Origin of the sequence: Lysobacter luteus, from assembly GCF_907164845.1 — a bacterium.
Taxonomy (GTDB): domain Bacteria; phylum Pseudomonadota; class Gammaproteobacteria; order Xanthomonadales; family Xanthomonadaceae; genus Novilysobacter; species Novilysobacter luteus.
Genome location: NZ_OU015430.1, coordinates 169,051 through 226,081, shown reverse-complemented (window position 1 = coordinate 226,081; position 57,031 = coordinate 169,051). Strand labels below are relative to the sequence as shown.

50 protein-coding genes and 2 pseudogenes (2 of these 52 running past the window's edge) are annotated in these 57,031 nt (G+C 70.3%); 22 read left to right on the top strand and 30 right to left on the bottom strand.

Annotated features, from left to right (window positions below):
* The 4 genes in view from KOD61_RS01095 to KOD61_RS01080 are tightly spaced (at most 2 nt apart) and all read left to right on the top strand, a layout consistent with a single transcriptional unit that may run on beyond the window.
* On the top strand, window positions 1–613 hold the 3' portion of the coding sequence (locus KOD61_RS01095) for a beta-ketoacyl-[acyl-carrier-protein] synthase family protein (protein ID WP_215219252.1). The gene continues 599 nt to the left of window position 1, outside the view; only the last 613 of its 1,212 coding nucleotides appear in the window; the start codon falls outside the window, past its left edge; its stop codon occupies window positions 611–613.
* 2 nt (window positions 614–615) lie between these two features.
* Window positions 616–1,410: a beta-ketoacyl synthase chain length factor gene (locus tag KOD61_RS01090; RefSeq protein WP_215220225.1), complete on the top strand. Its 795-nt coding sequence runs from the start codon at window positions 616–618 to the stop codon at window positions 1,408–1,410.
* Complete coding sequence (locus KOD61_RS01085) at window positions 1,403–2,221, top strand: glycosyltransferase family 2 protein (protein WP_215219251.1); 819 nt, start codon at window positions 1,403–1,405, stop codon at window positions 2,219–2,221. The genes KOD61_RS01090 and KOD61_RS01085 overlap by 8 nt, the downstream gene beginning before the upstream one ends.
* Window positions 2,218–3,888 carry an NAD(P)/FAD-dependent oxidoreductase gene (locus KOD61_RS01080; RefSeq protein WP_215219250.1) on the top strand — a complete coding sequence of 557 codons (1,671 nt, stop codon included), beginning with the start codon at window positions 2,218–2,220 and terminating at the stop codon, window positions 3,886–3,888. The genes KOD61_RS01085 and KOD61_RS01080 overlap by 4 nt, the downstream gene beginning before the upstream one ends.
* Here the strand turns inward: KOD61_RS01080 and KOD61_RS01075 are convergent.
* From KOD61_RS01075 to KOD61_RS01035, 9 genes are all read right to left on the bottom strand, one after another.
* Complete coding sequence (locus tag KOD61_RS01075; RefSeq protein WP_215219249.1) at window positions 3,885–4,346, bottom strand: hypothetical protein; 462 nt, start codon at window positions 4,344–4,346, stop codon at window positions 3,885–3,887. The genes KOD61_RS01080 and KOD61_RS01075 overlap by 4 nt on opposite strands.
* A gap of 131 nt (window positions 4,347–4,477) precedes the next feature.
* Complete coding sequence (gene fabG, locus KOD61_RS01070) at window positions 4,478–5,218, bottom strand: 3-oxoacyl-ACP reductase FabG (protein WP_215219248.1); 741 nt, start codon at window positions 5,216–5,218, stop codon at window positions 4,478–4,480.
* A 39-nt stretch (window positions 5,219–5,257) separates the two neighbouring features.
* A complete protein-coding gene (locus KOD61_RS01065; protein WP_215219247.1) occupies window positions 5,258–5,743 on the bottom strand; it encodes a phosphotransferase in 486 nt (161 codons plus the stop codon).
* Window positions 5,740–8,112 (bottom strand): MMPL family transporter, encoded by a 2,373-nt coding sequence (locus KOD61_RS01060; RefSeq protein WP_215219246.1) that lies wholly within the window; start codon window positions 8,110–8,112, stop codon window positions 5,740–5,742. The genes KOD61_RS01065 and KOD61_RS01060 overlap by 4 nt, the downstream gene beginning before the upstream one ends.
* Entirely contained in the window at window positions 8,112–8,786 is a 675-nt protein-coding gene (locus KOD61_RS01055) for a LolA-related protein (RefSeq protein ID WP_215219245.1), read from the bottom strand. The genes KOD61_RS01060 and KOD61_RS01055 overlap by 1 nt, the downstream gene beginning before the upstream one ends.
* Complete coding sequence (locus KOD61_RS01050) at window positions 8,707–9,684, bottom strand: LpxL/LpxP family acyltransferase (RefSeq protein WP_215219244.1); 978 nt, start codon at window positions 9,682–9,684, stop codon at window positions 8,707–8,709. The genes KOD61_RS01055 and KOD61_RS01050 overlap by 80 nt, the downstream gene beginning before the upstream one ends.
* The gene (locus tag KOD61_RS01045; protein WP_215219243.1) at window positions 9,681–9,980 is read right to left on the bottom strand and encodes a hypothetical protein; all 300 of its coding nucleotides are present in this window, start codon (window positions 9,978–9,980) and stop codon (window positions 9,681–9,683) included. Before KOD61_RS01045 ends, KOD61_RS01050 begins: the two co-directional genes overlap by 4 nt.
* A 72-nt stretch (window positions 9,981–10,052) precedes the next feature.
* Window positions 10,053–10,745 (bottom strand): COG4648 family protein, encoded by a 693-nt coding sequence (locus tag KOD61_RS01040; RefSeq protein WP_215219242.1) that lies wholly within the window; start codon window positions 10,743–10,745, stop codon window positions 10,053–10,055.
* A gap of 19 nt (window positions 10,746–10,764) precedes the next feature.
* Window positions 10,765–11,034, bottom strand: coding sequence for a phosphopantetheine-binding protein (locus KOD61_RS01035; protein ID WP_215219241.1), 270 nt, complete (start codon window positions 11,032–11,034; stop codon window positions 10,765–10,767).
* 109 nt (window positions 11,035–11,143) lie between these two features.
* Here KOD61_RS01035 and KOD61_RS01030 point away from each other — a divergent pair.
* The 4 genes and pseudogenes from KOD61_RS01030 to hemB all read left to right on the top strand — a co-directional run.
* Window positions 11,144–12,514, top strand: a pseudogene (locus KOD61_RS01030) (NAD(P)/FAD-dependent oxidoreductase); the annotation flags it as partial.
* Between the two features lie 68 nt (window positions 12,515–12,582).
* Window positions 12,583–13,587, top strand: coding sequence for a chorismate transformation enzyme, FkbO/Hyg5 family (locus KOD61_RS01025; protein WP_215219239.1), 1,005 nt, complete (start codon window positions 12,583–12,585; stop codon window positions 13,585–13,587).
* A gap of 66 nt (window positions 13,588–13,653) precedes the next feature.
* Complete coding sequence (locus tag KOD61_RS01020; protein WP_215219238.1) at window positions 13,654–13,902, top strand: hypothetical protein; 249 nt, start codon at window positions 13,654–13,656, stop codon at window positions 13,900–13,902.
* 61 nt (window positions 13,903–13,963) lie between these two features.
* Window positions 13,964–14,956, top strand: a complete 993-nt coding sequence (gene hemB, locus KOD61_RS01015) for a porphobilinogen synthase (protein WP_215219237.1) — start codon at window positions 13,964–13,966, stop codon at window positions 14,954–14,956.
* Window positions 14,957–14,975: 19 nt separating this feature from the next.
* Here hemB and KOD61_RS01010 read toward each other — a convergent pair whose 3' ends face one another.
* Window positions 14,976–15,833, bottom strand: coding sequence for a TolB family protein (locus KOD61_RS01010; RefSeq protein WP_407074551.1), 858 nt, complete (start codon window positions 15,831–15,833; stop codon window positions 14,976–14,978).
* Window positions 15,834–15,929: 96 nt separating this feature from the next.
* Here KOD61_RS01010 and aroE point away from each other — a divergent pair, with 96 nt between their 5' ends.
* Window positions 15,930–16,778 carry a shikimate dehydrogenase gene (gene aroE, locus KOD61_RS01005; RefSeq protein WP_215219235.1) on the top strand — a complete coding sequence of 283 codons (849 nt, stop codon included), beginning with the start codon at window positions 15,930–15,932 and terminating at the stop codon, window positions 16,776–16,778.
* A 45-nt stretch (window positions 16,779–16,823) separates the two neighbouring features.
* On the opposite strand, the gene KOD61_RS01000 is transcribed toward aroE, so the two are convergent.
* On the bottom strand, window positions 16,824–17,366 hold the full coding sequence (locus KOD61_RS01000; RefSeq protein ID WP_215219234.1) for a gamma carbonic anhydrase family protein: 543 nt from the start codon (window positions 17,364–17,366) through the stop codon (window positions 16,824–16,826).
* A 67-nt stretch (window positions 17,367–17,433) separates the two neighbouring features.
* Here KOD61_RS01000 and xth point away from each other — a divergent pair, with 67 nt between their 5' ends.
* Window positions 17,434–18,207: an exodeoxyribonuclease III gene (xth, locus tag KOD61_RS00995; protein WP_215219233.1), complete on the top strand. Its 774-nt coding sequence runs from the start codon at window positions 17,434–17,436 to the stop codon at window positions 18,205–18,207.
* Between the two features lie 9 nt (window positions 18,208–18,216).
* Here the strand turns inward: xth and KOD61_RS00990 are convergent, their stop codons facing one another.
* The 5 genes from KOD61_RS00990 to KOD61_RS00970 form a co-directional block, all read right to left on the bottom strand.
* On the bottom strand, window positions 18,217–19,023 hold the full coding sequence (locus KOD61_RS00990) for an OmpA family protein (RefSeq protein WP_215219232.1): 807 nt from the start codon (window positions 19,021–19,023) through the stop codon (window positions 18,217–18,219).
* A gap of 1 nt (window position 19,024) precedes the next feature.
* The gene (gene tagF, locus KOD61_RS00985; RefSeq protein ID WP_215219231.1) at window positions 19,025–20,020 is read right to left on the bottom strand and encodes a type VI secretion system-associated protein TagF; all 996 of its coding nucleotides are present in this window, start codon (window positions 20,018–20,020) and stop codon (window positions 19,025–19,027) included.
* On the bottom strand, window positions 20,020–23,775 hold the full coding sequence (gene tssM / locus KOD61_RS00980; RefSeq protein ID WP_251370613.1) for a type VI secretion system membrane subunit TssM: 3,756 nt from the start codon (window positions 23,773–23,775) through the stop codon (window positions 20,020–20,022). Before tssM ends, tagF begins: the two co-directional genes overlap by 1 nt.
* 17 nt (window positions 23,776–23,792) lie before the next feature.
* Entirely contained in the window at window positions 23,793–25,331 is a 1,539-nt protein-coding gene (locus KOD61_RS00975) for a hypothetical protein (protein WP_215219230.1), read from the bottom strand.
* A gap of 296 nt (window positions 25,332–25,627) precedes the next feature.
* Window positions 25,628–26,473: a M15 family metallopeptidase gene (locus tag KOD61_RS00970; protein WP_215219229.1), complete on the bottom strand. Its 846-nt coding sequence runs from the start codon at window positions 26,471–26,473 to the stop codon at window positions 25,628–25,630.
* Between the two features lie 157 nt (window positions 26,474–26,630).
* Here KOD61_RS00970 and KOD61_RS00965 point away from each other — a divergent pair, with 157 nt between their 5' ends.
* Window positions 26,631–27,452, top strand: coding sequence for a hypothetical protein (locus tag KOD61_RS00965; RefSeq protein ID WP_215219228.1), 822 nt, complete (start codon window positions 26,631–26,633; stop codon window positions 27,450–27,452).
* Window positions 27,453–27,479: 27 nt separating this feature from the next.
* Here the strand turns inward: KOD61_RS00965 and KOD61_RS00960 are convergent, their stop codons facing one another.
* The 3 genes and pseudogenes from KOD61_RS00960 to KOD61_RS00950 all read right to left on the bottom strand — a co-directional run bounded on the left by KOD61_RS00960 (window position 27,480) and on the right by KOD61_RS00950 (window position 32,086).
* Window positions 27,480–28,499, bottom strand: a complete 1,020-nt coding sequence (locus KOD61_RS00960) for a 3-oxoacyl-ACP synthase III (RefSeq protein WP_215219227.1) — start codon at window positions 28,497–28,499, stop codon at window positions 27,480–27,482.
* A gap of 164 nt (window positions 28,500–28,663) precedes the next feature.
* Window positions 28,664–28,975: pseudogene (locus KOD61_RS00955) on the bottom strand (DUF4156 domain-containing protein); the annotation flags it as partial.
* 174 nt (window positions 28,976–29,149) lie between these two features.
* The gene (locus KOD61_RS00950) at window positions 29,150–32,086 is read right to left on the bottom strand and encodes a M16 family metallopeptidase (RefSeq protein ID WP_215219226.1); all 2,937 of its coding nucleotides are present in this window, start codon (window positions 32,084–32,086) and stop codon (window positions 29,150–29,152) included.
* A gap of 178 nt (window positions 32,087–32,264) precedes the next feature.
* Here KOD61_RS00950 and KOD61_RS00945 point away from each other — a divergent pair, with 178 nt between their 5' ends.
* From KOD61_RS00945 to sstT, 3 genes are all read left to right on the top strand, one after another.
* A complete protein-coding gene (locus KOD61_RS00945) occupies window positions 32,265–32,978 on the top strand; it encodes an SDR family oxidoreductase (RefSeq protein WP_215219225.1) in 714 nt (237 codons plus the stop codon).
* Entirely contained in the window at window positions 32,975–33,472 is a 498-nt protein-coding gene (locus KOD61_RS00940) for a tRNA (cytidine(34)-2'-O)-methyltransferase (protein WP_215219224.1), read from the top strand. Before KOD61_RS00945 ends, KOD61_RS00940 begins: the two co-directional genes overlap by 4 nt.
* A 90-nt stretch (window positions 33,473–33,562) precedes the next feature.
* The gene (gene sstT, locus KOD61_RS00935; protein ID WP_215219223.1) at window positions 33,563–34,786 is read left to right on the top strand and encodes a serine/threonine transporter SstT; all 1,224 of its coding nucleotides are present in this window, start codon (window positions 33,563–33,565) and stop codon (window positions 34,784–34,786) included.
* A gap of 48 nt (window positions 34,787–34,834) precedes the next feature.
* Here the strand turns inward: sstT and KOD61_RS00930 are convergent, their stop codons facing one another.
* Window positions 34,835–36,658 (bottom strand): DUF885 domain-containing protein, encoded by a 1,824-nt coding sequence (locus KOD61_RS00930; RefSeq protein ID WP_215219222.1) that lies wholly within the window; start codon window positions 36,656–36,658, stop codon window positions 34,835–34,837.
* A gap of 186 nt (window positions 36,659–36,844) precedes the next feature.
* Complete coding sequence (gene nirK / locus KOD61_RS00925; protein ID WP_215219221.1) at window positions 36,845–38,221, bottom strand: copper-containing nitrite reductase; 1,377 nt, start codon at window positions 38,219–38,221, stop codon at window positions 36,845–36,847.
* A 200-nt stretch (window positions 38,222–38,421) separates the two neighbouring features.
* Here nirK and KOD61_RS00920 point away from each other — a divergent pair, with 200 nt between their 5' ends.
* The 3 genes from KOD61_RS00920 (at window position 38,422) to KOD61_RS00910 (ending at window position 42,231) form a co-directional block, all read left to right on the top strand.
* Entirely contained in the window at window positions 38,422–38,853 is a 432-nt protein-coding gene (locus tag KOD61_RS00920; protein WP_215219220.1) for a DUF2946 family protein, read from the top strand.
* Window positions 38,854–38,959: 106 nt separating this feature from the next.
* Entirely contained in the window at window positions 38,960–41,071 is a 2,112-nt protein-coding gene (locus KOD61_RS00915) for a TonB-dependent copper receptor (protein WP_215219219.1), read from the top strand.
* Between the two features lie 80 nt (window positions 41,072–41,151).
* A complete protein-coding gene (locus tag KOD61_RS00910) occupies window positions 41,152–42,231 on the top strand; it encodes a LacI family DNA-binding transcriptional regulator (RefSeq protein WP_215219218.1) in 1,080 nt (359 codons plus the stop codon).
* 6 nt (window positions 42,232–42,237) lie between these two features.
* On the opposite strand, the gene KOD61_RS00905 is transcribed toward KOD61_RS00910, so the two are convergent.
* Both KOD61_RS00905 and KOD61_RS00900 read right to left on the bottom strand, forming a co-directional pair.
* Window positions 42,238–43,938: an alpha-amylase family glycosyl hydrolase gene (locus tag KOD61_RS00905; RefSeq protein WP_215219217.1), complete on the bottom strand. Its 1,701-nt coding sequence runs from the start codon at window positions 43,936–43,938 to the stop codon at window positions 42,238–42,240.
* Window positions 43,935–45,431: an MFS transporter gene (locus tag KOD61_RS00900; RefSeq protein ID WP_215219216.1), complete on the bottom strand. Its 1,497-nt coding sequence runs from the start codon at window positions 45,429–45,431 to the stop codon at window positions 43,935–43,937. The genes KOD61_RS00905 and KOD61_RS00900 overlap by 4 nt, the downstream gene beginning before the upstream one ends.
* Before the next feature lie 193 nt (window positions 45,432–45,624).
* Between KOD61_RS00900 and KOD61_RS00895 the strand changes: the two genes are divergently transcribed.
* From KOD61_RS00895 to KOD61_RS00885, 3 genes are all read left to right on the top strand, one after another.
* Window positions 45,625–47,241: an alpha-glucosidase family protein gene (locus tag KOD61_RS00895; RefSeq protein WP_215219215.1), complete on the top strand. Its 1,617-nt coding sequence runs from the start codon at window positions 45,625–45,627 to the stop codon at window positions 47,239–47,241.
* A gap of 166 nt (window positions 47,242–47,407) precedes the next feature.
* Window positions 47,408–50,092 (top strand): alpha-1,6-glucosidase domain-containing protein, encoded by a 2,685-nt coding sequence (locus tag KOD61_RS00890; RefSeq protein WP_215219214.1) that lies wholly within the window; start codon window positions 47,408–47,410, stop codon window positions 50,090–50,092.
* A 77-nt stretch (window positions 50,093–50,169) separates the two neighbouring features.
* The gene (locus KOD61_RS00885; protein ID WP_215219213.1) at window positions 50,170–52,218 is read left to right on the top strand and encodes a glycoside hydrolase family 97 protein; all 2,049 of its coding nucleotides are present in this window, start codon (window positions 50,170–50,172) and stop codon (window positions 52,216–52,218) included.
* A 17-nt stretch (window positions 52,219–52,235) separates the two neighbouring features.
* Here KOD61_RS00885 and KOD61_RS00880 read toward each other — a convergent pair whose 3' ends face one another.
* A complete protein-coding gene (locus KOD61_RS00880) occupies window positions 52,236–52,979 on the bottom strand; it encodes an anti-sigma factor family protein (RefSeq protein WP_215219212.1) in 744 nt (247 codons plus the stop codon).
* Window positions 52,976–53,443, bottom strand: coding sequence for a sigma-70 family RNA polymerase sigma factor (locus KOD61_RS00875; protein WP_251370732.1), 468 nt, complete (start codon window positions 53,441–53,443; stop codon window positions 52,976–52,978). The genes KOD61_RS00880 and KOD61_RS00875 overlap by 4 nt, the downstream gene beginning before the upstream one ends.
* 242 nt (window positions 53,444–53,685) lie before the next feature.
* Between KOD61_RS00875 and KOD61_RS00870 the strand changes: the two genes are divergently transcribed.
* Both KOD61_RS00870 and KOD61_RS00865 read left to right on the top strand, forming a co-directional pair.
* Window positions 53,686–54,807: a catalase family peroxidase gene (locus KOD61_RS00870; RefSeq protein WP_215219210.1), complete on the top strand. Its 1,122-nt coding sequence runs from the start codon at window positions 53,686–53,688 to the stop codon at window positions 54,805–54,807.
* Window positions 54,804–55,355, top strand: a complete 552-nt coding sequence (locus KOD61_RS00865) for a cytochrome b (RefSeq protein ID WP_215219209.1) — start codon at window positions 54,804–54,806, stop codon at window positions 55,353–55,355. The genes KOD61_RS00870 and KOD61_RS00865 overlap by 4 nt, the downstream gene beginning before the upstream one ends.
* Before the next feature lie 16 nt (window positions 55,356–55,371).
* Here KOD61_RS00865 and KOD61_RS00860 read toward each other — a convergent pair whose 3' ends face one another.
* The 5 genes from KOD61_RS00860 to yecR all read right to left on the bottom strand — a co-directional run.
* The gene (locus KOD61_RS00860; RefSeq protein WP_215219208.1) at window positions 55,372–55,782 is read right to left on the bottom strand and encodes a VOC family protein; all 411 of its coding nucleotides are present in this window, start codon (window positions 55,780–55,782) and stop codon (window positions 55,372–55,374) included.
* A gap of 20 nt (window positions 55,783–55,802) precedes the next feature.
* Window positions 55,803–56,141, bottom strand: a complete 339-nt coding sequence (locus tag KOD61_RS00855) for a zinc ribbon domain-containing protein YjdM (protein WP_215219207.1) — start codon at window positions 56,139–56,141, stop codon at window positions 55,803–55,805.
* Between the two features lie 64 nt (window positions 56,142–56,205).
* The gene (locus KOD61_RS00850; RefSeq protein WP_215219206.1) at window positions 56,206–56,346 is read right to left on the bottom strand and encodes a hypothetical protein; all 141 of its coding nucleotides are present in this window, start codon (window positions 56,344–56,346) and stop codon (window positions 56,206–56,208) included.
* A 69-nt stretch (window positions 56,347–56,415) separates the two neighbouring features.
* On the bottom strand, window positions 56,416–56,718 hold the full coding sequence (locus KOD61_RS00845; protein ID WP_345777399.1) for a GFA family protein: 303 nt from the start codon (window positions 56,716–56,718) through the stop codon (window positions 56,416–56,418).
* 197 nt (window positions 56,719–56,915) lie between these two features.
* A protein-coding gene (yecR, locus tag KOD61_RS00840; RefSeq protein ID WP_215219204.1) for a YecR family lipoprotein crosses the window boundary here: on the bottom strand, window positions 56,916–57,031 show its end. 253 nt of this gene lie beyond the right edge of the window; 116 of the gene's 369 nt are visible here — the last part of the coding sequence; the start codon falls outside the window, past its right edge — the gene reads right to left on this strand; it ends in the stop codon at window positions 56,916–56,918.

Genomic DNA, 57,031 nt, shown 5'->3' with positions numbered 1-57,031 from the left:
CTGCGGCAGCGTGCTGTACGGCTTCAACTCGCTGCAGCTGGTGTCCGCCGCACCATGCAGGCCATTCGATATCGCGCGCGATGGCCTGTCACTCGGCGAGGCGGGCGGCTACGCCGTGCTCGAACGCGCGGACGGCGGTGGCCCCGGCCTGCAACTGCGTGGCTACGGCGAGTCCAGCGACGCCCACCACATGTCGACCCCGCACCCGGAAGGCCTGGGTGCGCGGCTCGCGATGCGCGACGCACTGGCGCGCGCCGGCATCGATGCCTCGCAGGTCGGCTACCTCAACCTGCACGGGACCGCCACGCCGGCGAACGACAGCATCGAGGCGGCCGCGGTGGCGTCGATGTTCCCCCCGACCCTGCACGCCAGCTCGACCAAGGGATGGACCGGCCACACCCTCGGTGCGGCCGGCATCGTCGAGTCGGTGTTCGCGCTGCTCGCGCTGGAGCACGGCACCCTGCCCGGCATCCTCAACAGCGACTCGCCCGACCCGGCCTGCGGCCCGCAGATCCGGTTCGCGAACGCCGCCGGCGAGGTCGCGTACGCGATGAACAACTCGTTCGGTTTCGGCGGCAACAACTGCTCGCTGGTGTTCGGGAGGGCGCGATGAGCCTGCTGGCCGCCACCATCCAGGGCATCGGCTTCTGGACCCGCGGCCTCCCGTCGTGGGACGCCGCGCGGGTGTTTGCACGGGATGGGGTGCTGCCGGACGTCGCGCCATCGCGGCCATCCCCGCAGCTGCTCGCGCCCAATGAGCGCCGGCGCGCACCCGAAACCGTCGCCGTCGCACTCGAGGTCGCACTGGCCGCCTGCGCGGACGCGGGCCGCGAACCTTCCACGCTGCCGTCGGTGTTTGCCTCCACCCACGGCGAGCTGGCGATCACCGACTACATGTGCACCACGCTGGCAACCCAGCCGCAGTCGATCTCGCCCATCCGCTTCCACAACTCGGTGCACAACGCCGCGGCCGGCTACTGGACTATCGGCACCGGCGCGATGCACGGCGCCAATGCGATCAGTGCATTCGACGCGACCTTCGCGCAGGGCCTGGTCGAGGCGATGGTGCAGCTGGCCACGGGCGCCGAGGCGGTACTGCTGGTCGGCTACGACGGTGCATCGGCCGGTCCCCTGGCGCAGGTATCGCCCAGCGAGGGACTGTTGGGCGCGGCGCTGGTGCTGTCGCGCGCGGAGCGTCCCGGCGCGGCGAGACTGACGGTTGCGCTGGACGACGGCGTGGCCGCCGGCGGGACTGGCGCACTTGCGCGCTTCACGCCGGATAACGCAATGACCCCGATGCTGTCGCTGTTCGACCCGCTCGCCATGGGCGCGCCGGCGGCCACCCTCAAGGCCGGCCCCGGAAGGATCCTGCGGGCCGCACTCACCTACCCGGAGCCCGTGCATGGCTGATCGGTTGAACCGCAACAACATCGCCGTGGTCATCCCCGCGCTCAACGAAGCTTTGCGCATCCGCGGGGTCGTCGAGGGCGCGCTGGCCGAATGCCCGAACGTGATCGTCATCGACGACGGTTCGGAAGACGACACCATCGCGCAAATCGCCGACCTGCCGATCGTGCTGCTGCGCCATCCTCAGCGCCGCGGCAAGGGCGCCAGCCTGCGCGGCGGGTTCGAGGAGGCATTGCGGCGCGGCTTCAAGGGCGTGCTGACGATGGACGGCGACGGCCAGCACCTGGCGGCCGACATCCCGCGCCTGCTGGAGGCCGCCAGCCGCTATCCCGACCACATCGTGATCGGTGCGCGCCTGCGCAAGCGCGCGCAGCAGCCACGCTACCGCCGGCTCGCGAATGCATTCGGCGACTGGGGCATCGCCTGGGGCACCGGCTACCGGATCGCCGACACCCAAAGCGGCCAGCGCCTGTATCCGGCCGCGGTCGCCGCGCTTGGCGACGTGCCGGGCGAAGACTTCGTGTTCGAGGCGCAGATACTCATCTCGGCCGCGCAGGAGCTGGGCACCCGCTGCGTGTCGGTGCCGATCGAATCGCGCTACGCCTGCGTGCACACCGACGAGGAGTTCCGCGCCAGCCATTTCAGGCCATTGCGCGACTTCAGCCGGATCACCGGCCACGTGGTCGGGCAGGTGTTGCGGCGCGGCGGCATCACGCAGGTGTATCGCAGCATCCGCGCCAATCCGCCGCTGATCGACGACCCCAGCGGTGAGTTCGCCACGTTCACCGCGGCGCAACCGGCGCGACAGCGGTGAGCGCGCCGCCCGGCCGCGTCGACGTCGCCATTGTCGGTGGCGGGCTGGCCGGCCTGAGCCTTGCGGTCCAGCTGCGACGGCAGGATCCGGGCCTGGCCATCACCGTTATCGAGCGACAGGCACACCCGGTACCGGAAGGGGCATTCAAGGTCGGTGAGTCCACGGTCGAGATCGGGGCGCATTATTTCGCCCACGTGCTGGGCCTGCGCGAACACCTCGACAGCGAGCAGATCCGCAAGTTCGGCTTCCGGTTTTTCTTCAGCGAAGGGCGGCAGGCGGTCGACCGCTGCACCGAGGTCGGCGTCAGCGCGCTGCTGCCGACGCCGTCGTGGCAGCTCGATCGCGGCCGTTTCGAGAACTTCCTGGGCGAACACGCCCGCGCGCTCGGGGTCGATTTCGTCGACGGTGCGGTCGTGCGCGGCATCGACCTGGCCGGGGACGATGCGCCACACGTCGTGCAGGTCGAACGCGACGGTGAGATGCACGCCGTGCAGGCGCGCTGGCTGGTCGATGCCAGCGGCCGCGCCGGCCTGCTGAAGCGCAAGCTGGGACTGGCCGAGGCCAACGCGCACGACGCCAACGCAGCATGGTGGCGCGTCGAGGGACACATCGATCCCAACGACTGGTCCACCGATGCGGCGTGGCAGAACCGCTGCAGCCCACCGGATCGCTGGCGCTCGACCAACCACCTGTGCGGCCCGGGCTACTGGGTCTGGACCATCCCGCTGTCCTCGGGCGCGCACTCCATCGGCATCGTCTGCGATGGCACGATGCATCCCATCGCGTCGATGAACACGCATGCCAAGGCGATGGACTGGCTGCGCGAGCACCAGCCGCGGCTGGCCGCCACGCTCGAAACCGGCGACCACCCGCCGCAGGACTTCCGCTTCCTTCGCGGGTTTTCGTACGGCTGCACGCAGCTGTTCTCCGAGCACCGCTGGGCGATCACCGGCGAGGCGGGTGTGTTTGCCGACCCGTTCTATTCGCCCGGCAGCGACTTCATCGCGATGGCCAACGGGTATATCTGCGAGCTGCTGGCGCGCGACCGCGCCGGCGAGTCGATCGGCGCCCATGCCGCGCTGTACCAGCAGCTGTTCCTGTCGTTCTACGAGAACACCCTGAGCCTCTACACCGGCCAGTACGCGCTGTTCGGCGACGCGCGGCTGATGCCGCTGAAGGTGATCTGGGATTACACGTTCTACTGGTCGCTGCTGGCGCCGCTGTACTTTGCCGAGCGGCTCGCGTGCCTGCCGGTGCTTTCGCGCCTGCGCGACGCCTTCGCCCGCGCCGAAGCACTGAATGCGGCCATGCAACCGATGCTGCGCGAATGGGGCCGGCGCAACGACGCGCCCGCGACGGCCCCGTTGGATGGCCGCAACCTGGACCAGTACCGGCTCGGCTGGTTCCACGAACTCAACCGCACGCTGTCGGAGCCGCTTGATGACGACGCCCTGGTCGCCAAGCTCAAGGCTAACGTCGCGTTGATGGAGGAGCTGGCCGCGGAACTGCTGGCGCGTGCCCGCGGCGTGCACGCCGACCTCGACGACCACGGCTTGGGCGCGCTTGTCGGCGGACGAAGCATCGGTCCCGATCCGTTGCTCGGCCCGGAGTGGTACGGCTTCGATGACGTGCAGGCGCCAGCCGCGCCTGCGGAGGCGTCGGCCTAGGGACGCGGGGGCTGCGTGCCCATCGGCGGCGGGTCGAACACGTAGACCGCGACGCCGCGCGCATGGGTGCGGCTGGGGCTGATGCTCACCCCGACGCCACCGCCCAGATGGCTGCTGCCACCGAACCGGCCGCCTCCCACGCCGATGCCGACGTTGCCGCCGCCCGGACCCTGCGCGGAACCCTCGAACAGCACACCGTTGGCACCCAGCTCCGCCGCCGCGACCCGCAGCTTGCCGAGCACCTCGTCCATCTTGTTCTGCGCGCCGTAGGTGAACTGGCCGCTGGAGGTCTCCAGCATCGCGATCTCCTCGTAGCGCCCGGGCGGCGCCGAGAAGTACACCTGCACCTGCTCGGGCGCGATGGCCGGCCGGGCCTGGCCCAGCATCACCTTGGAGGTGCTGGCGCAACCGGCGGCGGCAAGGACAAGTCCCAGGACGAGGGTTGAAAAAATACGCATGCGCGGATCCTCCTCGGATCGACGTGGGGCGGGCGCCGGAGGCGTCGGCCGCGAGTATTGCGCCGCGCGGCACAGCGCCGGGTGAATGTCATCGTGCCGGGCACGGGGCAGGCGAACGTCGATCGGGCGGCTCAGCCCATCCCGCCGTTGATGCCGATCACCTGGCCGTTGACGTAGCCGGCCGCGTCCGAGCACAGGAACGCGACCAGCGCGGCAACCTCTTCGGGCGTGCCGGGACGCCCGGCCGGCACCATCTGCTTGACCATTTCCGGCTCGAACGCCGCGCTGGCCATGCGCCCGGCGATCACGCCAGGCGCAACCACGTTGACGCTGATGCCGCGGCTGGCCATCTCGCGTGCCAGCGACCTGCTGGCGCCGTGCAGCGCGGCCTTGGCGGCGGCGTAGTTGGCCTGCCCGCGGTTGCCTAGCACCGCGGCCACCGACGACACGCTGACGATGCGCCCCCAGCGCGTGCGCGCCATCGGCAGCAGCAGTGGCTGGGTGACGTGGAAAAAGCCGTGCAGCGACACGTCCACCACCCGCTTCCACTGCGAATCGCTCATGCCGGCCATCGGCGCGTCGTCATGGATGCCGGCGTTGTTGACCAGTACCTGGACCGGGCCGTCGGCGAGCAGGGCCTCGATCGCGGCGCGGGTGACCTCGCCATCGGCGACATCGAACGCCACCGCCTCGGCACTGCCGCCCTCATGGTGGATCGCCGCGACCACCGCTTCGGCACGCGCGAGGTTGCCGTTGGCGTGGACGATCACATGCAGGCCGTCGGCGGCCAGGCGCATGCAGATCGCGCCGCCGATGTCGCCGCTGCCGCCGGTCACGAGGGCACGGCGTGGTGCGCTGGATGGTGCGGGCATCGGGCGGTCTCCGGATCGGGGTTGCCGCATTGTCGCCTGCTACGGCCGCCCCTGCTCCGGGGCCGTGGTCGGTTGCAGCACGACCGCCGCGCGACCTTCGGCCAGCAATACCTGGTCGTGACTGATGCGGAAGCCGTACTGCTGGCTGCTGTCGAATGCGACCAGGCGCTCCGCCTCGCACACCAGGTCCCCTGCAAGCCCGTCGATGCGCGCAACGTGCAGTTGCACGCCGCGCAAGGCCACCAGCACCCCCGGCGGCGCGGCGCCGCCGGCTGCCGAGGCCAGCAATCCGCCATGGACGGCCATGGCCTGGGCGCCGTACTCGCACAGGTGCACCGCGCGCAGGCCGCCATCGCTGCGCAGCGGGTTGTCGGAAGCGCGATGTCCGGTGGTGCGCAACCGGATCGCCCCGGCGTCCCAGTCCAGCACCTCGTCCCACAGGCACATCGCGCCCTGGTGCGGGATCAGCGCGGTGATCCGCGCCCGGTCGATGCGATGGTCGGTTCCCACGTTGGTCGCGCTCATGCGGCGTCCACCTCGGGATCGCGCGGCACCGGCGTAGCGGCGAGCGGGCGCGGGACGATCAGCAGCGCCAGGACGAAGTTGAACAACACGCCGAGCGCGACCGTTCCGCCGATCGCACGCAGCACCGGGATGCTCGAGGCGGCCAGCAGCGAGAACACCAGCAGCGTGGTGAGGCTGCAGACGATGATCGCGTGCAGCGCGCGCAACTGCTCCTTGCGCCCATCACCGGCGTGGTCGAAGAAAAGCGCGTAGTCGAGCCCGAGCCCGGCGCCGAGGATCAGGGCGACCAGGTGGAACAGGTTGAGTTCCACCCCGGCGCCGCGCAGCACCGCCAGCACCAGCACCGTGGTCAGCAGCATCGGCGCGAGCACCCGCAGCACGCGGCGCGAAGACCGCAGCGCGACCCAGACCGTTGCCGCCAGCAGGACCGCCGCCAGCGCCAGCGCCCACAGCACCCGTTGCCGGTAGTCGGCAACCAGCGACTCGGACGCCTGCTTGAGGTCGAGCAGCTGCGCACCGGCAGCATCGACGACACGCGCGACCGCGACCGGGTCGGCGATGCCGCTCAGCGCGACGAGCGCGGTGGCGCCGTCGTCGCCGCGCAACAGCAGGCCGTCGACGCGCGCCGCCAAGGGCGTGCCGGCAAGGTCGTCGACCGTCAGCGGCGTGGCTTCGCGCGCGGCGGCGACGTCGGTCAGGAACGGCGCGAACACGTCATCCCGGAACGGGCTGGCGGCCACCGCGGCGGCCAGGTCGGCACGCAACGTGTCGGGATCGGGCAGACGCTGCTGCCGTGTGCGCTGGGTCGCCGTGCTGGGCAGGTAACGCGCGGCATGGTCGAAGCCGGCGACGCCGCCGTCCGCGCGGAGCCGCTCGAGCGTAGGGTGCAGGCGTTCGGCCGCGCGCAGGGCCGCCTCGGCGTCGTCACCGCGCAGCGCGATCAGGTAGCGCACGTCCGGCGCACCGAGCTCGGCCCGCAGTTGCGCGTCGCGGGCCAGGGCGTCGGCCGGCACCGGCGTCAGCCGCGACAGGTCGTTCTGCCAGAACGGACCCGGCGCGAACCATGCGACCGCGCCAGCCAGCAATGCGATCGCCAGGCCACCGGCGACGCCGAGCCGCGGCCAACGCGAGCGTCGCGTCCATGCGCGGTCCAGCCAGAGCGTATCGGCGACGTCACGCGGCGCCGGGTCGATCAGCCCCGGCAACATGAACCGCGTCGTCAGGGCGGCCACGCCGAGCCCCACCACGGTGAACACCGCGAGCTGTTCCAGCCCTTCCACGCCCGACACCAGGAACGTCAGGTAGGCGATGCAGGTGGCGGCGACGCCGGTGCCGAGCGTCGGCCACAGCGCGCGGGCGCTGGCCCAGGGCGACAGCCCGGGCCGCTGGTGGCTGAAGAGGTGGATCGGGTAATCCTGCGCGACGCCGATCAGGGTGAAGCCGAACGCGACGGTGATCCCGTGCACGCCGTCGAACCCGAGGGCAACCGCGGCCAGGCCGGCCAGGCCGCCACTGGCTAATGGCAGCGCACCGAGCAGCGGCGCCTTCCAGCTGCGGTAGGCCAGCGCGAGCAGCAGGACGAACACCAGTGTGTCGAGGCTGCCGATGCGGCTGGCCTCGCGTTGCGTGCGGCCACCGACCTCGACCGAGAACGCACCGGGACCCGTCATCTCCAGCCGCGTCCCGCTGACGCCGCGCACGGTACCGAAGGCATCTTCGATCGCGCCGACCGCGTCCTGCTGCCCGGTCGGATCGAACCCCGCGGCGCGGGTCTGCACCGCCAGCAATGCCTGTTCGCCGGCACGGTCAAACCAGACGCCGTGCAGGGTCTGCGGGGCGTCAGCCGGCTGCCAGCTCTCGGCGAGCACCAGCGTCTCCAGTGTGGGGTCGGCGGGCAGCAACGGCTCCACCAGCGCCGCGACCGGTGAACCCAGGTCCTGCACGCGCGCTTCGAGTTGGTCGCCGAGATACGTGGCATCCAGTGACGTAGTGTCCAGCGTCGGCGACAGCAGGTAGCGGTAGGAACGCAGGCGCTCGGGGATCGCCGCCAGCCCCGCCGCCCCGCCGTTGGCCACCAGGACGAACCGGGGATCATCGGCAAGGCGGGCGCGCAAGGCATCCGATTGCGCGGCCAACACGTCCGCGTCTGCACCCGACAACGCCAGTAGCAGCAGGCGCGAGCCGGGTCCTTCGCCGAGTTCGTCGATGAGCAGCTTCTGCGCCGGCGTCTGCGCGCTCGGCATGAACTTGCGCAGGTCGCCGCTGAGCTCGATCCGCGGCGCGATCCACCAGCCGGCCAGCAGCAACACGGCGAGCCAGGCCAGCGCGAGGCCCAGCCGTCGCGCCGACGTGGAACCGGGGCCGGCCATCACTCGGTGGAATCGCCGTGGCACAGCGCGGCGAAACGACTGGCGTCGCCGATATCCGCCGCGGCGGTGGCCGCGCCGGCCAGCAGCGTGCGCTGCGGGGCCGGGTCATCCGGCGTGCGGGTCTCGATGCACCGCAGCTCGGCGCCCCGTCCGTGCAACGTGATGTCACGGACCTTCATCGCCAGCTCGGGCTTCCTGGGCAGCAAGGTCAGCACCCAGTCCTGGCGGGTTCCGCTGGACTCCACCGTGTAGTACTCGTCCAGCTGCTCCCGGTCGCCCGACAGCAGCGCGCCGAAACTTGCCTGCAGGCCGGCGAGTTCGGGCGCACGCGACAGTGCGAACGTGCGCGGCGACTTGCCCGCGCGCTCGATCGTCGCTTCGCCGGCGGCGATGGTGGTGGTCTCGGCATACGGCGCACGGACCTCGCGCACGAGCACGTCGTCTTCCGGCCGGCGGTATTCCCCGCTCAGCCGAAGCGGGTTTTTCAGTAGCCGCGACTCGCGCAGCTCGACGAAGCGGGTGCGCATGGGCGCCGGCCGGGCGAGCCGGTCGAGGATCCACTCGCTGCTGACCGCATCACCGGCCGGTGCCTGCTCAGGCGCCGCGGCGTGGAGCGAGCCGGTCGCTGCCAGCAGTACCAGCAGCCAGGCGGTCGGGTTGAGGCGCGTTCGCATGATCGGTCTGCCAGAAGTCGTAGAAGTTGAACCAGTTGTATGGCGCGGTGCGTGCATGGTGCGCCAACCGGCCGGCGTAGCGCTGGACCAGTCCCGCCAGCAGCTGTTGGCGATGTTGGCGCGGCATGTCGATGCCCTCGCTGAACAGCTCGAAGGCGAGGTCGTAGCGCCGCCCGCCGCGGTACAGGCCAAACGCCAGCACCACCGGTACCTTGAGCACGGCCGCGATCAGCCAGGGCGCCACCGGGAAGTGCGCCGTATCGCCGAGGAACGTTGCCGGCTGCGACGGCTGGCCCGGGTGGGTGCGGTCGACCAGCAGCGCCACCAGCGCGCCGGCGTCGGTGGCCTCGCGGATCGCCATGACGATCGACGGGCCGTCCTGGCCGGCGTCGATCACGGTGCGCGCGATCTCCGGGTTGAGTGCGTCCAGCAACTGCGTCATCGCCGGGTTGTGGGCCTTGTCGAGCACCACCCGGACGGTCACGTCGGGGCGTTGGCGCGCAAGCACCCGCAGCACCTCGAAACTGCCCAGGTGCGAGCCGAACATCAGCACGCCGCGGCCGCGGTCGATCTGTTCGTGCAGCGGCTCGAGCCCGTCGATGCGCACCTCGAACCGCTCCATCTGTCCGCTCAGCATGAAGACGCGGTCGAGGATGGTCGCGGCGAAGGCGTGGATGTGGCGGGCGACATCGGGCAGCCCGGCGGGGCGGCCAAGCACACGCCGCAGGTAGTCGCGCGAGGCTTTGCGCTCCGGTCCGCGGACGAGCAGGAAGTACAGCGTGATCGGATACAGCAGCACGCGCGCGACCGCGCGACCGCCGTAACGGGCGATGTTGCGGATCAGCCAGATGGCGAACCAGCCGCCACCCTCGGGCCGCTGCTTCCAGTCCGCGCTCACGCCGTGGTACCGGTGTCGGCGACGACTTCACCCGTGGCCAGCACGTCGTCGCCGCGCAGTACCCGGAAGCGCCAGCGCGGCGCGCCACCGTCCAGCTCCACCCGCGCGACCTCCCCCGGCAGCAGTGGCTGCAGGAACTTCACCTGCGGCAACCGCAGGCCGGCAGGCAGCGCCCCGTCCCGCGCCTCGATCGCTTCCATGACGCGGTCCAGCACCACCACGCCGGGCACCAGCGGGCGGCCCGGGAAATGCCCGGGCAGGCTCGGATGATCGGCGGGGATGGTAAAGGCGGACACGGCAGGCTCGACCGGCGGGAGGTCGCAAAGGATAAGGCAGCACGGCCCACGGCGCGGGCGGGCCGCCGCCGCTCAGTCGAACAGGGTCCGCCAGAACGCCGGCCCCAGCGCCGCCATCCTGCGCAGGAAGTCCGGGAAATCGCGATACGGCCGGTCCGCGAACCGGCGCTTGCGGTAGAGGTATTCGCCGATGAAGAAGCCACCGACGATCCCGTAATTGAGCAGGTTGGCGAACCACGACCAGGCGTCCTGCGAGACCGTGAACAGCGGCGGATGACCGAGCCGGGCGAGCACGCCGTCCGGCACCGCGACCAGCGCAAGCACGCCGTTGACCAGCGCGAGACCGCCCAGCAGCAGCGCCCACAGCAGGGTCAGCCGGCGCGTGTACGCCTTCAGGTCGTCCCGCAACTGCGCCGGCGCGCAGCCTTCCAGGCCGGCGACGATGCGGCTGATCAGCGGTACCCGGCCGGCGCCCAGGCTGCGGCCGAACCACCACGACAGCAGCCCGGTGAACACCATCGGCGGTGCCAGCAGCAGCAGGGCCGGCACCGCGCTGCCGCGGAGCGCCCACAGGCCGGCGACCACCACGGCCAGCGTCGCCCAGGCCCAGCCGCGCAGGCGCGCCAGTGGATCGAGCAGGACGATCACCGCCAGGTCGGCCAGTGCCACGAGTGCGAGCATGCCGCTGCCTTCGACGCTGGCACCGTGGGCCAGCAGTGGATACGCAATCGCGAGCAGCAGCCGCAGCGCGGCGAGGCGGTTCACCGGCGGCGCCGGGGCCGGGTCAGGCCGCCCGGTTCTGGTCGATATGCGCCGAAAGCGCGCGCAGCGAGGAGAAGATGCGACGGTTCTCGTCGCTGTCCGAACGCAGCTGGAAGCCGTACTTCTTGCTGATCGCCAGCGCCAGCTCGAGCGCGTCGATCGAATCCAGCCCCAGCCCGTCGCCGAACAGCGGCGCCTCCGGGTCGATGCTGTCGGGCGCCACGCCCTCGAGGTTGAGGCTTTCGACCAGCAGTTGCGCCAGTTCGTGCTCGGCGGGGCTCTGTACGGACATCGGGTAATTCCAGTGGACGACGATTGCCGGCAACGATCCGCGATCGGAGGGCGCCGCGCAACCAAGAGCCGATCCAACCGCCGGTGGGCCGCCAAGTATCATGCCGCCCATGACCGTGTCCGATCCCGCCAGCACCGCCGCGCCCACCGCATCCGCCACCCCCGGGGCCATCGCCCGCCCCGACGTCCTCGTCATCGGTGGCGGCCCGGCCGGCTCGACCATCGCCACGCTGCTGGCGCGCAAGGGCTGGCAGGTGACGATGCTGGAGAAGGAGCGGCACCCCCGGTTCCATATCGGCGAGTCGTTGCTGCCGATGAACATGCCGATCCTCGAGCGGCTCGGGGTGCTTGATCAGGTCCGCGGGATCGGCGTGCTCAAGCTCGGCGCCGACTTCCCGGTCGACGACGGCAGCTACAACCGCTTCCCGTTCAAGCGCGCGCTCGGTGACAGCCCCGGCTTTGCCTTCCACGTCAAGCGTGCGGAGTTCGACCAGCTGCTGTTCGACCACGCGCGCGCGCAGGGCGTGGACGCACGCGACGGCGTCCGGGTCGATCGGGTCGAGCTGGATGGAGGCGCGACGCTGGTACATGCGCGCGGCGACGATGGCCCGCTGCGGTTCCAGCCGCGCTATCTCGTCGACGCCAGCGGCCGCGACGCGTTCCTCGGGGCCAGGCTCGGCCTGAAGCGCCGCAACCCCCGGCATGCATCGGCGGCACTGTTCAGCCACTACACCGGTGTCGAGCGCCGGCCCGGCGAGGATGCCGGCAACGTCAGCATCATCCGGCACGAGCACGGCTGGCTCTGGATGATCCCGCTGCGCGGCGGCGTCACCAGCGTCGGCGCGGTGTGCACGCCCGAGTACCTCAAGCAGCGCCGCGGCGACAGCGAGGCATTCCTGCAGCGCACCCTCGAATCCGTTCCTGCCGCCGCGGTGCGCATGCGCGACGCCGTGCGGGTGGCGCCGGTGCATGCCACCGGCAACTACGCCTACGACTGCAGCCGCATGAGCGGGCCGGGCTGGATGCTGCTGGGCGACGCGTGGACGTTCGTCGACCCGATGTTCTCGTCGGGCGTGTTCCTGGCGATGAACGGCGCCGAGCTGGGTGCCGACGCGGTCGATGCGGTGCTGCGCGAGCCCGCGCGCGAGGCGGAGGTCATGACGGCGCTGGAGAAGAAGCTCACGCGCGGCCTTGATGAGTTCAAGTGGTTCATCTACCGGTTCACCTCGCCGACCATGAAGGCGATGTTCTCGCGCCCGCGCAACGTGCTCAAGGTCGAGCAGGCGGTGATCTCGATGCTCGCCGGCGACGTGTTCGACGCGCCGGCCGTGCGCTGGCGGTTGCGGCTGTTCCGCCTCCTCTACGCGGTGGGCGCGATCCGGATGGCCCCGATGGCACTGCGTGCCTGGCGCGAGCGTCGTCGCCAGCCGTCGGTCCTGTTCGGTGGGGATACGGTGCAGGCCGACGACATGCGCGACGCTGCCACCGCGTCCCCCGCCGTCTCGCAGCCCCTGCCGGACTTCGGTCACCACGACACGGAGCCCGCGCGTTGAGCGCCGCGACGGTGGACCCCGCGGACGGCATGCCGCGGTTGGCGGTCGACTACCTCGACGCCGACCTGGCGGCGCTGCTGCGCGAGCCGGACGTGCTGGCGGTATTCGGTTTCGGCGAGAACGCCCCGCGCAGCGACGATCCACGCTACCTGCGGGTCGCGCTCGAGCCGCATGGCACGGCGCCGCTGGAGGTCTGGCGCGCGGGCGGTGCCGTCACCCATGGCCGCGCGGACGGCGTCGCCTGGGCCAGCGACGGCGTGCTCCAGTTCGGCGCGATCGAGATCGATGAGCCCGGCGACGACGACATCGGTACCGCCGCCGACGAGGCCTACCGACGCATGCTCGGGTTCATCGATGCACGGGGCTTTCCGCACCTGTTGCGGATCTGGAACTACCTCGACGGCATCACCACCGGCAGCGGTGATGAAGAACGTTACCGGCGCTTCTGCGTCGGACGTGCATCGGGGCTGGGCGGTTTCGAATCGACCCGTTTGCCCGCCGCCACCGCCATTGGCCGGGTCGATGGCCATCGTCGCCTGCAGGTGTACTGGCTCGCCTGCACCCGGCCTGGCGTGCCGCTTGAAAACCCGCGCCAGATCAGTGCCTATCGCTACCCGCGCCAGTACGGTCCGCAACCGCCGAGCTTCGCCCGCGCGCTCCTGCCGCCGGCGGGTGCGGCCATGCCACTGTTGCTGTCGGGCACCGCCGCGATCGTCGGCCACGAGTCGCGCCACGCCGACTCGGTCGAAACCCAGCTTGACGAGACCCTGGCCAACTTCGACAGCCTGCTGGCGACCGCCCACGCCCGCCGCCCGTCGCTGCCGATCAAGTTCGGCGCGGGTTCGCGGCTCAAGGTCTACGTGCGCGACGCGGCCGAGCTCGACACCGTCGCGGCCCTGCTGGACACCCGCCTGGACCCGGCGGTACCGCGGATCGTGCTGCACGCGGCGATCTGCCGGCCCGAGCTGCGGATCGAGATCGACGGCGTCCATGACCTTTGAGCCGTGCGCCGCCGCGGTCCCGCGGGCACCATGGTCGCAACGCAGAATGGCACCGGGAGACGAGCAATGGGACTGATCAGCCTGATCTGGGGCGTGGTCGCGATGGTCTGGATGGTGATCGCGCTGATCCCGCTGCTCGGCTGGGGCAACTGGTTCCTGATCCCGTTCGCCGCGATCGGTGCGGTCATCGCCGCCATCGGCATCGGCCTGACCAGCCCCGAGAAGCGCGGCCGCGCCAAGGCCGGCCTGGTGCTGAACGGCATCGTGATCATCGTCGGCATCGTCCGGCTCAGCCTGGGCGGCGGCATCATCTGACCGACGCCGGCGCTCGCCGGGCGCGGCCCGCGCCAACCGCACGGGCGTAGAATCGCGCCCCATGAGCAGCCACCCCTACACGCGCCCGCGGCGGATGCGCCGCGACGACTTCTCGCGCCGCCTCATGCGTGAGAACGTCCTGACCATCGACGACCTGATCTACCCGGTTTTCGTGCATGAGCCGGCCGGCCGCGCGCCGGTCCCGTCGATGCCCGGGGTCGAGCGTCTGTCGATCGACGAGCTCCTGCGGGTCGCCGAGCAGGCCAGCGAATTGCGCGTACCGGCGATCGCGCTGTTCCCGGTGACGGCGCCTGCGGCCAAGTCACTCGATGCCGCCGCGGCGTGGGACGACGACGGCCTGTGCCAGCGTGCCGTCAGGGCGCTCAAGCAGCGCTTTCCGCAGCTCGGCGTGATCACCGACGTCGCACTCGACCCGTACACCAGCCACGGCCAGGACGGCCTGCTGAACGAGCAGGGCTACGTCATCAACGACGGCACCGTCGAGGCGCTGGTGAAGCAGGCGCTGAGCCACGCGCGCGCCGGCGCCGACGTGGTGGCGCCCAGCGACATGATGGACGGGCGGATCGGCGCCATCCGCGGCGAGCTGGAAAGCGAAGGCCACGTCCACACCCGCATCCTCGCCTACAGCGCGAAGTACGCGAGCGCGTTCTACGGCCCGTTCCGCGACGCTGTCGGCTCGGCCACCGCGCTCGGCAAGGCCGACAAGAAGACCTACCAGATGGACCCGGCCAACTCGGACGAAGCCATCAACGAAGTCGCGCTGGACCTCGACGAGGGCGCCGACATGGTGATGGTCAAGCCGGGCATGCCCTACCTCGACATCGTCCGCCGGGTGAAGGACACGTTCGGGGTGCCGACCTTCGTCTACCAGGTCAGCGGCGAGTACGCGATGCTGAAGGCCGCCGCGCAGAATGGCTGGCTCGACGAGCGGGCCTGCGCGCTGGAGGCGCTGGTCGCCATGAAGCGCGCCGGCGCCGATGGCGTGCTGACGTATTACGCGCTGGATGCGGCGCGCTGGATGCGCGACGCCTGACGCCGGCCCCGGCGCATTGTCAGTCGACGCAGCCGTCCTTGCCGTCCGCCGCCGGCGCCTTCATCCGGTAGATGTCGAGGCCGCCGGCGCGCGGTGCTTTCGCCACGCCGGTGACCAGCAGCTCGCCCGGCTTGTTCCAGTCGATCGCCGGGCCGAAGGTGGTGCCGCCGGCGGTGTTGAACGACAACGCCAGCGGGGTTGCATCGGCGTAGCGGGTGCCGTCGCACCGGGCCAGTTGCAGGCGCACAGCGGCATCGCCCTTGGTATCGGCGCGGGCGAACACGATTGCGCGCGTACCGCCCAGCCACGCCGCGTCGCTCTCGTCGGCGCGGGTGTTGATTCCCGGCACGGGCCGTGGACCGGTGAACGACGCCCGGTCGAGGCGGGCGACAAACAGGTCCAAGCCACCTGCGCCGCCGTGACCGTCACTGGCGAACATCAGTCGGCGGCCGTCTGAGGCCGGCGTCGGCGTCCGTTCGTTTCCAGCCGTATTGACGCCGGGACCCAAGTTCACCGGTTCGCCGAAGCCGTCGGCATGCACCGCCACGCGATACAGGTCATCGCCACCCTCGCCACCGTCGCGGTCGGACACGAAATAGAGCCACTGGCCGTCGGCGCTGAACATCGGGTCGAACTCGTCGGATGCGGCGTTGAGGGCCAGCGGCCGCGGGTCCTGCCAGCGACCGTCGACCAGGCTGGCCTGCCACAGGTCGCGACCACCCGCTTCGCCTTCGCGGCCGCGGCTGCCCCAGACGATCCGCTTGCCGTCCGGGCCGATAGTGGCGCGCATTTCATCGGCCTTGCTCGAGACTACGTGCATGCCCTCGATGCCGTACTCGGCCAGCCAGGCGCCCGCACGACCGGCGATCCCGGCCATTAACACGCCCACGAGTAGACTGGCGCCCGTCAGGGCCGTGCGTTGCCGCATCGTGCGTCTCCTTTTTCATCAGTCCCGGATCCAGGCGAGATTGCCATGTCACCTCCCCGCTTTGCCGTGATCGGCCACCCGGTCTCCCACTCGCTGTCGCCCTTCATCCACGCACGCTTCGGCCGCCAGCTCGGGATCGAGCTGGAGTACGTCGCCATCGACGCCGCACCCGACAACTTCGATGCCTCGCTGGCCGCGTTCGCCGCCGAAGGCGGGGTCGGCGCCAACATCACCTTGCCGCACAAGCAGCGCGCCGCCGCGATCTGCGGCAACCTCAGCGAGCGGGCCCGGCGCGTCGGCGTGGTCAACACCCTCACCCGCACCGCCACCGGCTGGGACGGCGACAACACCGACGGCCTGGGCCTGGTGCGCGACCTCACCGGACGCCACGGCCAGGATCTGCGCGGCCGCAAGGTGCTGCTGCTCGGTGCTGGCGGTGCGGCCCAGGGCGTTGCCCCGGCGCTGCTCGATGCCGGCATCGCGGATCTGTTCATCGTCAACCGGACGGATGCCCGCACCGATGCGCTGGCCGACGCGCTCGGCGAACCCGACCGGGTGCATCCCCGGTACTTCAACGACCTGGGCAGCATCGGCTCGTTCGACCTGATCATCAACGCGACCTCGATCGCGCGCACCGCCACCGGCGAGCTGGTGCTGCCGGGCTCCCTGATCGCGCCACGCTGCGACGTGGTCGACCTGGGCTACGGCGATGCCGCGATCCCGTTCCTGTCGTGGGCGCGCGCGTCCGGCGCCGACCACACCATCGACGGGCTCGGGATGCTGGTCGAGCAGGCGGCGGAGAGCTTCAGGATCTGGCACGGCGTACGCCCCGATGGCGACGCGGTGTACGACGAACTGCGCACGCACGAGTCAACCCTGGCCACCGCCGACTGACGACCGGGCCCTGCCGGCCGCGGTTGCGAGACGGCGGTTACCCCGTCAGCCCTGCGCCATGCCGAGGTACTGGTCCTTGAGCCGCATGTAGTGGCCGGCGCTGTAGCGCAGTTGCTCGATCTCGCGCTCGTTGAGCTTGCGCACGAACCGCGCCGGGTTGCCCAGCCACAGCTCACCCTCGCCGACGGTCTTGCCAGGCGGCACGACCGCGCCGGCCCCGACGAAGCCGAACGCCTCCACCACCGCGCCGTCGAGCACGGTCGACCCCATGCCGATCAGCGCGAAGTCGCCGATCCGGCATGCGTGCACGATGGCGCCGTGGCCAACGGTGACGTCGCTGCCGATCACCGTCGGGAAGCCGCCCGGCCGGGTGAACGGCCCCTCGTGGGTCACGTGCACCACGGTGCCATCCTGGATGTTGGTGCGCGGGCCGATCTCGATCGAATTGACGTCGCCGCGGACCACGCAGCCCGGCCAGATGGAGACGTCGTCGCCGAGGCTGACCCGGCCGATGACGGTCGCAGCCGGATCGACGTACACGCGCGCGCCGAGGGTGGGAAGGTGGTCGAGGAAGGGTCGGATGCTCATGCCGGCATTCTACCGGCGCCGGTCGCGCGGCAGGCCACGCGCGGCGCGCCCGTTTAGACTGCTCCGCATGAAAATCGCCAGCTGGAACGTCAACTCCCTCAACGTGCGCCTGCCCCATCTGGAGCAGTGGCTGCAGGTTGCGGCGCCCGACGTGGTCGCACTGCAGGAGACCAAGCTCGACGACGAGCGCTTCCCCGACACCGCGTTGGCAGGACTCGGGTACCGCAGCGTGTTCGCCGGGCAGAAGACCTACAACGGCGTGGCGATCCTTTCGCGCGAACCGGCCGCGGACGTCCAGGTCGGCATACCGGCGTTCGGCGACGAGCAGAAACGCGTCATAGCCGCGACCATCGGCGGGGTGCGCGTGATCAACCTGTACGTGGTCAATGGCCAGGACGTCGGCACGGAGAAGTACGCGTACAAGCTGCGCTGGCTGGACGCCGTGCACGACTGGATCGCCAGCGAGCTGCAGTCGCACCCGCGGGTGGTCGTGTTGGGTGACTTCAACATCGCGCCCGACGACCGCGACGTGCACGACCCGGAGCGCTGGAACGAGCACCACATCCTCACCTCGGCGGCCGAGCGCGCCGGGCTGCAGAAGCTGCTCGACCTCGGTCTGCACGACGCCTACCGGTTGCACCATGACGGTGGCGGCGAGTTCAGCTGGTGGGATTACCGGCAGGCCGCGTTCCGCCGCAACCTGGGCCTGCGGATCGACCTGACCCTGGTGTCGGGCGCCTTGCGGGCGGCGTGTGGCGCGGCCGGCATCGACCGCGAACCGCGCACCTGGGAGCGGCCCAGCGACCACGCACCGGTGTGGGTGGAGCTGGCGGCGCCGTAGCGCGCACCGCTAGAGCACACGGAACTCGATCCGCCGGTTGCGCGCCCGGCCCTCGGCCGTGGCGTTGTCGGCCACCGGCCGGTCCGGCCCGAATCCCTGCACGCCGAGGTTGTCGGCGGCGACGCCGGCGCGCTCCATGTACGCCTTGACTGCGATCGCGCGCTGCAGGCTCAGCGCGACGTTGGCGTCGCGCCCGCCGACGTCATCGGTGTGGCCGATCACCTGCACCTGCTGGTCCCCAACCCGTTTGATCGCGACCACCATCTCGTCGAGGATGGCGCGGCCGTCCGGGGTCAAGCGCGCGCTGCCGCTTTCGAACTCGATGATGCGGTCTGCCAGCGCCTGGTCGAGTACTTCCTGCTGGCGATTGCCGCCGCCGGTCAGCGCGTTGCGTACCAGGTAGTGGGGCCCGGCCGCGTTGGCCAGCCCACTCGCCACCTGCTGGCGCGCCGCCTCGTTGCCCACCTCGCCGGTGATGCGCACGCTGCTGCCGTCGACCACCAGCTCGCCGGCGCGAACCTGCTGCAGGTCAGGACCGAGCATCGCCACGATCCGTTCGCCCCAGCCCGGTGGCGCCATCACCGCACCCACCTCGATCCGGTCGACAACCCGTGCCGTGCCGTACAGCGCCTGCAACCGGGCCAGCACGGCCGCGCGGGTGGCCTCGTCGGGCACCGTTCCGGCGGCGATCACCGGGCGGATGGCGGCGGCAGGCGCCGGCACCGCCGCGTCCTGCGCGAGCGCCGGTGACGGCAGCGCGCAGAACGGGCACAGCGCGGCGAGGAGGATGAAAACATGGGCGACGGCTGGACGCATATCAGGTTCCCAGGAAGGTTTCGTTGAAATACCCGCGTGCAAGTCGCAGCGGCAGATCGTCGTGGCCGAGGAAGCTGGCCAGGCGGTTGAGCGCGTAATCGCCATCAAGCTCGTCCTGTACCCAGTCGGCATCGGCGACCCGGATGATCTGGTCTTCCGCGACCTGGGGATCGAGCGCAGCGTGCAGGGTGCGCGGGTCCGCTCCGTTGAAGCCGACCAGCAGTCGTGGCGCGACCGACTGGTCGCCCTCTTGCAGCAACAGCACCAGTTCGAACTCGGCGCGCCCCAGGAACCCGCCGATCAGGTCCAGCCAGTACGCGGCGACCAGTGGCCGGTAGAGCGTGTCGCGCGGCAGTGGCAGGGCGAGTGCCTTGTCGATGCGGCCCGGGCCACCGACGATCAACGGCTGCATCAACAGCCCCAGCGCCGGCAGCACCTGGTCCAGCCGCAGCCGGGGATGGCCGGTCTCGCGCAACAGCCTCTGCAACGCGCCCATGCCCTGCAGATCGGCGAAGTCGCTGAAAGGCGCGTCGTAGTCCTGCGGGTCGCTGCTGACCCCGATCCGGATGTCGCCCAGCGAGCGCAGCGCGTCCCCGGGGTCATCCGCGGCGACTGCCTCGCGTGCGAAGCGGCCCAGTGCGGACCAGAGCCGTGACAACGCCAGCGGGCTGCGACCGATGAATGCCAGCGGCGCGCTCGTCTGGAAGCGGGTCGCCGCCAAGAACGGGAACCGGCGATGAGAGGCATCGCGGCTGGTGACGAAATGGCCGCCGATCCCATGCCGGCTCCGCGAACCGAGGAACGCGAAATGCATCGGAAGCGCCGTGTCGTACAGCCGTTTCCAGTCCGGGTTGCGGGCGAGCAGCTCGATGCTTCCCCCTGCCCAGCGGTCGAGCGTAAGCATCAGCGCGTGCTGGTCCGGCGTCCGCACGAAGTCGCCGCGGCCCGGCAGCTTGCCGAAGCATCCGGGCGCATCGGTCGCCACCACGACGGCCATCAGCGCACCTCCGCCGGTGCCGCGGTCGCGGTCGAGCCGCCACCGGCAGCAGGTGGCGATGCACCGGCGACGAGCGCTGGCAGCTGCAGGCCGAGCGCATCGATCCCGTCGCCATCGGGTTGCACCACGCTGACGATGCGCAGCTCCACTTCAACTTCCGCCCCGGCGCGGTCCCAGGCCAGGCGGTAGTGGTTGTTGCCGAGCCCGTGTTTGCGCGCGGCTTCGAACATCGCCGCCATCGCCTGCGCGCCCGGTTGCTCGAATACCTCGACGGTGCGGCCGTCGCCGGTGACCGCCGCGATCGTCACGCCCGGCACGCCCTCGCCAGGCAGCTGGAAGGTGTGCCATTGCGGCGGCGTATTGCGGTAGCGCAACTGCTGCCCGTCGATGGTCACGGTGTACTCGCGACCGCGCGCGGCCAAGGGCAGGATCTGGATCACCATCGTCGGGCCGTCGCCGGCGGCGCTTGCGCCGACCCAGCGGCCATAGTGGGCCACCAGCTCGGGGCGCAGCTCGATCCCGATGTCGGCCCACCGACGCGCGGTCAAGGTGTTGCCACGGCGGATCACCAGCGAGCCGAGCGCGTCCTCGCCGAACTTCGCGATCGCGCCCTGTGGGCCGAACATGCGCTCGATGTCGACAGCAGCCGCTTCCACCGTCGCCTGCGGCGCGTAGGGGTAGCGCTGGCCGATGCCGTCGGCGAACGGCTGGTGCACCTGGGCCGACCACGTGCGGTTGAGCTCGGCCTCGGTCGGCGGCACCAGCGCCGCGAACGCTTGCATCAACGGCCGCAACAGCAGCGGACGGAGCGTCTCGCGCTGGTCCTGCGCCAGCCCGTTGAGCATCTGTTCGTCCACCAGCGCGAGCGCGGCCGCCAGCTCCGAGCCCTCGCCGTCGAACGTCTGCTGCATCAGCTGCCGGGTGCCCGGGCCGGGGTCGCCCTGGGTACCGATCGCGTTGAATCGGCTGCGGACCTTGCCGAGCGCCTCGAAGTACTGGTCCAGCAACGCCCCGGATCCGTCCTGCGCGGCAAGCAACCGCGCGAGGCCGGCAAACGCCTGCCCGACCGGCCCGGCCGACGCACCGGCGTCGGCGTCGGCCAACTGCCCGGTAGAGGCCGGGGCCCGGCGCATCACCACCCGGTTGAACCACGCCACGAATCCGCCACCGGCGGCGCCCGCCGACGCGCCGGCCGCAGCGGGGTCGTCCCACACGGTCTGGCGGTGGACCTCTTCCAGCAGGACCCGCAACGGCGACGTCGCCGGGTCCCCGAGGCGGTTCATCCCGGCCACCGCCTCGCCGAACCCGTCGAAGGGTTTCAGGCCGACGCCCTGCAGCAGCCGGCGCCACTCGCGCGCATATTCGGCCTTGTAGAGCGCCGCCAACTCCTTGGCGATGTGTTGCGGACTTCCGGCCAGGGTGAGGTCGTCGTGCACGGTCGCCTCCAGCACCCAGTCGGTGCTGCTCAGCTCGCTCGTCGCGGCCTCGGCGATCGCGTCCTCGACGTAGTCCTCCCATGCTTCCCGGGTGAAAGTACCGGCCACCTGATGGCTGCCGGTCAGCAGGTCCCCGCCGTCATCGCCCAGCAGGCTGGCGACCGACACCGGCGCAAAGCGCGTCGCCGCGCGCGCCTTGATCTGCGCGTACACGCGGTCGCGCGCTGGCGTGCCCTTCATGACCGCACGCAATGCCTCCCGGCTGTCGTCGACCAGGCTGTAGCGGTTCTCGAGCTCAGGCCAGTCGGGGTGCGCGGCCTGCTGGACGTAGAACGTCATCAGCCGACCGGCGGCCCGTAGCATGTCCTCGCGCGGCATGGCGCCGCGGTTGGACTCCAGCCAGCCCCGCCAGAAACGCGTCAACTGGTCACCGAGATGGGTCGCTTCGACGCGCGAGCCGTCGGCGAGCATCAGGTACGCCTTGAGTGCGTTGTAGGCGTCCTGCGGATCGGTCGGCGACGCGTCGCGGTAGAGCTGCGCAGCGCCGCCTTCGGTCGTGTCACCCGGGGCAGCGTCGGTGTCGCTGGACGGTGCGCTGCCGACAGGGTGCGGCGGGCGCAGGTCGGCTGCGTGGGCGACCACTCGGCCCAGGTAGTCCTCGATGCGGCTGGCCGTCGGCGCGAGCATCAGTTGCCGCATGCCATGGAAGTACTCGCGCCGGAGCGTCGCCTCGAGCGCGTCGCCCTGGTACAGGCCCAGGCCGAGGCTCGGCGGATGGTCGTCGCGGTAGCGTTCGAGCTGGACGAGCCGGTCCTGCAGGACGAGCAACGCCTCCACCCGCGACTGCAGGTCGACCTTGCCGGCCTGGAGGGCGATCGCCTTGTCGAGGTCGGCGCGCACGTCGGCCACCAGCTGGCGGTTGCCCGTGTACGACCAGGTCCAGCCGGTCAACACCGCGGCCAGGGCCAGCACCGCCACGCCGAACGCCGCGTAGCGGACGCGCGTGCGTACCGGACTGGAGTACTGCCGTACCAGTTGCCGGTCGGCGAAGATCACCTTGCGGAACAGCCCGAGCAGGAAATGGCTGCTGTCGGCCGGCGCCACCGCCTCCTCGCCGCCGGCGGCCGGGGGCAGGCCGAACCGGCCGCTGACCCGCTCTGACGCCGGCTGCACCGCAACGCCTTCCTGCAGCGCGCTGGTGAAATAGAAGCCGCGGAAGACCGGCTTGAACTGGTAGGGGTTCTCCTCGAACAGCGTCGCGATGAAGGTCCGCAATGCCGGCTTGATGCCGGCGAACTCCATCGGCATCGTCAGCAGCCCCGGGGCAACCCCGCGCCCGCGCGCCATCGCCATCTGCGACAGGCCCGTCTCGCGCAGGCCGTCGGACAGCTCGTCGAAGTGGACGTCGAACGCCGCGAGCGCGTCGGTGCCGCCGCTGGCGTCGTAGGGCAGGGTTGCGCCCCAGGCGTTCTCACGCTCGGCCGGGTCCAGCCCGCGGAAGAAGTCGGCAAACCCGCTGATCAGGTCGGCCTTGGTGAACACGACGTAGACCGGTGCGTGTACTTCCAGCCGCTCGGTCAGCTCCTGCACGCGCTGGCGGAGGTTCTTGGCCAGGTCTATGGCGAACTCGGGCTTGCTTCCCGAGAGCTCGGCGATGGAGGCGGCGATGATGATGCCGTTGATCGGCGCACGCGGACGGTGCTTCCTCAGCAGGTCCAGGAACGTCAGCCACTCCAGCCGATCCTCGGCGCTGACCGAGTAGCGGCCGGCGGTGTCGAGCACGATGCCCTCGGTGGTGAAGTACCAGTCGCAGTTGCGCGTGCCGCCAAGGCCGTGGATGACGTTGCTGCGGTTGTCCTCGAACGGGAAGCGCAGACCGGAATTGAGGATCGCGGTGCTCTTGCCGGCCGCGGGATTGCCGATGATCACGTACCAGGGCAGCTCGTACAGCGCCCCGCGGCCGCGCGTCTGGCCGATACGCGAGGAGCGGATCGCGCGGACCGCCTCGGCCATGCGTTGGCGCAGCAACTCGGCGTCGGCGCGCATGGCCGGTGCCGCGCTGGCCACGGCCTGCTCGGCCTGGCCGTCGACCATCGCATCCAGCCGCGCCCCGGCACGTCGCACGCGCACCCTGCGCACGACCACCACCGCGAGGACGATGGCGCCCGCCACGAGCAGGATCACCAGCAACCAGCCCCCTACGGCAAGCAGGCCGTCGATGCCGACATAGGCCACGGCGGCAGCGCCGGCTATGGCGAGCACGGCAAGCACCCGGTAGTCGGTCAGCCAATAGCGGAGGTTCATCCAGAAACTGCTCATCGATGCATCCATTCGTGTCAGGCGAGGGCCGGGGTGGCGGCGGGTGACGAGGTCGATCCGGATCCGGATCCGGTGGAACTGTCGTCGGGTTGCGCGGGCGTCGGCGCCGGCGACAGCAGCACGGCGACGCGCGCGTCCCGGTCGGCGAGGCTCATGGCCAGCGCCGGTACGCCATCGGCCTGGACGTGCGCAGCCGCACTCGCCAACAGCGCCAACGGCCCGACCGGACCGGTGTCGCCGCACGCCAGGCCGAGGTGGCGCGCGTGGCCGATCGGTTCCAGCTCCGGTAGCGCGGCGGTGATCGCACCGGCGATCTCGATCGCGCGGCTGGGCCGGTGGTCGGCATCGCTGAAGACCAGCGCGACGTTGTCGTTCGGGCAGCCCGCGGCATCCAGCGCGGCCTGAAGCAGCACGGCGGTGCTGCGGCTGGCGGCGCGACCGCGGCCGGCCATGCCGCGCACCGGGCGGTGCAGTCGCGGCGGCAGTGGGCCGGAGCTGGCCGCTGGCAGCGTGGGTGCGAGCAGGATGCCGGCGGCACCCTCCCCGGGAATCCGGCCCTCGGGGAGGCCGTCGACCAGCAGTTCGCGCCGTGCGTCGAGCCGGTTGATGGCGGCCTGGCCCACCAGCGAATGCGCTGCAAGCAGCAGGTGCCGGTCGCCCGCTCCCGGCGCGCCGGGGTCCGCGTCGATCGCGTCGAGCACCCGCCACACGTCGGCGGCTGCTTCCACGGCGCAGACCGTGACGCAAAGATCCGCCTCGGGGTATCCGACCGCGCGGGCCTTGCGCCGCAACCCTTCCGCGCAGGCGGCGCGTGTTTCAGCAGGCCAGTCACTTGGCAGCAGCAGTTGCACGCGCAACACGGCCAGCGCCGCTGCGGGCGGCGCCGCCCGCGCCGAGCGCGAGTGGTGCATGGCATGCGGGTGCAGTGCGCCATCCGATGCGTCACTTGCGCTGTGGTCGGGTGCCAGGACCGGCAGCGCAGCGAACAGCAGGTCCTCGGCCACCGTGTCCAGCAGCGCGATTGCGCGCAAGGTCTCCGTCTCGATCGCGCGTGATGCACGTCCCTCGCTGCCGGCATCGGTGGCGAGCCACCGTTCTGCCACGGTCGGGTCGAGCCCTTCGACCTCCGCGGCGAACACCGGCAGGCCCACCGCGTCACGGAGCTGCGGATGCAATGCCGGACGATGCGGCCGTGCGAGCGCACCGGCGATCGCCAGGGGAGTGTCGCCGGCGCGCATCCACGCCGCGCCGGCCAGCAGGTACAGCGTGCGGTCGACTGCGAGCTCCACGCCGGTGCCGCCCCCACCGTCGGCGGCCGTTTGCGCCTTGGCAGGCTCGGGTTGCGTCGTATCGCGCGTCCTCATCCGCCGCCAAGCCGGGCGCAGGAGCAGCACACCGCACAGCAGCCCGAGAGGGAGCAACACGAGGTAGGCGACGATGTGGCCCGCGGTCGGCTGGATGTCGACCACGCGCCAGTACAGCACCACCGCGATCCAGCACGCGAGCAGGCCGACCAGCCCGAGGCCGGCGGCACGCAGCAGGGAACGGCGGCTCACTCCGGCCTCCGGGCATGCGGCGACGTTGGATGTCGTGTCGAGTCCATTCGGTTCCGCGCCGGCGCGTCCAGGCACCGGCGTGCGTGCTCCAGCGTGTTATCCAGCGAAGGTGCGTTGATGCGCGGATTCCGCGCACGTGGCGACCGCGGCGACGCCGTGATCGAACCGGTTACCCACAACGAAGGGTGTGTACATGGCCGTGCTCCCTGGCTTGGTCCCGATCGGGCCGTCCGGCATCCATTGCCGGCCGCGAAGATAACAGGCCCGGCGGTCGGGTTCACCCGTGGGCCGGCTGCTCACTCCCGCGAACGCACGCCCGGGCGACGCAGTTCGACGTGTCCGTAGTCCTGGATGCTCGTCCAGCCGCCGCCCCACACCAGCCCGACCGAACGCGCGACCTCGCCGTACAGCTGGTAGCCGCGCCGGGTCCAGGGATCGGCCATGTCCCACTGCAGCCGGCCGTCACGCACCGGCGCACTGTCGGCGGCGAGGCCGTACTGGTGCCAGCTGCGTCCCGCGGTGGCCCGGGTCACCTGGGCACCCTGGCGGGCCAGCCGTGCCTGGCGCGCCGGGCTGCGATAGCCCTCGACCAGCGCCATCTCGTAGCCGTGCTCGTCGCGCATCACCCGGTAGACCGCGAGCAGGCGCTGCTGGAAATCCGGATCGAGACGGTGCCACTTGCGGTCGGCGGACGTGATGCCCGGGACCACCCGCACCGCGTCGGCGGTCGCGAACACCGCCGGCGGCAGGTCACCCGGCGGCACCAGCCTTTCGCCGCGCAGCAGCGCAAGCACGTGCGCATCGCCGCGGGACCCGACGGCGCCGTCGAACCCGGGCAGCAGCACTTGCCGGCGTGCCTGCAGCACCAACAGCGGCGGCACCACCAGCAACACCAATCCAAGCAGGAGGGCCGGTCGGTACCGCACGAAAGTGCCGGTGAGCCACGCCGCGCCATCGCGCAACCCACGGCCCGATGCATCGACCCGGCTGCCGACGCGCGCGTGCCAGCGGCCGGCGATGCCACCGACCCGCGTCCACAGGCGGTCGGCGCCGGCGAGCAGTCCGTCCCGGGCGTGCGGGAACAGCGCAAGCCACGCAGCCAACGCGCCCACCACGAAAAACAACGCCACTGCCATCGCCATCTGCAACCCATCCCTGGTGCGCGGATCGAACCCGTCCCGGGTCCGGCTCAATTGACGCGTTCCCGGCGCGGCCCGCAGAATGCGGCCGCGACCGGACCGGCAAACCTGCCACCCCGGTCAGCGACACCGCCGGGTACCGGCGGGGAAAGGAGTCCAAGTGGATCGGCATGATGCCAAGCCCAGACGCCCCAGCCTGTTGGCCGGCGCACCCCTCGATGCCGCTTCTGCGGAAGCGGCCCGGCCGTCGCCGGCGCGCATCCTAGCAGAGCTGCCGCAAGCCACCGGCCCACGCCGTGCATGGCCGCATCGACGCGGCGCCTGGCTGGCTGTGACCGGTCTTGTGGCCGTGTGCGTGGTGGCCGGTATCGGGCTGGTGCCGGATCCCGAATACGCCACCCGCGGCCAAGCGCCCACTGCCGCGACGGAGAATGCTGCGGACCCGGTCGACGCGATCGCCCAGGAGCAGGCGCGCGCGGCAACGATCATCGAGGAGCCTGCGCCGACGTTGCGCGCCGACGACGCATCGGCCTCTACGCCGGACGGTCCGGCCACAGCCGATGAGCCGCTCCAACCAGGCGACGGAAAGGTCGACCGTTCGCGCCCGGCGGATACGAACCCGTTCGCCGTGGCGCCCGGGTCTGTCCCGACAACACGCGCTCGCGCACCCCGCGCGCGTCCCGAGACCGTCGCGACGGACGAGCCGGACCTGCTGGAGATTCTGCTGGGCAACATTCGCTCGACGCGGGATTCGACCGTGCGTGACGTCGACGGAATGGATGCGCTGGTCAGACGCGTGCACGACCGGGGCGGCGCGGCTTCGGCCGGCGGTAGCCAACGCCCGCTGCGCCTGAGGTCCGAACAGATCCAGTCGAACCTGCGCGAATGCCCGCCGCCGGACACGGCCAAGGGACTCGAGTGCCGCGAGGCGATCTGCGCGGTCTACGCCGGCCGCGATCCGGCCTGCCCCGCGAACGGTTGAGCCGGCGCGAACCGGCGTGACCACCTCTTACCAGACGACTTCGGCCATCGAGCAGTTCAGGCCCGAACCGATGCCCAGCAACGCGACCCGGTCGCCCTTCTTCAGGCGCCCCATCTCGCGCAGCTTGCTGAGCACGATCGGCACCGAAGCCGGACCGATGTTGCCGTGTTCGTTGAAGATGGTCAGGACCTTCTTCGGGTCGATGCCCATCGCCTTCGTGAAGGCGGCGGTGTGGACCTTGCTCACCTGGTGGATAACGAACTCGTCGAGTTCCTCGGCCACCCAGCCCAGCTTCTGCTTGGCGACCTGGAAGGTCTTCTGGGCGAGCTTGATGCCTTCGATCAGCAGCATCCGGGTATCGGTGATCATGCCGTCCAGGTTGCCGCGACACAGCTTGTTCCACTCGGTCGCCGCGCGGGTGACCCCACCCTTGTAGCGCGGGGCGCCCGGCGCCAGTTCGGCACGCGCGAGCACCATCGCCGCCGCGCCGGAACCCAGCGTCAGCGTCGCCAGCTCGCTCTTGAAGTCGGCCTCGGTGACGTCGGCGCGGGTCATGCGCTCGATGGTCTTCTCGTAGGCCAGGTCGGCGGTCTCGCCGTCGACCACCAGCGCGTAGTCGATCTCGCCGCGCTCGATCATGCGGCTGGCGATGTCCATGCCGTTGATGAAGGCGAGGCAGGCGTTGGCGACGTCGAAGTTCTGGCAGGTGTCGGGCAGGCCGAGGTTGCCGGACACGATCGACGCGGTCGATGGCTCGAGGTAGTCGCGGCTGACCGAGGTGTTGACCAGCAGGCCGACCTTGTCGGGGTCGATGCCCGCATCGGCCAGCGCCTTGACGCCGGCCAGGGTGGCGGCATCGGAGGCGAGCATGTCGCGGTCGTCCCAGAGCCGGCGGGCGTGGATGCCGGCGATGTCACCCAGAACGTCGGTCCGGATGCCCAGTCGATCCAGGGTCGGCTTGAGCCGGGCGTTGATCTCGTCCGAGCTCAGCCGGCGCGGCGCGTCGATGTGGGCCAGGCCGGCAATGGCGACGTGTTGGAACAGCATGAGCAGCGGCCCGAAAGGCAAAGATCACGACAGATTAACGTTTTGCCGGGGCCGCTGCATTACTGGGGGCTGGCCGGCGTGGTTCAGCCGCCGATCGGATAGGTCTGTGCCATCCCGCCGGCCGGGCGCGGGGCCGGGCCGGAAACACCTGCCGAAGCGCCGCCGCAGTGGTAGGCGGCAAAGCGCTGCTCGCCGTCCAGCGGCGGTGCCAGCGGCTGGATGGTGTCGGCATCCAGGCCGGGGGCTTCGTTGCGCGCGAGGGTTTCCAGCTCCTCACGGACCCGCAGGTTGTTGCGCTCGTAGAACGCCACGCTGTCCTTGACCGACACCGCGATGTCGCCGCGCTTGACGCAACCGGCCGGCGGGTTGCCGGCGCTGATCACCCGTACGGCGCTTGCTCCGGGGGCCATGTGGACCCAGGTGCAACCGGTGGCGAGCATGAGCGTGGCGAAGCCGAGGATGAGCGGGCGGACCATGGGATCTCCTGTTGCGTGCGGGTCGGACAGTGTCTGTCCGTTGCCCGGGTTGTACGCGGCGGCGGTGAATCGGGACTGACTGGAACGCCGGGGAAGTGCCACCCTCCGAATCGTGGGCGGGTTGGCTGACAGCGTTACCCGCCGGGTGGTTGTCCACCCGGCGGGTCGCTCCACTTACTCGGCGTTGCCGTCGTCGCTGCCGTCGTCGCTGCGGTCGTCGCTGCCGTTGGCTGCCGCGGCGACGGGATTGCCGTCGGCGTCGAGCACCTGGACGACGCCGAAGTCCAGCGCGCGCACGGGCGTTTCGATCTTGCCGAGGTCACCCACCACCACCCAGGTCAGGGCCGACGGGTCGATCGTGGCGGCGGCTGCGGCGACCTGCGTCGGAGTCAACGCCTCGATCTCGGCCTGGCGCTGGCGGACGTAGTCGTCCGGGCGGTCGTAACGGACCATCCCGGCGATCGTGCCGGCCACCGAGCTGGCGGTTTCATAGGCACCCGGCAGGCTGCGGATCTCGTTGGAACGGACCTTGCCGACTTCCTCCGCGGTCGGCGGTGCCTTGCCGGTTGCGTACTCGGCGATCTCGCGCTTGAGCTCGGCCATCGACTCGGCGGTCTTGTCGATCTGCACCGGCGCGAACGCCAGCCACGGCCGCTGGCCCATCGCGTCGGGCGAGAAGCTGTACGAACCGTAGGCCCAGTGCTTGTCCTCACGCAGGTTCATGTTGAGCCGCGAGCTGAACTGCCCGCCCAGCACGGTGTTGGCGAACTCGAACTCGGTCGCCTGGTCGGACTTCGTCGACGGCACCAGCTGGCCGACGAAGATGTTGGCCTGCACCGCACCGGGCTGGTCGATCAGGAACACGCGCGAAGCGTCCGGCCGCTCGACCGTCGCCACCTCGCCGGTGGTCTCCGGCGCACCCTGGCCCTTCCAGTCGCCAAGGTGCTTCTCGAGCATCGGCACGACCTGGGCGAGGGTGGTGTCGCCCACCACGACCAGGGTCGCGTTTTCCGGACGCACCCAGGTGCCGTGGTAGCCGACCAGGTCGTCGCGGGTCAGCGACGCGATCGATGCCTCGGTGCCCGTGCCGCTGAACGGCATCGCGTAGGCGTGGCCTTCGCCGTACAGCAGCGGCGGCATCACCCGCAGGGCCGCGGAGTTCGGACGTGCCTTCTCCTGCTTGATGCCGGCGATCCAGGTGGCCTTGACGCGCTCGATCTCCGACGGCTCGAAGCGCGGCGCGCGCAGCATGTCGGCAAACAGCGCCAGCGACGGGTCGAGCTGGTCCTTGAGCGCCGACAGGTACGCGCTGCCACCGTCAAGCGAGGCGCCGGCACCGAGATTGGCACCCAGCGATTCGGCGCGGGCGGCAAAGCCCAGTGCGTCGTAGTCGCCGGCACCTTCGTCAAGCATGCTCATCGCGAAGCTCGAGGTGCCCAGCTTGTCACCCCCCAGCACGTCGGCCTTGTAGCCGCCGTCGAACAGGTAGTTCACCTGCACTACCGGCACCGCGTGGCGCTCGGCCAGGATCACCTCGGTGCCGTTGCTGAGCGTGGCGCGCTGCAACTCCGGGAACGTCAGGTCGGGGAACTGTTCGGGCATCGGCACGCCGGTGCTGCGGTCGACCGTGGCCGCGGTGGTGCTGTACTTGCCGTCGACCGGCGGGAGGTCCAGCGGCGCCGGATCGACCGCCGGTGCTTCGGCCAGCGGGGTGCGCTCGCCGGGCACCACCACCAGCGTGTGGTCGCCATCGCCGAGCCAGCGGTTGCCGACCGCGGTCAACTGGGCCGGCGTTACCGCCGCCACCGTGGCCATGCTGTCGCGGAAGCAGTGCGACTCGCCGGTGTAGATCTCGCAGCTGGCCAGCACGTCGGCCTTGCCGCCAAAGCCGCCGATCCGTTCGACACCGCGCACGAAGCCGGCGCGGATCACGGTCTGAGCCTGGGCGACCTCCTCGGCGGTCGGCCCCTTGGTCAACAGGCGCTCGAGTTCCTCGTCGATGATCGCCTCGACCTTCGCCGGGTCGACGCCTTCCTTGACGGTCGCCATCACCAGGAAGTTGGAACCCAGCTGCGACTCGCTGACGCCGGCGCTGATGTTGTCCACCAGCTTGTCCTGGTGCGCCAGCCGCTTCTCGAGCCGCGAGGTGGCGCTGCCGCCGAGGATCTGCCCGAGCACGTGCAGCTGGTCGACCTCGGCGGTGCCGGTCGGCGGCACGTTCCAGGCGCGGTAGATGCGCGCCTGTGGCACGCGGTCCTCCATCACCTCGCGGGTGTCGGCCGGGCGCACCGCGATGTCGACCGCCGGCTGCGCCATGTCGGGACCGGCCGGGATGTGGCCGAAGTACTTCGCCACCTTCGCCTTCGCGGTCTCCACGTCGATGTCGCCGGCCAGCACAAGCACCGCGTTGTTCGGGCCGTACCAGGCGCGGAACCAGTTCTTGACGTCTTCCAGCGACGCCGCGTTCAGGTCGGCCATCGAGCCGATCACGCTGTGGTTGTATGGGTGGCTGTCGGGATACAGCGCCTGGTTGAGCTTGGTCCAGACCTGGCCGTAGGGCTGGTTCTCGCCCTGTCGCTTCTCGTTCTGCACCACGCCACGCTGCTCGTCTAGCGTGGCCTGGTCGATCGCACCGAGCAGGTGCCCCATGCGGTCCGATTCCATCCACAGCGCGAGGTCGAGCGCGGTGGTCGGGACGTTCTGGAAGTAGTTGGTGCGGTCGGTGTTGGTGGTGCCGTTCATGTCGGTCGCGCCGACCAGCTCGAACGGGGCGAAGTACTCGCCCGGGTTGTTCTCCGAGCCGTTGAACATCAGGTGCTCGAACAGGTGCGCAAAGCCGGTGCGGCCACGCGGTTCGTCCTTGCTGCCCACGTGGTACCAGATGTTGACCGCGACGATCGGCGCCTTGTGGTCCTCATGCACGATCACCCGCAGGCCGTTGGGCAGGGTGAACTCCTCATAGGCGATATCGACGCCGGAGGAAGGCGTGGCCTCGGCCTGGGCCAGTGCCGGCGACGGCGCGAATGCGGTGGCACCGATCGCGGTGGCGAGCGCGAGGGCCAGCGTGCCCTTCTGCAGCAGGCCCTGGCGGGTGCGGGTGGATGCGGTCATGGTGACTCCCCTGTCGGTGGTTGGGCGACGTCCGGGCGGACGGCAACACCCCATCCTAGCGGTGGCCGCGGAAGCGAGCACTAGGTCACAAGTCCCGGCCGGGCGATTGGCAAGCACCGCGGCGCGCACGTGCCACCCCACGTCCTAGACTGTCCCCGCCTTTCTACCGGGGACCGCCATGCCCATCGACACCACCCTGCGCTGCCTCGTCACCGGGGCCAACCGCGGCCTCGGGCTGGAATTCACCCGGCAGCTGCTGGCACGCGGCGAACACGTCGTCGCTACCTGCCGCCACCCCGGTCGCGCCCACGCGCTGAACCAGCTGGCCGGCGAGTACCCCGGCCGGCTGCACGTGTTGCCCCTGGACGTCGCCGATCCGAAAAGCCACGCCGAACTGGTGCGCGAGCTGCCGCTGGTACTGGGACGCAAACCCATCCACCTGTTGGTCAACAACGCGGGCGTGCTGCATTCGGGCGAGCGATTCGGCACGGTCGACCCGGCGATCCTGCTCGACAGCCTGCGCATCAACGCGATGGGTCCCTTCCTGCTGACCCAGGCGCTGGCGCCGTTGCTCGCTGGTGGCGGCAAGGTCGCCAACCTGTCTTCGGAGCTCGGCTCGATCGCCGGGGTACAGACGTTCCGGTCTCCCAGCTACGCGATGTCCAAGGCGGCCCTGAACATGGCGACCCGGCAACTGTCCAAGGCGTTGCAGGGACCGTGCATCATCGTCATGGCGCTGCACCCCGGCTGGGTCCGGACCGACATGGGCGGAGCCAAGGCCGAGGTCGAACCGGCCGACGCCGTCGCCGACCTGCTGCGGGTGATCGACCGCGCCGGACGCGACCACAGCGGAAAGTTCCTGGATCGCCACGGGGAACCGATGCCGTGGTGAGCGACGGCATCTCCCTCCACGTCATCCTGTTCCAGCCCGAGATCCCGCCCAACACCGGCAACGTGATCCGGCTGTGCGCCAACACCGGCGCCCAACTGCACCTGGTGCGCCCGCTCGGCTTCTCGATCGACGACAAGCAGATGCGCCGCGCCGGACTCGATTACCACGAGTTCGCGCGGATGCAGCTGCATGACGACCTCGACGCCGCCGTCGCCGCGATCACCCACGCCAACGGCGCGCCGCCCCGCGTATTCGCACTGAGCACGCGCGGCCGCACCCGCTTCGATACCCCGGCCTATCGCCCGGGCGACGCACTGCTGTTCGGCTGCGAGACGCGCGGCCTGCCCGACGCGGTGCTCGATGCGCTGCCGCCGGAGCAGCGCCTGCGGCTACCGATGCGGCCGAACAACCGCAGCCTGAACCTGTCGAACGCGGTGGCGGTGACCGTGTTCGAGGCGTGGCGGCAACTGGGGTTCGCCGGCGCCGCCGACTGAACCGCGCCGCATTCGCACCACCTGCCCGCGCGCGCGACAATCGGCCAACCGGCGCACGCGCCACCGTCCTTCCCCCGTCCGAGCCCGCCCATGCCGCTGCCCGCCTTCCTGCGTCGCCCCAGCCTCGTCACCCAGATCGTCATGGGCCTGGTGGCCGGCATACTGCTCGCGCTTGCCTCGCCGGAAGCCGGCGCAGCCGCCGGGCTGCTGGGCACGGTGTTCATCTCCGCGCTGAAGGCCGTTGCACCGGTGCTGGTGCTGGTCCTTGTGGCTGCCGCGATCGCCAACCATCGGCGGGGCCAGCAGACCGGGATCCGGCCGATCCTGCTGCTGTACATCCTGGGCACGCTGACCGCCGCGCTGGTCGCGGTGCTCGCCAGCTTCGCGTTCCCGGTCTCGCTGCAACTGGTGCTGCCGGACGACATCGCATTGACCCCGCCCGAAGGCATCGGCGAGGTGCTGCGCACGCTGGTGATGCAGATCGTCGACAACCCGGTCAATGCGCTGATCACCGGCAACTACATCGGCCTGCTGGCCTGGGGCATCGGCCTGGGACTGGCGCTTCGGCATGCCTCGGACGCCACCCGCGCCGTGCTGTCCGACCTGGCCGACGCGATCACGTGGCTGGTGCGGCTGGTCATCCGGCTGGCGCCGCTGGGCATCTTCGGCCTGGTGGCGGCTACCCTGGCCGAGACCGGCCTGTCGGCCCTGCTCGACTACGCGCGGCTGCTGGCCGTGCTACTGGGCTGCATGGTGTTCATGGCGCTGGTCGGCAACCCGCTGATCGTGTTCCTCAGGACCCGCCGCAATCCCTACCCGCTGGTGTTCACCTGCCTGCGCGAGAGCGGCATCACCGCGTTCTTCACCCGCTCATCGGCCGCCAACATCCCGGTCAACCTGGAACTGTGCCGCCGGTTGGGGCTGCCGGAGGAAACCTACGCGGTTTCGATCCCGATCGGCGCGACCATCAACATGGCCGGGGCGGCGATCACCATCACCGTGCTGACGCTGGCGGCGGTCAATACGCTGGGCGTCGCCGTGGACCTGCCCACCGCCCTGCTGCTCAGCGTGGTCGCCACGGTCGCTGCCTGCGGCGCCTCGGGCGTGCCCGGCGGTTCCCTGCTGCTGGTGCCGCTGGCCTGCGGGCTGTTCGGCATCTCCACCGACCTGGCGATGCAGGTCGTCGCGATCGGCTTCATCGTCGGTGTCGTGCAGGATTCGGCAGAGACCGCGCTCAACTCCTCGACCGACGTGCTGTTCACCGCGGCCGGTGCGCCGGTGGTGGTGGACGCGGTGCCCGACCGCATCGCCTGACCCCCCGGCAAGCCGGCACCCGCGCGTTGGCGCGGGCGCCGGCAGCGGTCAGTTCGCCGGATGCTGCCCGCGCATCGGCTCGGCTCGCATGAGTTGGGCAATAGCCGACACCGGTGCGTTGCCGTACGACAGGAACCGGTTGTGGAAGGTCTTCAGGTCGAAGGCTTCGCCAAGCTCGGCCTTGCGTTGCTCGCGCAGGTCGTAGATTTCGGCATAGCCGGTGAAGTAGCTGGTCAGCTGCACCTGCGACAGACGCACGCGGCGCCACTTGTTCTCCGCCTCGGTCTTTTCCTGGAACGCCTCGCGCTGCAGCAGGTCCATCGCCTGCGCCTCGGTCATGCCCTGCACGTGCACCGCGTAGTCGAGGATCGCGTTGGTGACCACGCGCAGGTTCCACTTGCCGTACATCAGCCACATCTCCGGTTCCTGGTTGCCGTAGCCCTGCTCGAGCATCATCCGCTCGGCGTACACCGCCCAGCCCTCGATCATCGCGCCGTTGCCCAGCAGGCTCTTGACCAGGCTCGGGCTCTTGTTGGCGTGCAGCAGCTGGGTGTAGTGGCCCGGGATGCCCTCGTGGATGTTGAGCACCTGCAGCACCCAGTGGTTGTACTCGCGCAGGAAGCTCTCGGCCTGCTCGTCGGTGTAGGCGTCCAGCGGGCTGACGTTGTAGTAGGTGTCGGCAGTCGGGTTGAACGGACCTGGCGCGCTGACCGATGCACCGGCGCCACCGCCGCGCATGTACTCGGGCGTCTCGCGCACCACCAGCGGCCGGGTTTCGTCCTGGTCGAGCAGGTCGTGTTCGCGCACGAAGTCGGCCAGCAGCGGGATCTGCCGGTTGATCTCGTCGAAGAACCCGTCGCGGGAGACGTGCCGGGCCGACAGGTGGTCGATCATCATCCCGATCCGCTCCAGGCGGTCGTCGGGCATGGCGGTGCCGGCAAGGTACTTCGGCCACAGCTGCACGGTGATCTCGTCCATGCGTCCGTGCAGCGCGTTCTTCTCGTCGACCGCGCGCTGGTAGAGCTCGGCGGCGCTGTAATGCGACTGGATGTCGTAGGCGAACTTCTGTTCGTAGAGATCCGCGCCGATGCGGAACGAGCGGGCGTCGCCGCTCGCGGCCAGGCGCTTCTGCTCACCCTCGAGCCAGCCGACCCATCGCTCGATCGCGGCACGGGCGGCGTCGATGCGCTGGTTGAACAACGCCTGCTCGGCGGCATCGAGGCCGGATGCGGCGATCCGCCCCCGAAGGCCGTCGTCGAACACGCTCAGCGCGCCGCGGCTCTGCACGATCGCCAGCTCGACGTGTTCGGCGGTCGGGTTGGCGATGTTGGCTCGAGCGGCGGCGTAATACTGCGGCACCTGCTCGATGCGCTGCATGACCGTGCGCAACCGCGCGTCCTCGTCGGCATACGGCGTGTTGAGCAACAGCGCCACGGTGCCGGCGACGTTGTAGTTGGACGGGTCCCAGACCCAGTCGCGGAACTGCTGCTGGTACCAGATCGACGATTCGAACTGGTTGGTCAGCAGCATGTGGTCGATGCGCTGCGACGCCGGCAGTTGCTGCGGGTCGAACGCGGCCAGCTCGGCAAGCGCGTTCCTGGCGAACGCGAGGTCGTCGGAGCGGCGTGCGGCATCGGGAATAGTCAGCGACGCAGCGTTGTCGTAGCGGCCGGAGTAGATCGACCACTCCGGGCTGCGCTCCAGCGCGCGCATCAGCAGCGACTCGGAGAGCGCATCGAAGCGCGCGGCGGCCGCGGTGGCACCGGCCTGGCCGGTGGCCGGCGCTTCCGCCACCGGCAAGGTGGCCGGCTGGCAGGCGGCGAGGGTACCGAGGCTGGCGGCGAGGATCAGGGCGAGTCGGGTCTGCTGCATCGAAGGGCTCCGTGACGGGTGCGCGCGGTCGCGCCAGGCCCCGATCATGGCCGATCCGGCGGCGCAGGGTCGCGTGACGGGAAGATGACTCCCGGCCACACGCCCGATCACGCAAAAAAAAGAAAACCGGGCCGCTCGTGGCGGCCCGGTTCTGTTTCGACTTGCGCCGCGGTGGCGGCGCGCAGGTCAGTGACCCGAGTTGGCGTCGATCTTCTCACTGGTGCTGAAGATCTCCGCGTCGGCTTCGCCGGTCACGGTCAGGAACCCGGCCAGGCCCTTCTCCAGCCGCGACAGCGAGTGGTCGACCAGGATGTACTTGCCCGGGTAGTCGGCCTTGAACTCGACCATTGTCGCCCCGCCCGGTGCCACCAGCGTGGTCTGCACGTCGGTCAGCGGCGGGCTGGTCAGCGAAGCCTGGTCGTACACCCTGTCGAAGATCTCGCCGATCAGGTGCATGCTCGAGACCAGGTTCGGGCCACCGACGCCGAAGTACATGCGTACGGTGTCGCCCACCTCGGCGGTCATGTTGAACGTCTTGGTCAGCGCGTCCATGGAGCCGTTGAACATCAGGTGCTCGGGCTTCTCGTCGAGCAGCTTCTCCAGCGAGAACTCCTGCAGCCCGCGCGAGCCGTGCTTCTGGGCGGTATAGAGCTCGCCCTGCATCACGTAGTACTCCTTGTCGACCTCGGCCAGGCCGCCTTCCGGCTCGACCAGGATCATTCCGTACATGCCGTTGGAGATGTGGTGGGCGATCATCGGCGTCGCGCAGTGGTAGACGTACAGGCCCGGCTGCAGCGCCTTGAAGGTGAAGCTCTTGGTCTGGCCCGGGGCGACCTGGGTGACCGCCGCGCCGCCACCGGGACCGGTGACCGCATGGAAGTCGACCGAGTGGATGTTGATGCTGCTCTCGTCGTTCTTGAGGTTGATGGTGACGCTGTCGCCCTGGCGCACGCGCAGCATCGGGCCGGGCACCGTGTTGTTGAAGGTCCAGTAGCGGTAGGTGCTGCCGTCCGACAGCTTGCCCTCGACCTCGGTGGTCAGCAGGTCGTAGTTGATGTGCTTGGGCGCGCGGTCGCCGACCGGCTCGCCGACCTCGGCCGGGTTCTTGGCGATGTCGACCGCGGTGCTGACCGTCTCGACCACGTCACCGACGATCAGCTTGCCGAACATGCCGGCCGCCTTGTGGCCCGGGATCGTGCACAGGTATTCGAAGGTGCCGGCCTTGGTGGCGCGGAACACGATGGTGGTCGCGCTGCCCTCGCCGACCAGCTGGTCGGACTGCGCGCCAAAGTCGGGCACGGCGATGTCGTGCATCGCGCCGTCGCCGTTGACCACGGTGATCGCGACCACGGCGCCCTCGGGCACCTTCAGTTCGGGTGCGACCTGGCCCTTGATCGGGCCCGCGTCGCCGATGAAGACCAACTGGCCTTCATGGATCGCGGTCTTCAGGGTGAAGGTGACGTCGGCCACCGGGGTGACCTCCGAGTGGTGTTGGGCGGCCACCGCCATCGGCGTGAATCCGGCGGCCGTGGCAAGTGCGAACAACAGGACCAGGTCTTTCATTTTTCAGGCTTCCTATCGGGGTTTCGAAATCGTCGTTTGAGCGCACCTTAGGGCTGCCCCCCGACCCCGGCCATGACTTGGATCAAGCGCGACCAAACCGCTGCGTATGGAAACGGCAAAACCCCGCGGGGCGGACGTCCTGGCGTCCATACGCCACCGTCTTGATCTGGATCAGAGCGGGCATGCGCGGCGTCGGGAAAATGGCGATCGTGAAGAACCCCTTCCACCCGGGTTGCAGCTTCCAGTACTGGCTCGGCCGCCTGGCCCTCGCCGCGATGCTGGCGCTGGTTCTGATGCCCACCGCGGGGCGCCTCTACCTCGGCGGCGGCGGCCCGTCCGCCGCGTTCGCTGGCGCACCGTCGATCACCCAGCAGGTGGCCGGCCACGGCGACCATGCAACCGCCCACCAGGATGCGTCGCCGGAAGCACCGGTTGCTCCCGGGCCGCGCCACGCGACCCACGCCGACTGCCCTTACTGCCCGTTGCTGGGCCAGTTGGCCGGCGCCGCGCACCCGTTACCGCTGCTCGCCCGCATCCCGGCCGGCCCCGCGCCCTCGGTGGCGATCGCCGACGGCCACGCCACGCTGCGCCCGCACGGGCTGCATGCCCGCGGACCGCCGACCCCGGCCTGATCCGCGCCCCGGAGCCACCGCGCTCCACCCCGATGCCCATCCAACCAGCGTCCCGTCGACCTGACGGCGCCGCACGCCCCTCTTTTGCCTGACTGGAGCCCCTGCCATGACGATCTCCCGCAACCCGGTGATCCGTCTGTCTTCCCTGTCCACCGCCCTGCTGCTCGCACTGGCGACGCCACTCGCGCTCGCCGCGCCGGCCGACGATGCCGACGTCGCCAGCGACCCGTTCGACCTCCAATCCATCGTCGTGACCGCCACCGCGCCGGTGTCGGCGCTGACCTTCGACACCAGCCCAAAGTTGCCGCGCCAGCCGGTCCCGGCCAGCGATGGCGCGGACTACCTCAAGACGATTCCCGGCTTCTCGGCGGTGCGCAACGGCGGCACCAACGGCGACCCGGTGCTGCGCGGCATGTTCGGCTCGCGGCTCAACCTGTTGACCAATGACGGCGCGATGCCGGGCGCCTGCCCCAGCCGCATGGACAACGCGATGTCCTACATCGCGCCGGAGAACTACGACCGCCTGGTGGTCACCAAGGGGCCGCAGACGGTGCTGTGGGGCCCGGGCGCGTCGGCCGGCACGGTGCGCTTCGAGCGCGACCGCGAGGTGTACGAAGCGCCGACCGTCAAAGCCAGCGGCAGCCTGCTGGCCGGCAGCTTCGGCCGCAACGACCAGGTCGTCGATGCCACCTATGGCGACCGGCTGGGTTACGCCCGCGTCAGCGCCAACCGCTCCGAGTCCGACGACTACCGCGATGGCAACGGCGACACCGTCGGCTCGGCCTGGAAGAAGTGGAATGCCGACGTCGCCCTCGGCTGGACCCCCGATCCGGACACCTTGCTGGAACTGGGGATCGGCGTCGGTGACGGCGAGTCGCGCTATGCCACCCGCGGCATGGACGGCAGCCAGTTCAAACGCGACAACACCAGCCTGCGGTTCGAGAAGACCAACATCGGCGAACACCTGCAGGAGTTCGAGGCGAGCATCTACCACAACGTCGCCGACCACGTGATGGACAACTACAGCCTGCGCGACCCCAACCCGGCCGGCCCGATGCCGATGCCGATGGCGTCCAACGTCGAGCGCGCCACCGACGGCGGGCGGCTCGCGGCGACCTGGCGCGGCAGCGCCTACGAACTGGTCGCGGGAGTCGATGGCCAGGACAGCCGCCACCGGCGCCGCGGCGGCATGGGCCGGGACGCCTACCGCGCGCAGCCCTGGGCCGTCGATGCGCGCTTCGCCAATCTGGGTGCCTTCGCCGAGGGCACCTGGTTCCAGGGCGAGCGCAACCGCTGGGTCGCCGGCACCCGGATCGACCGCGCCGAGGCCACCGACGAACGCGCCACCATCAGCGGCGGCCACGGCGGCGCGGCGGTGCCCAATCCCACCGCCGGCCAGACCCGCGAGGACACCCTGGCCGCCGGCTTCGTCCGCTTCGAGCGCGACGCTGCCCGCCAGCCGGTGACCTGGTACGCCGGCGTCGGCCACACCGAGCGCATGCCCGACTACTGGGAGCTGTTCTCGGCCCGGTCGTTCGGCGGCGCGATGGGGACGGGCATGGGCGGCACCAACGCGTTCGCCGGGCTCGATACCGAGAAGACCACCCAGCTGGACATCGGCCTGCACTACCGCGGCAGGAAGGTCGACGCCTGGGTGTCGACCTACGCCGGCCGGATCGACGACTTCATCCAGTTCCACTACCCCAGCGAAGGGATGATGGCCGGCACCAGCGTTGTCTCCAACATCGATGCCGACATCCGCGGCGCGGAACTCGGCGTCGAGGTCCGCCCGGCCGACCACTGGAAGCTCGGCGCCACCCTCGCCTACGCCCGCGGCGAAGCCCGCGACAGCGGCCGGCCGCTCCCGCAGATGACACCGCTGGAGTCGCGCCTGACCGCCTCGTGGGACAACGGCAGCTGGTCGGCCGGCGCGCTGGTCCGGGTGGTCGATGGGCAGGACCGGGTCGCACCGGGCTACGGCAACGTGGTCGGCCAGGACCTCGGCCCCAGCGCCGGCTTCGCCACCCTGGCGCTCAATGCCGGCTACCGCGTCAACGCGATGGTGCAGGTCACCGCCGGCGTGGACAACGTGTTCGACCGCGCCTACAGCGAGCACCTCAACCTGGCCGGCAATGCCGACTTCGGCTACCCGGCCGACCCGGTCCGGATCAACGAGCCCGGCCGCAACGCGTGGCTGAAGGTCAACGTCAGCTACTGAGGCCACACGCGACCGGGCCAGCGCGTGGCCCGGTCGCCCGCGGTGCAGCCGGCGACCGCCCGGCCTACACTCCATGCCGCATGACACATCCAGACCCACCGGCGTCGCGCAAGCGCACCAAGGCCACCTCGATCGATATCGCCCACCACGCGGGGGTCTCCCAGGCCACCGTGTCGCGGGTGCTGCGCGGCTCGCCCCTGGTCAACGCCGAGACCCGTCGCCGGGTCGAGGAAGCGGTCCGCGAGCTCAACTACACCGTGGACCGGCACGCCTCCAGCCTTCGCCTGCAGCGCTCGGGCACGCTGGCGCTGCTGCTGTTCGAGGACCCGACGGCGGACGACTCGCACATCAACCCGTTCTTCCTGTCGATGCTCGGCTCGATCACGCGTGCCTGCGCGCGCGCCGGGCAGGACCTGCTGGTCTCGTTCCAGCAGTTGTCCGACGACTGGCACGCCGACTACGCCGACAGCCGGAAGGCCGACGGTTTGATCCTGCTCGGCTATGGCGATTACCTGAGCTACCGCGGCAAGCTCGACACCCTGCTCGAGCAGGGCACCCGGTTCGTGCGCTGGGGCGCGGTACTGGCCGACCAGCCCGGGCTGTCGATCGGCTGCGACAACTTCCATGGCGGCGAACTGGTCGGCCAGCACCTGGCCGCACTCGGGTGCCGCCGGGTCGCCTTCCTGGGTGACGCCTCCAGCCACTATCCCGAGTTCCTCGACCGCTATCGTGGCTGCGATGCCGCGTTGCGGGTCGCCGGCGGGGCGATGGACCCGGCACTGCAGGTCGATGCGCAGAGCGCCGAGGATGATGGCTACGCCGCGGCGCGCGAGTTGCTGGCGCGCAGCGGGGCGGCCGGTGCGGCGCCCGGCTTCGACGCGGTGTTCGCCGCCAGCGACCTGATCGCGATCGGCGCGTTGCGGGCGTTCGAGGAACACGGCCTGCACGTGCCCGGCGACGTTCGGCTGGTGGGCTTCGACGACATCCCTACCGCGCGCTTCACCCAACCGGCGCTGACCACCGTCGCGCAGGACACCTCGGCGGCCGGCGAACTGCTGGTGGAAACGCTGATGGCGCTGATCGACAACCAGCCCGCGCAGAGCCGCATGCTGCCGGCGCAACTTGTGGTGCGGCGCTCCAGCGGCGCCGCGCCGGGCTGAGCGCGGTCAGTCGCCGCGACGCGCGCGCGCCATCGCTCCATCGAGCGCGGCGGCCAAACCACCGTCGCGTACGGGCGCATCAAGCACGAACACCCTGACCCCATGCGCCGGCACCGTTGCCGCAAGCGACCCGCCTTCGGCGACCGCGAGCACGCCGCCGTCGAGTGCATCGCGCCACGTTCCCGCCTGCAGGTAATCAAGCACTTCGAACGGCGCCGGCACGTCGCCCTTGTTGAGCAGTACCAGCGCGACCTGGGCCTGGCCACCGTGCTGCAGCACCCGGTAGAACGCGGCGCGGTCGCCTTCAAGTTGCACGTTGAGCTGCAGTCCGCGCTGCAGCGCCGGTGTTGCCGCACGCAGGCGGGCAATGCGCGCCAGCTGCTGGCGGACGGGGTGGGCAGCGGCCGCATCGACGCGGTCCTGGCCGAAGTAGTTGCGATTGCCTTCGTGCTCACCGGCGCCGCGCATGAAGCCGATCTCCGAGCCGTAGTAGATGACCGGGATGCCGCGCGCGGTGAACAGCCAGTTGTGCGCATCGATGAAGCTCGCATCGCTGGCGTCCATGCGCGGCATGTCGTGGTTGTCGTAGAAGGTCATGAGCTCGTACGGGTTGGCGTACGGGCCGTCGATCAGGTACAGCGCATCGGCCAGCCGCTCGTAGCCGGCGCCGGCGCGGCCGAACACGTCCTGCAGCGCCGCCTTCAACGGGAAGTCGAGCACGCTGACGCCGCCGTTCTCCTGCCAGGTGTGCGGCGCGATGTTGCCGGCCTCGTGGTCGAACGCCTCGCCGAACATGAAGAAGCCCGGATGGTCGGAGCGGATGCGGTCGGTGAACGCCTTCCAGAACGGATGCGGCACGTGCCGGATGGTGTCGATGCGGAACGCGCCGGCGCCCTGGTCGATCCACTTCGAATAGGCGCGCACGAAGTAGTCGAGCACCGCGGGATTGGTGTCGTCCAGGTTGGACAGCTGGGCGAGGTCGGGCTCGGCGTGGAAGAACGCGTGCAGCGGATTGGTGTCCGGGTCGAGCGCTTCGGGCGCGAGGTTCTGGTGGTCGGCCACGAGGCGGCCGTCGGCGTCGTAGAGCTCGCCGAACTTCGGCTGGTCGGCCGGCATGCTGAACGACGGCGAGCCGTGGTTGGCGACGATGTCGAGCACCGTCACCAGGCCGTGCCTGCGCAGCCCCGCGGTGAGGCCGGCAAAGTCGAGCCCATCGCTGGGCAGGTGCTCGTCGACGGTGAAGAAGTCCACACCCCAGTAACCGTGGTAGCCGGTCTTGCCGCGGTCCTTGAAGAACGCATCCGAGCCGATCGGGTCGCCGCCGGTGAAGGCCTGGTCGGGGTTGTCGATGATCGGCGTCAGCCACACCGCGCCAAACCCCATGTCGGCGATGTAGCCCGCGTTGTCGAGCAGGCCGCGGAAGTCGCCGCCCAGGTAGCCGATGTTGCCGCCGTGCCGCTCCGCACCGGGGGTCGGCCGGTCAAAGGTGCGCAGCGCGGGGTCCGGCGCGCCCTGCGCGCGCTGGTCGTTCGACGGGTCGCCGTTGACGAAGCGGTCGGTCACCACGAAGTACACCGCGTTCGCCGCGAACGGCTCGGTGGTGCCGTAGTACTCGCGGTCGACGGCGGGCGCGCCCGCCCCGCCGAGGTGGGTGCAGCCAGCGGCCAGGGTGGCCAGCAGCACGAGTGCGACAGCCGACGGCTTCATGCGGCCTCCCCAGCGGTCCCGGCGGTCGCCGCCAACGGCTCGCTCACCCGCAGCACGCACAGCCCCGCGATCACCAGGCTGATGCCACCCACCGCCAACGCGTTGACCGGCTCGCCACCGAGGAAGGTGTTGAGCAGGAACCCCAGCAGGCTCGCGGCGACCAGCTGCGGGATCACGATGAAGAAATTGAAGATGCCCATGTACACGCCCATCTTGGCCGCCGGCAGGCAGTCCGACAGCAGCGCGTATGGCAGCGACAGGATGGACGCCCAGGCGAAGCCGACCCCCACCATCGACAGCAGCAGCCAGCGCGGGTCGTCGATCACCAGGAACGACAACAGGCCCAGCCCGCCCAGCACCGCGTTGACCAGGTGGCTCATGCGCAGCCCGAGCCGCCGCACCATCGCCGGGATGACCATGGCCGCCAGCGCCGCAAAGCCGTTGTAGGCGGCAAACAGCACGCCAACCCAGTTGGCGCCCTCGTTGTAGGCGGCCGACGTCGGATCGTCGCTGCCGAAGTGCACGCCGGTCACCGCCGCGGTGGTGTAGATCCACATCGCGAACAACGCGAACCAGCTGAAGAACTGCACCACCGCCAGTTGCCGCATTACCCGCGGCATGTGGTGGAGGTCGCCGAGGATGCTCGCCAGCGGGTTGTCACCGCGCAGGTGGCGCAGCGCGAACTGGGCAAGCCCGTAGGCCGCCAGCAACCCGGCCAGGATGTAGAGCTGCTTGTCGAGGCCAAAGCCGACCACCGCGGCCGCCAGCAACGCGCCCGCCGCCAGCCAGGCAATGCCGTGGCGTGCCAGCCGCCCGCGATCCAGCGGCGGGCGCACCAGCACCGGCGCCTCGTCCCAGGCCTGCAGCTGCGCCGGCGGGTACTCGCGCGTGCTGACGATGGTCCAGCCGACCGCCAGCAGCAGCACCGCGCCACCGAACCAGAACGCGTAGCGCACGGTGTCGGGTACTTCGCCCGGGCCGGCGGTGTTGGCCACGCCCAGGTGCGCCAGCAGGAAGGGCAGCAGGCTGGCGACCACCGAACCGACGCCGATGAAGAAGCTCTGCATCGCGTAACCGGTCGGCCGCTGCCGGCACGGCAACTGGTCGCCGACGAACGCGCGGAACGGCTCCATCGAGATGTTGATCGAGGCGTCGAGCACCCACAGCATGCCGGCCGCGATCCACAGCGCCGGCGACTCGGGCATCACGAACAGCGCCAGCGTCGACAGCACCGCGCCGACCAGGAAGTAAGGCCGGCGGCGCCCCAGCCCGGTCCAGGTGCGGTCCGACAGATAGCCGACGATCGGCTGGACGATCAGGCCGGTGAGTGGCGCGGCAATCCACAGCACCGGGATCTCGTCCATCTCCGCGCCCAGCGTCTGGAAGATGCGGCTGACGTTGGCGTTCTGCAGGGCGAACCCGAACTGGATGCCGAGGAAGCCGAAACACATGTTCCAGATCTGCCAGAACGACAGCTGCGGTTTGCGATCCATCCGATGCGTTCCCCATTGGTCGACGGCCATGGTAGTCAGCGGTGCAGGTGCACAATCGGCCTGCAAACGTATTCATCGCCGGCGCGCCCGTGGCGGCAACATGCTGCAGTGCGGGCCGTGGAATAGTGGCGCCCCGGCGAGCCGCGCGCAGTGGCCGGCCGCCCTTTCTTCAAGGCACGTTGTGGGGACGCGGATGGCGACAGCACCCTGGTGGCGCGGCGCGGTGATCTACCAGATCTACCCGCGCAGCTTCCTGGACACCAACGGCGACGGCGTCGGCGACCTGCCCGGCATCATCGCCCGCCTCGACCATGTCGCCAGTCTCGGCGTGGACGCGATCTGGGTGTCGCCGTTCTTCACCTCGCCGATGGCCGACTACGGCTACGACATCGCCGACTTCCGCGATGTCGACCCCATGTTCGGGACGCTCGCCGACTTCGACCGGTTGCTGGCGCAAGCCCATGCGCGCGGCATCCGGGTGATGATCGACCAGGTGCTCAGCCACAGCTCCGACCAGCACCCGTGGTTCACCGAGAGCCGCGCCAGCCGCGACAATCCGCGTGCCGACTGGTACGTCTGGGCCGACCCGAAGCCCGACGGCACCCCGCCCAACAACTGGCTGTCGATCTTCGGCGGCGGCGCGTGGACGTGGGAGCCGCGGCGCGAGCAGTACTACCTGCACAACTTCCTGTCCTCGCAGCCGCAGCTGAACTTCCACAACCCGGACGTGCGCGCGGCGATGCTGGACACGTTGCGGTTCTGGCTCGACCGCGGCGTCGACGGCATGCGGCTGGACTCGATCAACTTCTGCTTCCACGACGCCCGGTTGCGCGACAACCCCGCCAAGCCCGCGCACCTGCGCGTGGGCCGCGGGTTCAGCGCCGACAACCCGTACGCCTACCAGTACCACCACTACAACAACACCCGGCCGGAAAACCTCGCCCTGATGGAGGAGCTGCGGGCGCTGTTCGACCGTTACCCGGGGACGACCACGCTCGGCGAGATCTCCTCCGAGGATTCGCTCGGCACCATGGCCGAGTACGTCACCGGCACCCGGCTGCACATGGGCTACAGCTTCGAGCTGCTGGTCGAGGAGCGCAGCGCGGCCTACATCCGCCACACGGTCGAGCACCTTGAATCGCGCATGAGCGACGGCTGGCCATGCTGGGCGCTGTCCAACCACGACGTGCAGCGCGCGGTGACGCGCTGGGGCGGTGCCGATGCAAGCGACGACTTCGCCCGGCAACTGGTCGCGCTGGTGTGCTCGCTGCGCGGTTCGGTCTGCCTGTACCAGGGCGAGGAGCTCGGGCTGCCGGAAGCCGACGTCCCGTTCGACAAACTGCGCGACCCGTATGGCATCGCGTTCTGGCCCAACTTCAAGGGCCGGGACGGCTGCCGTACGCCAATGCCGTGGACCGGCGCCGCCGACGCGGGCTTCAGCCCGGCCGAGCCGTGGTTGCCGGTGCCCGAGGCCCATCGTGCCCGCAACGTCGCCACGCAGGATGCCGACCCCGGCTCGGTGCTCAACGGCGCGCGCCGGTTCCTGCGTTGGCGCAGGGACCAGCCGGCGTTGGTGGGCGGCGATATCGCCTTTATCGATGCACCCGAACCGGTGCTGGCGTTCACCCGCACGCGCGATGACATGCGCGTGCTGGTGGTGTTCAACCTGTCGGCCGCCGCCGCGACGTGGACGCTACCGGCCGGCATGGCGCCGCGCGTGCTCGACGGCCACGGCCTGGTCGCCGGCGCAGTGCACGGCGGCGAACTGCAACTGCCGGCCAACGGGGTGTTCTTCGCCCACATCGACTGAGGAGGTCGCGATGGCGGCATGCAGCGTGGGAAGCAGTCCCGTCGGTTCACCGGCCCACGCGCTCCGGCGGCGCGCCCTCGGCGTTGCGTTGGCGCTCGCGTGCATCGCCGCCCCGGTCGGCGCGACGGGATCTGGCGCGACGACACGCCACGCGGGCGAATCCCGCATGTCGCCGACCGCCGGGCTTGATACCGCGGCCTGCAACGCCGACGCGTTCGCGACGACCCTGCAGGCCGCGCCCGACGCCCCGACCGATGCCAGTGCCTACTGGCTCGACCGCGGCCTGCTGCAATGGCCGGGCGTCGCGGCCGACGACACCGGGACCTACCGCCTGTACCACTCGGCGACTGGTGGGATTACCGCCGGGCCCGGTGCCGCGGTCACCGGTGCCGATGGCGCACTTGCACTGTCGCCCATCGGCACGCCGCTGCCGCCCACGCTGGCCGCGAGGTCCGATTTCATTGGCGAAGGCGTACGGCTGTCGCTGGCCCCGGGTGACGTGACGCGTGTGCCTGCGCTGCTGCGCGGCCAACTGGTGCTGGTGCGCGAGGATGCGGACGGCAGGGTGCTGGCCGCGACCACCGTGCAGCATCCCGGCGCACTCGACGACCTCTTTGCTGCGGCAACCGCGCTGGACGACCTCGGCGCGACGCCCGGTAGCGATGGCACCGGCTTCCGTGTGTGGGCGCCGACCGCCCGCGACGTCTCGCTATGCCTCTACGACGACGGCGACGGCGCCGCCAGCGCACGCCTGCCGATGCAGCGCGACGATGCCACCGGCGCATGGTCCACACGCCTGCCGGGCGATCGTTCGGGCGACTACTACACCTACCTGGTCGACGTGTTCGTGCCGGGCACCGGCGTGGTCCGCAACCGCGTCACCGATCCGTACTCGGTCAGCCTCACCGCGAATTCGAAACGCAGCTACGTCGCCGACCTGGATGCCCCCGCGCTCAAGCCGACCGGCTGGGACGACACACCGCGACCGACGCCGTTGGCCGCGCCGACCGACATGGTCATCTACGAACTGCACGTGCGCGATTTCTCCCGCGACGACACGACGGTGACCGACGCCAACCGCGGCAAGTACCTCGCGTTCACCGAAACCCGCAGCGACGGCATGCGCCACCTGCGGTCGCTCGCCGACGCCGGCCTGACCGATGTCCACCTGTTGCCGGTGTTCGACCTCGCGACCGTGCCCGAGCCGGGCTGCATCGAACCCGACGTACCCGAGGCGGCCGCGGACGGCCAGGCCCAGCAGGCGGCGGTGATGGCTGTCGCCGCGCGCGACTGCTTCAACTGGGGCTACGACCCGTACCACTTCAACGCGCCCGAGGGCAGCTTCGCCAGCAACGCCGCCGATGGCGCAGCGCGCATCCGCGAGTTCCGCGCGATGGTCCAGGCGTTGCACGCTGCCGGGCTGCGGGTCGGCATGGACGTGGTCTACAACCACACCACCGCGTCCGGCCAGCTCGAGCGCTCGGTACTCGACCGGATCGTGCCCGGCTACTACCAGCGCCTCGACGCGAACGGCAAGGTCACCACCTCGACCTGCTGCGACAACACCGCCACCGAGCACCTGATGATGGGCAAGCTCATGCTCGACTCGGCGGCGCTGTGGGCGGAGCACTACCGGATCGACTCATTCCGCTTCGACCTGATGGGCCACCAGCCGCGCGATGCGATGGAGCAGCTGCAGCGGCGCGTCAACGAGGCCGCCGGCCGCCACGTCAACCTGATCGGCGAGGGCTGGAACTTCGGCGAGGTCGCAGACGGCGCGCGCTTCGTGCAGGCCTCGCAGTTGTCGCTGCAGGGTTCGGGCATCGGCACCTTCAGCGACCGCGCGCGCGATGCGATCCGCGGTGGCGGCGCCGGTGACAAGGGCGCGGCGATGTTCACCCAGGGCTATGTCAACGGCATGCACTACGCGCCCAACGCGCACGACACAGCCAGCCGCGCCGAGCTGCTGCATGCCGCCGACCTGGTCCGCGCTGGCCTCGCGGGCACCCTCGCCGAGTATGTGACGACGGACGCCAGCGGCGCGACGATCCCGCTGTCCCGGCTCGACTACAAGGGCCAGCCGGCCGGCTACGCCGCGCAGCCGGGCGAGGTGGTCAACTACGTCGAGAACCACGACAACCAGACCCTGTTCGACGTCAACGCGTTCAAGCTGCCGGCCGACACCAGCCGCGATGATCGCGCCCGGGTGCAGGTGCTCGCACTCGCACTGAACGCCTTCAGCCAGGGCATCGCCTACTTCCACGCCGGCGGCGAACTGCTGCGCTCCAAGTCGCTGGACCGCAACAGCTTCGATTCCGGTGACTGGTTCAACCGGCTCGACTGGAGCGCCACCGACAACCACTTCGGCACCGGCCTGCCGCCGGCGCCGGACAACCGCGAGAGCTGGCCGCAGATGGCACCGCTGCTCGCCGACCCGTCGATCAAGCCGACCGCACGCGGGATCGCCTTCACCCGCGATGCGTTCCTCGACCTGCTGCGCATCCGCGACAGCTCGACCCTGTTCCGTCTGCGGACGGCCGACGATGTGAAGCGGCGCCTGCGCTTCCACAACACCGGTCCTGCCCAGAACCCGGTGGTGATCGCCGGCGAGCTCGACGGCCGTGGCTACCCGGGCGCCGGATTCGAGGCGCTGCTGTACCTGGTCAACGTGTCGCCGGAGCCGCAGGTGCTCCCGATCGACGCGGCCCGCGGCCGTCGCTTCGTGCTCCACCCCGTTCACCGCGCCGCCGGTGCCGCTGACCCGCGCCCGCACGAGTCCGCCGCCTTCGACCCGGCCAGCGGGCACTTTGCGGTGCCCGCCCGCACCGCGGTGGTCTACGTCATCGAGTGATCCACATGCCGCCGCTGTCGCGAACCGGAACCTCGCCGGTGCACGCCGCGGTCGCTACACGCCGAGAGAGGAAACGCATGCGCCGTCCGATCCTGTCCATCGTCTATGCGATAGCTGCCGCCGCGCTGTCGTGTGCTTCGGCCCATGCCGAAACGGTAGCCACCGTCTCGTCACCCAACGGGGTGCTGACCGTCGGGTTGGACCTGCACGAAGGCCGCGCCGGCTACCGCGTCGAGCGCTTCGGCGAACCGCTCATCGACACCTCCGCGCTCGGCTTCATGCTGCGCGGCAGCGGCAAGTTCGAGCGCAACCTCGCGCTCGCCGACAAGGCGACCCGCAGCTTCGATGAGACCTGGGAACAGCCGTGGGGCGAGGACCGCTTCATCCGCAACCACTACAACGAGCTGCGCGCGACGCTGACCGAGACCATCGCACCGAACCGCACCTTCAACGTGGTGTTCCGTGTCTACGACGACGGCATCGGTTTCCGCTACGAGTTCCCCGAGCAGTCCGCCGCAGCGGAACTCATCATCGACGACGAGTTGACCGAGTTCGCGCTCGCCGGCCCCGCCACCGCGTGGTGGATCCCCGCCGGTGAGTGGAATCGCTACGAGTACCTGTACAACCGCACGCCCCTCAACGAGGTCACCACCGCGCACACGCCGATGACAGTGCGCACCGACGACGGCCTGCACATCGCCTTCCACGAGGCCGCGCTGGCCGACTACGCCGGCATGTGGCTGCGCCGCGCCGAAGGCCGCCGCTTCCGCGCCGAGCTCGCGCCGGCGTCGGAGGGCTGGAAGGTGCGGCGCACGCTGCCATTCAACACCCCGTGGCGCACCCTGCAGATCGCCGACAGCGCTGCCGCGCTGTACGAATCGTCCGACCTGATCCTCAACCTCAACGAACCGAACAAGCTCGGCGACGTCAGCTGGTTTACGCCTTCCAAGTACGTCGGCATCTGGTGGTCGCTTCACCTGGAGCAGGAGAGCTGGGCAACCGGGAAGAAGCATGGCGCGACCACGGCGAACACGAAGCGCTACATCGACTTCGCCGCCGAGCACGGCTTCCGCGGCGTGCTGGTCGAAGGCTGGAACCCGGGCTGGGACGGCCAGTGGTTCGGCAACGGCTACGACTTCGACTTCACCCGCGCCACGCCCGATTTCGATATCGAGGCGCTGGCGGCTTACGCGAAGTCGAGGGACGTGCACCTGATCGGCCACCACGAGACCGGCTGCGCGGTCAGCCACTACGAGGACCAGATGGCCGACGCGTTCGCGATCAACGAGCGGCTCGGCATCGACGTGGTCAAGACGGGATACGTCTGCGACGCCGGCGGCATCGAGCGGCGCCTGCCGGACGGTTCGATCGCGCGCGAATGGCACGACGGCCAATGGAGTGCCGGCCATCACCAGCGCGTGCTCGAAGCCGCGGCCAGGCACCATGTCGCGATCAACAGCCACGAACCGATCAAGGACACGGGCCTGCGCCGCACCTACCCGAACTGGGTCAGTCGCGAGGGTGCGCGCGGCATGGAGTACGGCGCCTGGGGCAACCCGACCAACCCGCCCGAGCACGAGGTCAACCTCGTGTTCACCCGCATGCTGTCCGGGCCGATGGACTACACCCCGGGCATCCTCAGCCTGCAGGGTCGCGGGCAGGCCATCCAGACCACCCTCGCCAAGCAGCTGGCGCTGTACGTGGTGCTGTACAGCCCGGTGCAGATGGCCGCCGACCTGCCGGAGAACTACGAGAAGCACATGGACGCGTTCCAGTTCATCAGGGACGTACCGGCCGACTGGGCGCGCACCGAGGTGGTCAATGGTGAGGTCGGCGACTACGTGACCTTCGCGCGCAAGGACCGCAACAGCGACGACTGGTACCTGGGTAGCATCACCGACGGAAACGGCCGCGTGCTCGAGGTGCCGCTGTCATTCCTCGACCCGGGCCGGAACTACACCGCGCAGGTCTACCGCGACGGCGACGGCGCGCACTGGCACGACGCACCGTTCGCATTCGAGCGCGAAACCCGCGCCGTCACCAGCGCCGACCGGTTGACCCTGCGACTGGCAGCCGGCGGCGGCCAGGCAATCCGCTTCGTGGCTGGCTCCGCAGCGGTCCCCTGACTGCGCTGCAGCCCCGATCAGCCGCCGCGTCGCACCAAGGGCGCCACCTCACCCGCGCGCTCGTCGAAGCGCGAACTGACCACCGCGATCGCCGTGTCGCCCTGCGACCAGTAGCGCGCCATGAGGCCGCCGTCCCTACGCTCGCCTTCGCGCATCCGGTGGGTACGTGGGCGCAGGTAGATGCCGAGCACTTCGCCGCCTCCGTTCTCGTAGACCAGCATCGCTGCGGCGCCCTCGGCGGTCGCCAGCATGCGTGCGCCACGCAGCCGGTAGCCCTGTTCGCTGAGGTCGGGCACGCGACCAGCCTCGTCGAAGTTGCGGACCAGCCAACGCTGCAGGCCGTCGCTGCGATCACCTTCGAAGTCCATGGCGACCTGGCTTTCCGACAGCAGGCGGTAGGCGGTGACGGCATCGGCCATCGGCGGGGCCGAACGCGCGTCGCGGCCATCCCGCGCCCACCAGCCACCAACACCACCCAGCCCGAGCGCAAGCACCAGCACGGCGGCGCGGGCCATGGTGTCCCAGCGTCGGGCGTGGACCCTACCCCGGACGCGCAACGGGTCCAGCCGCGGGGCCTCCGGCAGCGCCGCGCCGTCACCCAGTGCGGCGCGCAATGCCTCCGCGTCGGCCTTCCAGCCCCGCACGCGCGCGGCGGCATCCGGGTGCGCGGCCAGCCAGGTCTCGACCGCGGCACGCCGGCCCGCACCCAGATGGCCATCCACGTAGGCATGCAGGTCGGAATCGGAGATCGGTTCGTTCATTTGACTATCCGCAAAGCTGTGGTGGGTGCGTGTCCGTCCGTCAGCGCGCGCAACCGGTCGCGTGCGCGCGACAACCGGGACATCACGGTGCCGATCGGCACACCCAGGGTTTCGGCGACCTCGCGGTAGCTGAGGCCCTCGACACCGACCAGCACCAACAGCGCGCGCTGCTCCGCCGGCAGCTGCTCCAACGCGGCCAGCGCGTCGCGCCCTTCGGTGATGCGCTCGGCCGATGGCGCGTGGACCGCGTCCGCCGCCCCCACCACCTCGAGCACGCGGCGCCAGCGCGTCGCCCGGCGTTGCTCGTCGATGAACTGCCGGTACAGGATCGAGAACAACCACGACTGCAGCGCCGCGGCCTTCCGTCGCGACGCCCACGCCCGCAGTGCACGCTCCAGCGCGGCCTGGACCAGGTCGTCCGCCGCCGTTCCGTCCCGGGTGAGAGCGCGCGCGAACTGGCGCATCCGGGGGATCAGGTCGCGCAGGCGATCCTCATCCTGGTCCTGGTCCTGGTCTTGGTCCTGGTCATCCACCTTGAGGGCCTCCGCGGCGCAGGGCCGGATGGCGGGAGAAACGGTCATCGGTTGCACGGACATGCCAGTGTGACGAACCGTGACGCGGCTTATTCCCCGGCAGCGTTGGTGCGTCGATGGAATATAGGTCGCGCCCGTGCGTCCTACCATCGCCCCCACAGGAATAGCGACGGATGAACTACCCAGACGAGCCTCTCCCCGGTTCCGACCCAAGCCCCGACCCCAGCCCGGAGCGCCTCCGGCGGGCCCTCGCGCTGGCCGGCATCGGCGCGATTGCACTCGGCGCGGTCGGTGCATTTGCCTGGACCGCTGGCTGGCTGGGCGCCGACCGCCTCACCGCCGGCCAGGTGGTCGACGCGGTGGAAGCCAACGGCGGTCCGCACCCTGGCTTCCGCCGCGCGCATGCCAAGGGCGTCTGCATCACGGGCACGTTTACCGGCAGCGCCGACGGACGCGCGCTGTCTGCCGCGGAGGCTTTCTCGGGCGAAACGCTCCCGGTGCTTGGACGATTCTCGATCGGCGGGGGCGACCCGCATGGTTCCGATGCCAGCGCACGGGTTCGCAGCCTGGCGTTGCAACTGGGCGGACGCGGTGAACCGCAGTGGCGCATGGCCATGAACAGCTTTCCGTTCCTGGCCGTCGCCACGCCGCAGGCGTTCCATCAGCAGACCCTGGCCAGCCGGCCGGATCCCGCCACCGGCAAGGCCGACCCCGTCGCGATGGAGGCGTTCCTCGCCGACCATCCGCGGGCCCGCGCATTCCAGCAGTGGGCCAAAGCCGCGCCGTGGTCCGACAGCTGGGCGAACACCGAGTACAACAGCGTCAATGCCTTCCGCTTTGTGGACGCCGATGGCGGCGAGCGCTTCGTGCGCTGGTCGATGCAGCCGCGCACCCCGTTCCGGGAGCTCGATGCGGCCGAGCGCGAACGCGCCGATGCCGGTTTCCTCGCCGCCGACCTGGACCAGCGCCTGCAAAGCGGGCCGCTGCACTGGGACATGGTGGTGACGCTGGCCGCCCCCGGCGACGTGGTCGAGGATCCGTCGGTGCCCTGGCCGGACGCGCGCGATCAGGTGGTCGTCGGCACGCTGACGCTGCTGCATGCCGAGCCCCAGAGCACGGGCGCGTGCCGCGACATCAACTTCGACCCGCTGGTGCTCCCCCATGGCGTGGCCGCGTCGGGCGACCCGATCCTGGCCGCACGCTCGGCCACCTACGCGCAATCGTTCAACCGGCGGCAGCGCGAGCTGGCGCTGGGACAAGGCAACGCCGCCACCACGCCGGAAGCAACCCCATGAGTGCGCACGACACGAACCCCGCCCACTTCAACCGCACCGCGCGATCGCTGCACTGGCTGATGGCCGTGCTGATCATCGCGATGCTGTTCATCGGCGTCGGAATGGTCAGTTCGGTTTCCGCCCGGCCGTGGCTGATCGACCTGCACCGCCCAATGGGCATCGCGATCCTGTTGCTGGCCGTGCTGCGCCTGCGCAAACGGATGCGCCACCAACCGCCGGCATTGCCCGCATCACTGCCGGTCTGGCAACGCCGCGCCGCCCACGCCTCGCATTGGCTGCTGTATGGGCTGATGGTCGCGCTACCGGTGATCGGCTGGGCGATGCTTTCTGCCGCCGGCGACCCCGTGCGCATGGCGTCCGGCCTGGTACTGCCGCCGATCGCACCGCAGGACCCGCTCGTGTATGCCGCCCTGCGCGCCGCGCATGGATGGCTCGCCTACTTGCTGTTCGCGACCGTGGTGCTGCATGTGTCGGCCGCGCTGCTGCACGCATGGGTGTATCGCGACGGCGTGTTCGGCGCGATGACGGGAGCGCGCAAGCCGGGTTGACCGTCCGCGGCCGCGCTCAATTGGCTGGCGACGCCACCCGCCACGGTGGATGGCGGCGGTTCTCGCCCGCGTGGAACAGGCAGAGGCGGTTGCCGGATGGGTCGGTCAGCCGCGCCTCGCGCCACAGCCAGCGCTGGTCGGTTGCCGGCTGGTCGAACGCGATGCCGGCTGCGGCCAGCCGGGCCACTCGCGCGTCCAGGTCGTCGCACTCGAAGTACACCAGCACGCCGCTGCCCGGTTCGCTGCAACGCCCGCCGGACTCCTCCACCGCATGCAACGAGAACGTCGCATTGCCGTCCGGGCACTCGAACCGCGCGTAACGCGGTGGCGAGTGGACGATCAGGGTGAACCCCATCACCCGGTAGAACCCGACCGTCCCGTCGAACAGTGCCGTGGTGGTGGGCAGGGTGACCTGGTTGAGGTTCATGCGGGGGTGCCTGCGGCCGGTCAGGCTTTGCGTACGAATTCGGACTTGAGCTTCATCGGACCGAATCCGTCGATCTTGCAGTCGATGTTGTGGTCCTCGTCGACCAGCCGGATGTTGCGCACCTTGGTGCCGGCCTTGAGCGCGCCGCTGGCACCCTTGACCTTGAGGTCCTTGACCACGGTGACCGCGTCCCCGTCGGCAAGCACGTTGCCGACCGCATCGCGGTGCACGGTTTCCGACTCGGCGGCGGGCGCCGCGGACGGGTTCCATTCGTGCGCACACTCGGGACAGATCAGCATGTCGCCGTCGGCGTAGGTGTAGGTGGAGTTGCAGGCGGGACAGGCGGGCAGGTCGGTCATGGCTTACTCGATCGTGGTGCGGGAACGCGCGACGGCGCACGCCATTGTCGCCGATCGGCCCGCATCACCGGCGCTGGGGACGCGCCCCGTGCACGCAGCGCGCAAACAGCCGGCCCAGCTGCCGCAACAGGTACACGGCCGCTACCACGACCGACGCAACCATCAGCAGCACCGCGTGGTGGCCGAGCAGCGCATCCAGGATCACGCGGCACCCCATCGGGCGCGCATGCCAAATGCGCCCGGCAACGAGTTGCAATGCACACTGACCACGCGGTCAGAACTCGCGGCCATTGACCTGCACGCGGTTGATCGCGTCCAGGTCGATCCCTTCGACGCAACGCAGGTTGATCGCGGCCATCTCGGCCCCGTCCGGCATCTGTCCGAGCCCGAATGGCTGGCAGCCACAGGTTGGGCAGAACCGGTGCTGGATGACGTGGCGGTTGAAGGTGTACGTGCTCATCGTGTCCGCGCCGGAGATCACCTCCAGCGCCGCGCGCGGGACGAACCACAGCAGGAAGCCCTTCCGGCTGCAGTGCGAACAGTTGCACTCGATGCCCTGGTCGATCTCGCCGTCCACCGAAAACCGGACAGCCCCGCAATGACAGCTTCCACTCGGCATGAGACCCCTCCCGGAACGCTCGTACCTGCGGGACGAGCATTGCCTCTGATCGTCCGCCCGGCGTTCTGTGGCGTCAACCGCGGTGGTGCCGGCCCGGCATCATGACGCCCCACCCGCCGCCACGGCCTGTCACGACAGGCCGTACGACTGCGTGATTACGGTTGCCGACCGGAAGGGGTGATGGTTGCGACCGGCTGGCCCTGCGGCGCCGCAATTGCATTGCCGGCGCACTGGTAGACCCGCTCGACATTCCACTGTGCGCAGTCGCCGT

Excerpts from the sequence above, each read along its gene's own strand:
- KOD61_RS00945 (WP_215219225.1), top strand. The coding sequence starts at position 32,265 with ATGCCCATCGACACCACCCTGCGCTGCCTCGTCACCGGGGCCAACCGC.
- KOD61_RS00920 (WP_215219220.1), top strand. The coding sequence starts at position 38,422 with ATGGCGATCGTGAAGAACCCCTTCCACCCGGGTTGCAGCTTCCAGTAC.
- KOD61_RS00870 (WP_215219210.1), top strand. The coding sequence starts at position 53,686 with ATGAACTACCCAGACGAGCCTCTCCCCGGTTCCGACCCAAGCCCCGAC.
- KOD61_RS00910 (WP_215219218.1), top strand. The coding sequence starts at position 41,152 with ATGACACATCCAGACCCACCGGCGTCGCGCAAGCGCACCAAGGCCACC.
- aroE (WP_215219235.1), top strand. The coding sequence starts at position 15,930 with ATGTCACCTCCCCGCTTTGCCGTGATCGGCCACCCGGTCTCCCACTCG.
- KOD61_RS00950 (WP_215219226.1), bottom strand. The coding sequence starts at position 32,086 with ATGACCGCATCCACCCGCACCCGCCAGGGCCTGCTGCAGAAGGGCACG.
- KOD61_RS00885 (WP_215219213.1), top strand. The coding sequence starts at position 50,170 with ATGCGCCGTCCGATCCTGTCCATCGTCTATGCGATAGCTGCCGCCGCG.
- KOD61_RS00930 (WP_215219222.1), bottom strand. The coding sequence starts at position 36,658 with ATGCAGCAGACCCGACTCGCCCTGATCCTCGCCGCCAGCCTCGGTACC.
- KOD61_RS00890 (WP_215219214.1), top strand. The coding sequence starts at position 47,408 with ATGTCGCCGACCGCCGGGCTTGATACCGCGGCCTGCAACGCCGACGCG.
- fabG (WP_215219248.1), bottom strand. The coding sequence starts at position 5,218 with ATGCCCGCACCATCCAGCGCACCACGCCGTGCCCTCGTGACCGGCGGC.
- hemB (WP_215219237.1), top strand. The coding sequence starts at position 13,964 with ATGAGCAGCCACCCCTACACGCGCCCGCGGCGGATGCGCCGCGACGAC.
- tagF (WP_215219231.1), bottom strand. The coding sequence starts at position 20,020 with ATGGCCGTCGTGGTGGCGACCGATGCGCCCGGATGCTTCGGCAAGCTG.
- KOD61_RS00990 (WP_215219232.1), bottom strand. The coding sequence starts at position 19,023 with ATGCGTCCAGCCGTCGCCCATGTTTTCATCCTCCTCGCCGCGCTGTGC.
- tssM (WP_251370613.1), bottom strand. The coding sequence starts at position 23,775 with ATGAGCAGTTTCTGGATGAACCTCCGCTATTGGCTGACCGACTACCGG.
- KOD61_RS00895 (WP_215219215.1), top strand. The coding sequence starts at position 45,625 with ATGGCGACAGCACCCTGGTGGCGCGGCGCGGTGATCTACCAGATCTAC.
- KOD61_RS01000 (WP_215219234.1), bottom strand. The coding sequence starts at position 17,366 with ATGAGCATCCGACCCTTCCTCGACCACCTTCCCACCCTCGGCGCGCGC.
- KOD61_RS00880 (WP_215219212.1), bottom strand. The coding sequence starts at position 52,979 with ATGAACGAACCGATCTCCGATTCCGACCTGCATGCCTACGTGGATGGC.
- nirK (WP_215219221.1), bottom strand. The coding sequence starts at position 38,221 with ATGAAAGACCTGGTCCTGTTGTTCGCACTTGCCACGGCCGCCGGATTC.
- KOD61_RS00915 (WP_215219219.1), top strand. The coding sequence starts at position 38,960 with ATGACGATCTCCCGCAACCCGGTGATCCGTCTGTCTTCCCTGTCCACC.
- KOD61_RS00970 (WP_215219229.1), bottom strand. The coding sequence starts at position 26,473 with ATGGCGATGGCAGTGGCGTTGTTTTTCGTGGTGGGCGCGTTGGCTGCG.
- KOD61_RS01085 (WP_215219251.1), top strand. The coding sequence starts at position 1,403 with ATGGCTGATCGGTTGAACCGCAACAACATCGCCGTGGTCATCCCCGCG.
- KOD61_RS00865 (WP_215219209.1), top strand. The coding sequence starts at position 54,804 with ATGAGTGCGCACGACACGAACCCCGCCCACTTCAACCGCACCGCGCGA.
- KOD61_RS01035 (WP_215219241.1), bottom strand. The coding sequence starts at position 11,034 with ATGTCCGTACAGAGCCCCGCCGAGCACGAACTGGCGCAACTGCTGGTC.
- KOD61_RS01060 (WP_215219246.1), bottom strand. The coding sequence starts at position 8,112 with ATGGCCGGCCCCGGTTCCACGTCGGCGCGACGGCTGGGCCTCGCGCTG.
- KOD61_RS00900 (WP_215219216.1), bottom strand. The coding sequence starts at position 45,431 with ATGGATCGCAAACCGCAGCTGTCGTTCTGGCAGATCTGGAACATGTGT.
- xth (WP_215219233.1), top strand. The coding sequence starts at position 17,434 with ATGAAAATCGCCAGCTGGAACGTCAACTCCCTCAACGTGCGCCTGCCC.
- KOD61_RS00905 (WP_215219217.1), bottom strand. The coding sequence starts at position 43,938 with ATGAAGCCGTCGGCTGTCGCACTCGTGCTGCTGGCCACCCTGGCCGCT.
- KOD61_RS00855 (WP_215219207.1), bottom strand. The coding sequence starts at position 56,141 with ATGACCGACCTGCCCGCCTGTCCCGCCTGCAACTCCACCTACACCTAC.
- KOD61_RS01075 (WP_215219249.1), bottom strand. The coding sequence starts at position 4,346 with ATGCGTATTTTTTCAACCCTCGTCCTGGGACTTGTCCTTGCCGCCGCC.
- KOD61_RS01020 (WP_215219238.1), top strand. The coding sequence starts at position 13,654 with ATGGGACTGATCAGCCTGATCTGGGGCGTGGTCGCGATGGTCTGGATG.
- KOD61_RS00960 (WP_215219227.1), bottom strand. The coding sequence starts at position 28,499 with ATGCTGTTCCAACACGTCGCCATTGCCGGCCTGGCCCACATCGACGCG.
- sstT (WP_215219223.1), top strand. The coding sequence starts at position 33,563 with ATGCCGCTGCCCGCCTTCCTGCGTCGCCCCAGCCTCGTCACCCAGATC.
- KOD61_RS00875 (WP_251370732.1), bottom strand. The coding sequence starts at position 53,443 with ATGCGCCAGTTCGCGCGCGCTCTCACCCGGGACGGAACGGCGGCGGAC.
- KOD61_RS00860 (WP_215219208.1), bottom strand. The coding sequence starts at position 55,782 with ATGAACCTCAACCAGGTCACCCTGCCCACCACCACGGCACTGTTCGAC.
- KOD61_RS01010 (WP_407074551.1), bottom strand. The coding sequence starts at position 15,833 with ATGGCCGGGATCGCCGGTCGTGCGGGCGCCTGGCTGGCCGAGTACGGC.
- KOD61_RS01055 (WP_215219245.1), bottom strand. The coding sequence starts at position 8,786 with ATGCGAACGCGCCTCAACCCGACCGCCTGGCTGCTGGTACTGCTGGCA.
- KOD61_RS01065 (WP_215219247.1), bottom strand. The coding sequence starts at position 5,743 with ATGAGCGCGACCAACGTGGGAACCGACCATCGCATCGACCGGGCGCGG.